At 51.4% G+C, this 57671-nt stretch carries 56 protein-coding genes and 1 tRNA gene (1 of these 57 running past the window's edge); 36 read left to right on the top strand and 21 right to left on the bottom strand.

Annotated elements, in window-relative coordinates:
* From ACO0LL_RS25270 to ACO0LL_RS25260, 3 genes are all read right to left on the bottom strand, one after another.
* Positions 1-396 carry the 5' portion of a nucleotidyltransferase family protein gene (locus ACO0LL_RS25270; RefSeq protein ID WP_422953575.1) on the bottom strand. The gene continues 219 nt to the left of window position 1, outside the view, so only the first 396 of its 615 coding nucleotides appear in the window; its start codon is at positions 394-396; the stop codon falls past the left edge of the window.
* A gap of 23 nt (positions 397-419) precedes the next feature.
* Positions 420-1160, bottom strand: coding sequence for a DsbC family protein (locus ACO0LL_RS25265; protein WP_422953574.1), 741 nt, complete (start codon positions 1158-1160; stop codon positions 420-422).
* A gap of 125 nt (positions 1161-1285) precedes the next feature.
* Positions 1286-2503, bottom strand: coding sequence for an FAD-dependent monooxygenase (locus ACO0LL_RS25260; protein ID WP_422953573.1), 1218 nt, complete (start codon positions 2501-2503; stop codon positions 1286-1288).
* A 155-nt stretch (positions 2504-2658) separates the two neighbouring features.
* On the opposite strand from ACO0LL_RS25260, the gene ACO0LL_RS25255 reads away from it, so the two are divergent.
* The 4 genes from ACO0LL_RS25255 (at position 2659) to ACO0LL_RS25240 (ending at position 4515) form a co-directional block, all read left to right on the top strand.
* Positions 2659-2734: transfer RNA gene (locus ACO0LL_RS25255), tRNA-Phe, on the top strand.
* Between the two features lie 242 nt (positions 2735-2976).
* Complete coding sequence (locus ACO0LL_RS25250) at positions 2977-3396, top strand: hypothetical protein (RefSeq protein WP_422953572.1); 420 nt, start codon at positions 2977-2979, stop codon at positions 3394-3396.
* Positions 3397-3607: 211 nt separating this feature from the next.
* Positions 3608-4087 (top strand): helix-turn-helix transcriptional regulator, encoded by a 480-nt coding sequence (locus ACO0LL_RS25245; RefSeq protein ID WP_422953571.1) that lies wholly within the window; start codon positions 3608-3610, stop codon positions 4085-4087.
* Positions 4084-4515 carry a VOC family protein gene (locus tag ACO0LL_RS25240; RefSeq protein ID WP_422953570.1) on the top strand — a complete coding sequence of 144 codons (432 nt, stop codon included), beginning with the start codon at positions 4084-4086 and terminating at the stop codon, positions 4513-4515. The genes ACO0LL_RS25245 and ACO0LL_RS25240 overlap by 4 nt, the downstream gene beginning before the upstream one ends.
* A gap of 25 nt (positions 4516-4540) precedes the next feature.
* Here ACO0LL_RS25240 and ACO0LL_RS25235 read toward each other — a convergent pair whose 3' ends face one another.
* Positions 4541-4684, bottom strand: coding sequence for a hypothetical protein (locus tag ACO0LL_RS25235; protein ID WP_422953569.1), 144 nt, complete (start codon positions 4682-4684; stop codon positions 4541-4543).
* 330 nt (positions 4685-5014) lie between these two features.
* Between ACO0LL_RS25235 and ACO0LL_RS25230 the strand changes: the two genes are divergently transcribed.
* Positions 5015-5419, top strand: coding sequence for a hypothetical protein (locus ACO0LL_RS25230; RefSeq protein ID WP_422953568.1), 405 nt, complete (start codon positions 5015-5017; stop codon positions 5417-5419).
* A gap of 107 nt (positions 5420-5526) precedes the next feature.
* Here ACO0LL_RS25230 and ACO0LL_RS25225 read toward each other — a convergent pair whose 3' ends face one another.
* Both ACO0LL_RS25225 and ACO0LL_RS25220 read right to left on the bottom strand, forming a co-directional pair.
* Positions 5527-6243: a glutathione S-transferase gene (locus tag ACO0LL_RS25225; protein ID WP_422953567.1), complete on the bottom strand. Its 717-nt coding sequence runs from the start codon at positions 6241-6243 to the stop codon at positions 5527-5529.
* 49 nt (positions 6244-6292) lie between these two features.
* Positions 6293-7708, bottom strand: a complete 1416-nt coding sequence (locus ACO0LL_RS25220; protein ID WP_422953566.1) for an MATE family efflux transporter — start codon at positions 7706-7708, stop codon at positions 6293-6295.
* 267 nt (positions 7709-7975) lie between these two features.
* Here ACO0LL_RS25220 and tauA point away from each other — a divergent pair, with 267 nt between their 5' ends.
* The 3 genes from tauA to ACO0LL_RS25205 are packed head-to-tail and all read left to right on the top strand — an operon-like array spanning position 7976 to position 10660.
* The gene (gene tauA / locus ACO0LL_RS25215; RefSeq protein ID WP_422953565.1) at positions 7976-8974 is read left to right on the top strand and encodes a taurine ABC transporter substrate-binding protein; all 999 of its coding nucleotides are present in this window, start codon (positions 7976-7978) and stop codon (positions 8972-8974) included.
* The gene (locus ACO0LL_RS25210) at positions 8947-9771 is read left to right on the top strand and encodes a taurine ABC transporter ATP-binding protein (protein WP_422953564.1); all 825 of its coding nucleotides are present in this window, start codon (positions 8947-8949) and stop codon (positions 9769-9771) included. The genes tauA and ACO0LL_RS25210 overlap by 28 nt, the downstream gene beginning before the upstream one ends.
* 10 nt (positions 9772-9781) lie before the next feature.
* Positions 9782-10660, top strand: a complete 879-nt coding sequence (locus tag ACO0LL_RS25205; RefSeq protein WP_422953563.1) for an ABC transporter permease subunit — start codon at positions 9782-9784, stop codon at positions 10658-10660.
* A gap of 25 nt (positions 10661-10685) precedes the next feature.
* On the opposite strand, the gene ACO0LL_RS25200 is transcribed toward ACO0LL_RS25205, so the two are convergent.
* Positions 10686-11420, bottom strand: a complete 735-nt coding sequence (locus ACO0LL_RS25200) for a DNA-formamidopyrimidine glycosylase family protein (RefSeq protein WP_422953562.1) — start codon at positions 11418-11420, stop codon at positions 10686-10688.
* Positions 11421-11643: 223 nt separating this feature from the next.
* On the bottom strand, positions 11644-12210 hold the full coding sequence (locus ACO0LL_RS25195; RefSeq protein WP_422953561.1) for a DUF3455 domain-containing protein: 567 nt from the start codon (positions 12208-12210) through the stop codon (positions 11644-11646).
* A gap of 229 nt (positions 12211-12439) precedes the next feature.
* Between ACO0LL_RS25195 and ACO0LL_RS25190 the strand changes: the two genes are divergently transcribed.
* Positions 12440-12988 (top strand): hypothetical protein, encoded by a 549-nt coding sequence (locus ACO0LL_RS25190; RefSeq protein ID WP_422953560.1) that lies wholly within the window; start codon positions 12440-12442, stop codon positions 12986-12988.
* Positions 12989-13010: 22 nt separating this feature from the next.
* On the opposite strand, the gene ACO0LL_RS25185 is transcribed toward ACO0LL_RS25190, so the two are convergent.
* On the bottom strand, positions 13011-13994 hold the full coding sequence (locus tag ACO0LL_RS25185) for an endonuclease/exonuclease/phosphatase family protein (RefSeq protein ID WP_422953559.1): 984 nt from the start codon (positions 13992-13994) through the stop codon (positions 13011-13013).
* A gap of 186 nt (positions 13995-14180) precedes the next feature.
* Here ACO0LL_RS25185 and ACO0LL_RS25180 point away from each other — a divergent pair, with 186 nt between their 5' ends.
* A complete protein-coding gene (locus tag ACO0LL_RS25180) occupies positions 14181-15374 on the top strand; it encodes a glycerophosphodiester phosphodiesterase (RefSeq protein WP_422953558.1) in 1194 nt (397 codons plus the stop codon).
* Between the two features lie 77 nt (positions 15375-15451).
* On the opposite strand, the gene ACO0LL_RS25175 is transcribed toward ACO0LL_RS25180, so the two are convergent.
* The 3 genes from ACO0LL_RS25175 to ACO0LL_RS25165 form a co-directional block, all read right to left on the bottom strand.
* Complete coding sequence (locus ACO0LL_RS25175) at positions 15452-16651, bottom strand: alpha/beta hydrolase family protein (protein WP_422953557.1); 1200 nt, start codon at positions 16649-16651, stop codon at positions 15452-15454.
* A gap of 218 nt (positions 16652-16869) precedes the next feature.
* A complete protein-coding gene (locus tag ACO0LL_RS25170; protein ID WP_422953556.1) occupies positions 16870-17667 on the bottom strand; it encodes a zeta toxin family protein in 798 nt (265 codons plus the stop codon).
* Position 17668: 1 nt separating this feature from the next.
* Entirely contained in the window at positions 17669-17869 is a 201-nt protein-coding gene (locus ACO0LL_RS25165) for a hypothetical protein (protein ID WP_422953555.1), read from the bottom strand.
* 471 nt (positions 17870-18340) lie between these two features.
* Here ACO0LL_RS25165 and ACO0LL_RS25160 point away from each other — a divergent pair, with 471 nt between their 5' ends.
* On the top strand, positions 18341-19534 hold the full coding sequence (locus ACO0LL_RS25160; protein WP_422953554.1) for an RNA ligase RtcB family protein: 1194 nt from the start codon (positions 18341-18343) through the stop codon (positions 19532-19534).
* Positions 19534-20166: a peptide chain release factor H gene (gene prfH / locus ACO0LL_RS25155; RefSeq protein WP_422953553.1), complete on the top strand. Its 633-nt coding sequence runs from the start codon at positions 19534-19536 to the stop codon at positions 20164-20166. The genes ACO0LL_RS25160 and prfH overlap by 1 nt, the downstream gene beginning before the upstream one ends.
* Here prfH and ACO0LL_RS25150 read toward each other — a convergent pair.
* A complete protein-coding gene (locus ACO0LL_RS25150; protein ID WP_422953552.1) occupies positions 20163-20618 on the bottom strand; it encodes a MerR family transcriptional regulator in 456 nt (151 codons plus the stop codon). The genes prfH and ACO0LL_RS25150 overlap by 4 nt on opposite strands.
* A 228-nt stretch (positions 20619-20846) precedes the next feature.
* On the opposite strand from ACO0LL_RS25150, the gene ACO0LL_RS25145 reads away from it, so the two are divergent.
* Positions 20847-23282: a penicillin acylase family protein gene (locus tag ACO0LL_RS25145; RefSeq protein WP_422953551.1), complete on the top strand. Its 2436-nt coding sequence runs from the start codon at positions 20847-20849 to the stop codon at positions 23280-23282.
* A gap of 41 nt (positions 23283-23323) precedes the next feature.
* Here the strand turns inward: ACO0LL_RS25145 and ACO0LL_RS25140 are convergent, their stop codons facing one another.
* The 4 genes from ACO0LL_RS25140 to ACO0LL_RS25125 form a co-directional block, all read right to left on the bottom strand.
* The gene (locus ACO0LL_RS25140; RefSeq protein ID WP_422953550.1) at positions 23324-24439 is read right to left on the bottom strand and encodes an AI-2E family transporter; all 1116 of its coding nucleotides are present in this window, start codon (positions 24437-24439) and stop codon (positions 23324-23326) included.
* Positions 24436-24918: a cyclic nucleotide-binding domain-containing protein gene (locus tag ACO0LL_RS25135; protein WP_422953549.1), complete on the bottom strand. Its 483-nt coding sequence runs from the start codon at positions 24916-24918 to the stop codon at positions 24436-24438. The genes ACO0LL_RS25140 and ACO0LL_RS25135 overlap by 4 nt, the downstream gene beginning before the upstream one ends.
* A 323-nt stretch (positions 24919-25241) precedes the next feature.
* Positions 25242-26222 (bottom strand): aldo/keto reductase, encoded by a 981-nt coding sequence (locus ACO0LL_RS25130; RefSeq protein WP_422953548.1) that lies wholly within the window; start codon positions 26220-26222, stop codon positions 25242-25244.
* A complete protein-coding gene (locus ACO0LL_RS25125) occupies positions 26219-27154 on the bottom strand; it encodes a DMT family transporter (RefSeq protein WP_422953547.1) in 936 nt (311 codons plus the stop codon). The genes ACO0LL_RS25130 and ACO0LL_RS25125 overlap by 4 nt, the downstream gene beginning before the upstream one ends.
* Before the next feature lie 118 nt (positions 27155-27272).
* Here ACO0LL_RS25125 and ACO0LL_RS25120 point away from each other — a divergent pair, with 118 nt between their 5' ends.
* The 19 genes from ACO0LL_RS25120 to prmC all read left to right on the top strand — a co-directional run bounded on the left by ACO0LL_RS25120 (position 27273) and on the right by prmC (position 47451).
* Positions 27273-28175: a LysR family transcriptional regulator gene (locus ACO0LL_RS25120; RefSeq protein WP_422953546.1), complete on the top strand. Its 903-nt coding sequence runs from the start codon at positions 27273-27275 to the stop codon at positions 28173-28175.
* Positions 28176-28323: 148 nt separating this feature from the next.
* Positions 28324-29535, top strand: coding sequence for an acyl-CoA dehydrogenase family protein (locus tag ACO0LL_RS25115; RefSeq protein WP_422953545.1), 1212 nt, complete (start codon positions 28324-28326; stop codon positions 29533-29535).
* 12 nt (positions 29536-29547) lie between these two features.
* Positions 29548-30345, top strand: a complete 798-nt coding sequence (locus ACO0LL_RS25110) for a methionine ABC transporter ATP-binding protein (RefSeq protein ID WP_422953544.1) — start codon at positions 29548-29550, stop codon at positions 30343-30345.
* Entirely contained in the window at positions 30338-31000 is a 663-nt protein-coding gene (locus ACO0LL_RS25105) for a methionine ABC transporter permease (RefSeq protein WP_422953543.1), read from the top strand. The genes ACO0LL_RS25110 and ACO0LL_RS25105 overlap by 8 nt, the downstream gene beginning before the upstream one ends.
* Before the next feature lie 27 nt (positions 31001-31027).
* Positions 31028-31858: a MetQ/NlpA family ABC transporter substrate-binding protein gene (locus ACO0LL_RS25100; RefSeq protein ID WP_422953542.1), complete on the top strand. Its 831-nt coding sequence runs from the start codon at positions 31028-31030 to the stop codon at positions 31856-31858.
* A gap of 10 nt (positions 31859-31868) precedes the next feature.
* Positions 31869-33257 (top strand): LLM class flavin-dependent oxidoreductase, encoded by a 1389-nt coding sequence (locus tag ACO0LL_RS25095; RefSeq protein ID WP_422953541.1) that lies wholly within the window; start codon positions 31869-31871, stop codon positions 33255-33257.
* A gap of 45 nt (positions 33258-33302) precedes the next feature.
* Positions 33303-34289 carry an aliphatic sulfonate ABC transporter substrate-binding protein gene (locus ACO0LL_RS25090; RefSeq protein WP_422953540.1) on the top strand — a complete coding sequence of 329 codons (987 nt, stop codon included), beginning with the start codon at positions 33303-33305 and terminating at the stop codon, positions 34287-34289.
* A gap of 22 nt (positions 34290-34311) precedes the next feature.
* A complete protein-coding gene (locus ACO0LL_RS25085) occupies positions 34312-35151 on the top strand; it encodes an ABC transporter permease (RefSeq protein WP_422953539.1) in 840 nt (279 codons plus the stop codon).
* Position 35152: 1 nt separating this feature from the next.
* Entirely contained in the window at positions 35153-35923 is a 771-nt protein-coding gene (locus tag ACO0LL_RS25080; RefSeq protein ID WP_422953538.1) for an ABC transporter ATP-binding protein, read from the top strand.
* Between the two features lie 213 nt (positions 35924-36136).
* Positions 36137-36931 (top strand): septum site-determining protein MinC, encoded by a 795-nt coding sequence (gene minC, locus ACO0LL_RS25075; RefSeq protein WP_422953537.1) that lies wholly within the window; start codon positions 36137-36139, stop codon positions 36929-36931.
* Positions 36932-36999: 68 nt separating this feature from the next.
* The gene (minD, locus tag ACO0LL_RS25070) at positions 37000-37815 is read left to right on the top strand and encodes a septum site-determining protein MinD (RefSeq protein ID WP_162060871.1); all 816 of its coding nucleotides are present in this window, start codon (positions 37000-37002) and stop codon (positions 37813-37815) included.
* Between the two features lies 1 nt (position 37816).
* A complete protein-coding gene (minE, locus tag ACO0LL_RS25065) occupies positions 37817-38083 on the top strand; it encodes a cell division topological specificity factor MinE (protein ID WP_422953536.1) in 267 nt (88 codons plus the stop codon).
* Positions 38084-38304: 221 nt separating this feature from the next.
* Positions 38305-38997 (top strand): response regulator transcription factor, encoded by a 693-nt coding sequence (locus ACO0LL_RS25060; protein WP_162043428.1) that lies wholly within the window; start codon positions 38305-38307, stop codon positions 38995-38997.
* A gap of 57 nt (positions 38998-39054) precedes the next feature.
* A complete protein-coding gene (locus ACO0LL_RS25055) occupies positions 39055-40764 on the top strand; it encodes a FecR domain-containing protein (protein WP_422953535.1) in 1710 nt (569 codons plus the stop codon).
* A 45-nt stretch (positions 40765-40809) separates the two neighbouring features.
* On the top strand, positions 40810-43215 hold the full coding sequence (locus ACO0LL_RS25050) for a CHASE2 domain-containing protein (RefSeq protein ID WP_422953534.1): 2406 nt from the start codon (positions 40810-40812) through the stop codon (positions 43213-43215).
* A gap of 184 nt (positions 43216-43399) precedes the next feature.
* Positions 43400-44680, top strand: coding sequence for a glutamyl-tRNA reductase (gene hemA / locus ACO0LL_RS25045; RefSeq protein WP_422953533.1), 1281 nt, complete (start codon positions 43400-43402; stop codon positions 44678-44680).
* 122 nt (positions 44681-44802) lie between these two features.
* Positions 44803-45882 (top strand): peptide chain release factor 1, encoded by a 1080-nt coding sequence (prfA, locus tag ACO0LL_RS25040; RefSeq protein WP_422953532.1) that lies wholly within the window; start codon positions 44803-44805, stop codon positions 45880-45882.
* A gap of 220 nt (positions 45883-46102) precedes the next feature.
* Positions 46103-46609, top strand: coding sequence for a disulfide bond formation protein B (locus ACO0LL_RS25035; RefSeq protein WP_422953531.1), 507 nt, complete (start codon positions 46103-46105; stop codon positions 46607-46609).
* Positions 46609-47451 carry a peptide chain release factor N(5)-glutamine methyltransferase gene (gene prmC / locus ACO0LL_RS25030; RefSeq protein WP_422953530.1) on the top strand — a complete coding sequence of 281 codons (843 nt, stop codon included), beginning with the start codon at positions 46609-46611 and terminating at the stop codon, positions 47449-47451. The genes ACO0LL_RS25035 and prmC overlap by 1 nt, the downstream gene beginning before the upstream one ends.
* Before the next feature lie 48 nt (positions 47452-47499).
* On the opposite strand, the gene ACO0LL_RS25025 is transcribed toward prmC, so the two are convergent.
* From ACO0LL_RS25025 to ACO0LL_RS25010, 4 genes are all read right to left on the bottom strand, one after another.
* Positions 47500-48183, bottom strand: a complete 684-nt coding sequence (locus ACO0LL_RS25025) for a phage tail protein (protein WP_422953529.1) — start codon at positions 48181-48183, stop codon at positions 47500-47502.
* A 214-nt stretch (positions 48184-48397) separates the two neighbouring features.
* Entirely contained in the window at positions 48398-49426 is a 1029-nt protein-coding gene (locus tag ACO0LL_RS25020) for a sulfotransferase (RefSeq protein ID WP_422953528.1), read from the bottom strand.
* Positions 49427-49443: 17 nt separating this feature from the next.
* The gene (locus tag ACO0LL_RS25015; RefSeq protein WP_422953527.1) at positions 49444-50163 is read right to left on the bottom strand and encodes an aspartyl/asparaginyl beta-hydroxylase domain-containing protein; all 720 of its coding nucleotides are present in this window, start codon (positions 50161-50163) and stop codon (positions 49444-49446) included.
* Positions 50150-50761, bottom strand: a complete 612-nt coding sequence (locus ACO0LL_RS25010; RefSeq protein ID WP_422953526.1) for a GNAT family N-acetyltransferase — start codon at positions 50759-50761, stop codon at positions 50150-50152. Before ACO0LL_RS25010 ends, ACO0LL_RS25015 begins: the two co-directional genes overlap by 14 nt.
* A gap of 89 nt (positions 50762-50850) precedes the next feature.
* On the opposite strand from ACO0LL_RS25010, the gene ACO0LL_RS25005 reads away from it, so the two are divergent.
* The 4 genes from ACO0LL_RS25005 to ACO0LL_RS24990 form a co-directional block, all read left to right on the top strand.
* Entirely contained in the window at positions 50851-51180 is a 330-nt protein-coding gene (locus ACO0LL_RS25005) for a DUF6916 family protein (protein ID WP_422953525.1), read from the top strand.
* Positions 51181-51504: 324 nt separating this feature from the next.
* Positions 51505-52065, top strand: a complete 561-nt coding sequence (gene cysC / locus ACO0LL_RS25000; protein WP_422953524.1) for an adenylyl-sulfate kinase — start codon at positions 51505-51507, stop codon at positions 52063-52065.
* 5 nt (positions 52066-52070) lie between these two features.
* Positions 52071-52919 carry a sulfotransferase family protein gene (locus ACO0LL_RS24995; protein WP_422953523.1) on the top strand — a complete coding sequence of 283 codons (849 nt, stop codon included), beginning with the start codon at positions 52071-52073 and terminating at the stop codon, positions 52917-52919.
* Positions 52916-57671, top strand: a 4756-nt coding sequence (locus ACO0LL_RS24990; RefSeq protein ID WP_422953522.1) for a DUF4347 domain-containing protein, incomplete at its 3' end; no start/stop codon positions are given. The genes ACO0LL_RS24995 and ACO0LL_RS24990, both read left to right, overlap by 4 nt.

Here is a 57671-nt window from a genome sequence, read left to right as displayed (position 1 = left end):
GACTATTCCAGCCCCTGCCTGCAAGGCTTCAAACAATAGTGACATGGTAGAAGTTTTTACTGAGGGCATATCGGCCAGGGCGATGACCCATCCAGCACTGTCCGCGGTGGCACGAAAAGCATGTTTGAGAGAATTCGCCATGCCCGCATCAGCGTCATGACAGACCAGGCACTCAATACCCATTGTCTGCAATTGGCCTGCCAACACAGAATTATCTGGCCTCAGCACAGCAACAACATGCGGCATGACCGCCAGCAAATTGTGTGCGCTATGCTGGGCCACCGATTTTCCATCCGCCAGTATTTGCAAGAGTTTGTCTTGCTGACCACTGGCATCAAAGCGACGACCGCGCCCCGCTGCCAGCAAAATGCCTGTCCAGCGTGGTGACGAAGTCATCGTGAATTATTACTTTAAATGGATTAGTTGGCTTTGCTATTGCCGGCTGCTGCAGCAATCCTGCTTTCCAGCGTTTTCACATCCAGCATGCCGGGCGCACGTGTGCCATCTGTGAAGAAAACAGAGGGCGTACCCGTTACACGCAACTTTTGTCCAAGGGCAAAAATTTTATCGTTGGGTGTATTGCAGTTGGCAGCAGCCTCAGGTGCGACCTTGCCGTGCAACATCCATTCATCCCAGGCCTTGTTACGATCAGCCGAACACCAGATGTTTTTGGATTTGGTTTTGGAATCTTCTGCCAGAATGTTATACATGAAGGTATACACGGTGATGTTGTCCATCGTCGCCAGCGTCTTGCGGAACTGTTTGCAATAGCCACAATTCGGATCTTCAAATACCGCAATGACACGCTTGCCATCGCCCTTGACCATCTTCAATGCAGATTCCAGCGGCAGCTCAGAAAACTTTACCTTGGTCAGGTCATCTATCCTGGCCTTGGTGTAATTGGTGCCATTCTTTGCATCTATGACTTCACCCGTGAACAGAAATTGTGCCTTCTCATCGGTGTACATGATATCTGAACCTATGCGGACCTCGAACAGACCTGAATATGGTGTCTTGGTCACAGAATCAATCTTCACACCTTCACGAAAGGTGGGCTGTACCAGCTTGCGCACATTGGCCTCTTGCGCCGTCTCGGCAGCAAAGACACTGCCAGCCAGGGCCAGCGCAATGACCATCAGGCCTTGTAGAGTTTTTTTCATCTTCAATCTTCTTTCATTTTCTTCATACTTGTGCACGAACATCAAAACCATAAAAGACCGTAGTCTGGTTCTTGGTCGTAATCATTGCAGCAAACTTACAAACACACTACGACACCACGCCAGGCTTATTTCCCCATGGCGTGGGCGATTAATTTGTTCTTTATGACTGGCAAGCGGTCCAGCAAGTTCAATCCCAGATCACGTATTGTACGCAAAGGCGTCAAATCAGATGCAAACAGGCGCGCCAGGCCATCTGTTGTAGCCAGCATCAGCATCACTTCTTCCTTACGCGCACGCTGGTAACGGCCCAGCAAACGGGCATCACCACAATCCCGGTGTGCTTCTTTTTCTTTGATCACTTTCAGCAAATCCACTACATCAGCAAACCCCAGATTCATGCCATGCCCCGCCAGCGGATGCACAGCGTGCGCTGCATCCCCCACCAGAGCAACCCGTGGCGCGATCATGCTGTGTGGCCGCATCAGGCGCAAAGGAAAAGCTTTGATCGCCTCTGGCAAAACTGGCTGCAAGGCACCAAGCACTTCACCGCAATATGGCATCAAACGCTCAACCAGAGCCGACAAGGGTTCACGCAATAAAGTCTCGGCCAGTGCATCAGGTGCCGACCATACCAGTGATACACGGTTACCCGGCAAAGGCAGCAAGGCGATAATACCCTGCTCTTGTACAAACCACTGATGAGCAACACCGTGATGCGGTTTGGTACATTCAAAATTGCTCACCACACCTTGCTGATGATACGACCGGTAATCAAGGCCAATATCGCAAGCACCACGCACCCACGACTGCGCGCCATCAGCACCAACGATCAGAGACGCACGTATGCTGCTGCCATCATCCAGCGCCACTTGCGCCGCATCAGGCTGCACCGATAAAGCCTGCGCCCACCCCTGCACCAGCGTCAGGCTTTGCGCAAACCGCAAAGCCGTATCCAGCGCCTGATTCAGATTTTTGTCTTCGATGATCCAGGCCAGCTCATTCACGTGCGCACCATAAGCATCAAAGCCCAGCCTGCCCGCATCAATACCACCACCCTGCACCTGCATGGCTGACACCGGGGCCAGCCGCGCCTGATCCAGTGCATCCCAGACCTTTAATGAAGACAGCAAATCATACGCCACATGGTTCAGCGCATATACCCGCACATCCCAGTCAGCAGTTAAACCGGGAGCCGAATTGGGAACAACTGCAGGCACTCCAGAACCAGGAGCGCACAACAAGTTCACACGCAACCCCGCCTGTGCAAAGCCCAAAGCAGCTGCTTTGCCGACAGCCCCATTACCAACGATACAAATATCGCAATCCCGCACCTGAGCAGACATCAGTCCCCCATCAAAAACCAGATAATGACCCATTATACGGGAAGCCCAACCTGCTGCCTGATGCGCCAGATCAAAGCCCCATCATAGAGAGGAGCACAGGTTTTTTCAGAAAAAGCTTGCAAACCGCACTCAACATGTCTATAATTCTTGGTCTTGGCCTGGTAGCTCAGTCGGTAGAGCAGAGGATTGAAAATCCTTGTGTCGGTGGTTCGATTCCGCCCCGGGCCACCAAGAAATAATTTTACAAAACGCCAATCTGCAAAGATTGGCGTTTTTGTTTGTGATTCATTTTTTCACAAGCAAACTATTACTTCTCCCAGCATAAGAGCAGTGGCAGGCGATGGGCAATACTATGTGATGGCAACAATCCTAAAACCATTTGGCAGCTCAGCGTTACAGATACGGGCTAGTATTTAACTGAGTAGATCATGTCCAAATAGTATTTTCAGAATATTACTTTTGCGAGCAAAAAAATGAAGAAACTTCCTTACATCGCCTTGTCAATGTCCCTTCTTGCAGGATGTGCAACCACCTCCAAGGATATTTCTGCGGTTTATATCTCGCCACTGCAATATTCAACCTACGACTGCGATCAGTTGGCAATGGAGGGGCAGCGTATTCAGGTAAGAGCCTCGCAAATGGGAGCTCGAATTGATCAAAGTGCAAGCAATGGCAATCTCGCAACTGCAGCGGCCGTCGTTATTTTCTGGCCAGCGGCATTTTTCACAGGTTCTGGCAACAAAGAGCAACAAGCGGAATTCGCCAGATTAAAAGGTGAAAAAGAAGCACTGGACCAAGCAGTGATTCAAAAAAAATGTTTTAACACCCCATCTCAATTGCCAACCCCTAACACGGCAAAAAATGTCCCTGAAGAGGCACCGGGCAAGAACTGAGAAGCTACCTTCACTTGCCCATCAATTTGCCTGGCATTCTCGACCATACTAGCCTGGCATGGGATATGCCAACCACGGTTGGATAATGCACAGGTATCGTATAAGATTGAAAATGCTTGTGTCGGTGGTTCGATTTCAATACTGTCCATCAAGGATCGGTATCATCAGCGCCCACTCTTGAGGTTGGCATTTTTGTTTGCGCGAGGATAAGATGCCTCAAAGTCCCCAACTATTACGACGTTTGCTGCGGGCGAAAGACCGGATGGATGGGGCTGCTCATGAGGACTGGCCCATCCACAAGCTGGCTGAGGTGAGTGCCGTATCGGCGGCGCACTTTGCTCGCGAATTCAAGAAGGCCTTTGGCCTGCCTCCCCATCGCTACCTGCTCACACGCCGTATCGAGCGGGCAAAAACTCTGTTGCGCGATACTGATCTGCCCGTTACCGAGATCGCACTCCAGACTGGCTGGACCAGTCTTGGCACTTTTGGACGCATCTTTCGTGATATTACTGGCGAAAGCCCGGGAGAGCTCAGGGAACGTGAACGCACACTTCCGCATGCGGGTGTGCATATCCCTGAGTGTGTCATGCGCAATGCGGCGCGTCCTGATCTCAATACAGCAGTTTTGGAGAAGCGGCGCATGGAAGCCGCTGGCAAACTGGAGCCTCAATCAAATCAGGAGGATATATGACTCAAGGCGTTAATGTGGCAGGTCTGTATGTGCATGATCAGGATGAAGCGCTGGTATTCTACGTCGGCAAGCTGGGGTTTCTCGTCCACACCGATGTTCGTAATGGCAGTTATCGCTGGCTAACAGTTCAGCATCCGGACCAGCCCTCTTTCCAGCTAGGCTTGTTCGTGCCAGGAGCACCCTTGCATGATGTGGCAACCGCACAAACCTTGCATGAGATGGTAGCAAAAGGTGCCATGCCGGCAAACGTACTCGTGGTGGATGACTGCCGCGCTGCCTATGAACGCTTGCGCAAATGCGGCGTTGAGTTCACGCAAGAGCCAGTGGACCGCTACGGCACCGTGGATGCAGGCTTTCGCGATCCGTCTGGCAATGGCTGGAAAATGATAGAAGCTGCATCCAAGCCACAAGCGGGGAAATCATCATGAACTTGAGCGATTGGATACGACAAAGTCACCGCTGGCTGTCTATCATTTTCACGCTGACGGTCATTGCCAATTTTGCGGCAAGAGCAATCAGCTCGGGTGAGCCGTCGCCGTGGATAACATATGCGCCTTTGCCTCCGCTATTTCTGATGTTATTTTCTGGCTTGTACATGTTTGCATTGCCTTATACGAGCAAGTGGCGCATCAGGTCACATACATAAGCTACTGCTTGAGTCACCAAGAAATGAAAAACCGCTCAACAAATTTCTTTGTTAAGCGGCTTTTCACATTAATCTGATTTTTCTTTTACTTTTACTGGCAAAAATCTAAGATTGGAAACACAGCAAATAAAATTGCAGCAATAGTCTTTACGGATCAGCAATCTCTGTTGTAGCTTATCGTTGTAGCTCAATGCTTTGGCATCAACAGAAAAGTAATTTTGCCAATTTCCTTCTTTTCATATCACCTTTGCTGATTTCGCATTTGTCGAAAACGAAAATTTATGACTCCTCAAAAAGCAAAAACCATTCTGGAATCTCTGGCACTCGGGATACACCCGGAAACTGGCGACGCTTTGCCAGATGAAGGCATTTTTAATCAACCCCAGATTATCCGTGCCCTGTTTCTTGCAGCCCAGGCGCTGGGCGCAGAAAAACAGGAAACGGAATTAGCAATGGCAAAATCCGCGAGTAATGAAAAGCAAAAATCACCGGCGGCAAATGCGGGAAAACCCTGGACTGCAATTGACGACACCGAACTACTGGCAGCATTTGATGCAGGAGCACAGGTAAGCGAAATCGCCAGGGAATTTGGGCGCTCAAAAGGATCAATCAACTCAAGGCTGGTACGTCTGGGGCGCTTACAGGAAGTGGATACAGCATCTGAAATCAATACAGACAGATCATGACATCCCCAAATCAATAATGCAGCCCATCTTGCGTCTCATCTGAATTCAAGGCCAGTTGCTCAAACCAGAGGAGCCTCACGTCAAGACCGCAGGACTCTCTTATCTGGCTAAGTACCTATGATCTTTTTCATCGATGCGCCTATCTTGCCGCCGCAATAATCATCACCATACTCTTCGCGCGCCTTGGTGGCCAGCTTGACCAGGGGCGGTAGTTCACTGACGCGTTGCGACAGGTTTGCAGTCATGGGAGCAGTTTTTTCAAGCAACTTTTTTATTTTGGGAAAGTGATCACCTAAAGTTGACCACAAAGTGGCTGTCACGATGTCTGCAATGCCTGCCTCCTTGCCGCCCAATAAAAATCCACTGCCAACCCGCAGGCCATGGCGTTTACCGGTTTCTTCCCATAGCGACATCCACTTTTGCAGTCTGGGAATGAATTCCTTCCAGCGTTTTTCAGTCCACATCTGCCGCCCACCATCCAGGGTGATTTCATCGATGACGTCATTGGCATCATTGACTATTTTCATGGTCATGGCGCGAAGTTCTGGTGTGGTTGGCATGAGACCTAGTGCTTCTCCAAGATACAGCACAATGGCGGGCATTTCAGCGATGGCGAATCTGGTTTTTTTGTCGATGAGTATGGGCGGCCCCATGAAGGGCACTGGCATATTTTTTATCGGCCCGCTCATGAGTTTCATGATAGCTGCATCGTCTGCTTCTACCCAGGTTTTTCCGGCGCATGCCAGGATAGCCCGCACAAACTGGCCTCGAAATGGTACCGACCAATAATACAATTCATACTCAGGAGCTTTTGAAATGCTCATGGCGCTATCCCTTTTTCAATACATTCATGCTTGCGACAAGAAACGTCCGTCACCGTATGCCATCCTCGATAATCGTCTCCTGACTGACGAGTGCTGTTTGCCTGTCATCCTCAGTGAGTCTGGTGGTTTTCCAGCTACCTCTGGCAAACCAGCAGATGGCGATGAGGGCGACCACGATATTCGTTACCGGAAATGACCACCACAAGCCCTGGGCATGGAGTTGCGTATGCTTGGATAATACATACGCCAGCGGAAACTGCACCATCCACTGTGACACCAGCGCGATGATCATGGCATTGAGCATATTGCCGGAGGCACGGAAAGCTGACACGATGCAAAGCTGCACACCTATACCACCCCAGGCCAGACACATGATGCGCAAGAAGTTGGCGGCTTCTGCAATGACTGCGGCATCATTGGGAATAAAAAAACTGACGATCAGAGGTGCCAGTGCATAGGCGATGACGCCCACCACGCTAAGCACGGCAAAGCCTATCAAGGTACCGAGCACCGTAATGCGTGATGCGCGTTCAATATTGCCGGCCCCGATATTTTGCCCCACCAATGTGGATATCGCCATCGAAATGCCCATGACAGGTATCGTGATGACTTGCAAAATATTTGCACCGACACCGTAAGCGGCAATCGTGACAGTTCCAAAACTGGACACCAGGAAGGACATGACGATCAAACCCAGACCACGCGTCGAGAGCTCGACCGAACCTGGCAAACCCAGGAAGAAAGCACGGCGGATATAGGCCGGGTCTGGTTTTAAAGCACGCCAATCCAGTTGTATGCCATGTCTGCCACGCAAGAAAATGATCATGCCTATCAAGGCCGCCAGCGCCTGTGTCACCAGGGTTGCATAGGCCGCGCCCATGACACCTAAAGGAGGAATGATCTGCCATCCATAGATGAACAAGGGGTCAAGCAAGAAGTTCAGCAGTACCGTTCCTGCGACGATATACAAGGGGATTTTGGTCTGGCCGACGCCACGCATCAGTGCCTGGAACATCGCATAAATGAATACAAAAATAATGCCTATGAAGGACACGTGCATGAAACCCAACGCGCCATCGTGAACTGCTGGCTCTACGCCCAACAGTGTCAGTAAATGCGGTGCCAGACTATACCCAATCAGGCCCAGTACCACCGAGCTGATAGCGACCATGACCATGGTCTGGGCAGCAACATGATTGACCATATCTTGCCGGCCTGCGCCCATATACTGTGCAGTGAGCGTCGCCCCTGCCATGGCAAGACCAGAACCCAGGGCAATAACAAGGAAAGTCACCGGGAAACTGATGGAAATCGCCGCGACTGCCGAGGCACCCAGCCGGCCCACCCAGAATGCATCGGTCAACTGATAACCAGTCTGCAAAATGTTGCCGAGGATAATGGGCAACGCCAGTGCCGCAAGTGCTTTGGTGATAGGGCCTTCCAGAAAAAGCTTTTGGCGTTCCACGCGATGTCCTTTATTGGCTTTAGTGGCTATAGTTTGCACTGACAAATAGTGCACATTGATATCCATTATGCGACGCCAGGAGTCAGATCAGTGTACGGCACCGAACATTTTTCTTTTTTAAGCCTCTCAACGCCTCTCAACGTCCCCTCCCGGCTTATACCCAAAGTACGCAATACATGCACTGCATATTCATAGTCGGAAAGATTCGTTTTACGGCACAAAACCAGCTCATATACTGGGCCGTCTGCCACTTGTCCATCAACATATATGAAAAAGAATCTGCATGTTCTCGCCCTCGCCGCCAGTGTCTTCCTCATGGGGAACGCTGTTGCCGAAACCAAAGAGGTAGTTATCGCTTATCAGGACATGGTCGTGCCCTGGCGCTATGCGCAGGAAACGCACAACCTGGAACAAAAGACCGGGTACAAGGTGACGTTTCGCAAGCTGGCGAGTGGTGCTGATGTTATCCGTGCGCTGGCCTCTGGTTCGGTACAGATAGGTGAAGCAGGGTCGGCACCGATAGCCTCGGGCTTGTCGCAGGGTTTGAACATACAGTTGTTCTGGATACTGGACAATATCAATGATGCCGAAGCACTGGTGGTGCGTAATGGCAGCAATGTCAAAACGCTGGCCGATCTGAATGGCAAGCGCATTGCCGTGCCGTTTGTGTCGACCTCGCATTTCCATACTCTGCTGGCACTGGAACATGCAAAAGTTGATGCGCGTGGCGTCAAGATTATTAACTTGCGTCCGCCAGAAATTGCTGCAGCGTGGGAGCGGGGTGATATTGATGCGACGTTCATCTGGGATCCTGTACTGGCCAAAGTGAAGAAGACCGGCAAGACCCTAATCTCTTCTGGTGAGATCGCCAAACAGACTGGCACGGCAACCTTTGATGGCATCGTGGTCAACAAGGATTTCGCCAAACAGAATGATGCATTCCTCACAGAGCTGGTGAAGCTATTGGCGGCCACGGATGCGGATTACCGCAACAACAAGGCAAACTGGAAAACAGATTCAGCGCAAATCAAGGCAGTCGCAAAATGGGCTGGTGCAGAGGCTGCGGAAGTGCCTGCCAGCCTGGCGTTGTATGAGTTTCCGACTTTGCAGCAACAGGCCTCAGCACAATGGCTGGGTGGTGGTGCGGCCAAATCACTGGCTGCTACAGCGGCTTTCCTGAAAAGCCAGGGCACTATACAGACGGTTTTGCCAGACTATAGCGTAGGAGTCAATGCCACATGGGTACGCAAAGCGGCAGCACAGTAATCACACCTGCGGCTCACAACGGCGGCCGGCTTGATATACGCCGGCTGTCGGTGCGCTTTGCCGGTACCGGGCCGGATGAAGCACTGGCCTTGTCCGACGTTAACCTGTCTATCGCCCCAGGAGAATTCGTCGTCGCGCTTGGCCCTTCAGGATGTGGCAAGACAACTTTGCTGAATTGCCTGGCCGGTTTCATACAGGCATCTGAGGGTGAACTCACGCTGGACGATGTGGCAATCAACGGCCCCAGCCCTGATGTGGGTGTGGTGTTTCAAAAGCATGCGCTGATGCCGTGGTTGAATGTGCTGGACAATGTCGCACTGGGATTGCGCTTTCGCGGTATCGCACGTGAGCAGCGTAATGCGCTTGCGCTGGATCAATTGCGTCTGGTCGGGCTGGAGCAATTTGCTACGTCCCCCGTTTATCAATTGTCTGGCGGCATGCAGCAGCGTGTAGGGATAGCCCGCGCCCTGGCAAATAATCCCCGTGTGCTGCTGATGGATGAACCGATGGGTGCGCTTGATGCCCTGACGCGTGAGGCAATACAAGAACTGCTGGTCAAAGTCTGGCAGCGTAGCGGCAAAACCATTTTCTTCATTACCCATAGTGTAGAAGAAGCGCTTTTTCTCGGTACGCGGGTAATCGTCATGTCGCCGCGCCCTGGCCGCATTGCCCAACAATTTGAGTTGCCATTTTCTGGCGAATATCTGGCCTCGGGCGATGCGCGTACAGTCAAATCTTCGCCTGACTTCATCGCATGGCGTGAACGTCTGCTGCAACTTGTGCATCATCCTGTCTAAAGATTTCCACATGCCACCACCATCCACCTCAGTTGCAACTCCTGATCACGCTTATACAGAAGTTACAAGGCGCGAGACTGTGCCATTATTGCCGATAGCAAAGGTGTACCCAAGGCCAGGCAGTGGCAAAACCCTGGGCGTGACTATCATCACCATCGCCGTACTGTTGTCAGGCTGGTGGTTCATCACGGCAAGAGCTTGGGTGGAACCCTTGTTCCTGCCTTCGCCAGCGGCTGTGTGGCTCGCTGCTCAACAGGCCTGGAGTGGCAATATACAAGGCGGGCTGCCATTGCTTCAACATCTGGCCTGGAGTTTGATACGCGTGTTTGGTGCATTCTTGTTAGCGGCTATCAGCGCAGTACCGCTGGGTTTATTGATGGGCACCAACCGCATCGTGCGCGGCATCTTTGATCCCATCCTCGAATTCTATAGACCGTTGCCACCACTGGCCTACCTGCCCTTGATCGTGATCTGGTTCGGCATTGACGAAACAGCCAAGATATTGCTGATCTACCTGGCCTGTTTTGCGCCTATCGCAGTAGCTACCCGCGCCGGTGTCATCAAGGTCGCATCAGAGCAATTGCATGCGGCATTATCGATGGGTGCAAGCCAGTGGCAACTATTGCGGCATGTGATCTTGCCAGCGGCGCTGCCTGATATTCTGACAGGCCTGAGGATAGCCATAGGTTTTGGCTGGACCACCCTGGTCGCGGCTGAAATGGTGGCAGCCACGGCTGGCGTGGGCCAGTTGGTATTGAACGCGTCCAGCTTCTTGCGCACTGATATCGTGATCATGGGCATCATCCTCATCGGCATCGTGGCCTACCTGTTCGATTTGCTCATGCGTCGCCTTGAACGCAAGCTGGTGCCATGGAAAGCGCATACCTAAACAGTTTCATCCAAAAATCAAACCACTAATCATATTTCTTCTGACACTTCTCACAATTAAAAGCCCGGCGCTTCTTATGCCCTAGATGTGCTTTCAGGAAAGGAATATGGCAACGTGGGCAAATTTTCCTGGTATGCGCAAGCCAGTGCTGTTTCAGGACGAAGGCTTTTTTCCATTCGAGAAATTCAAAACTATATTGTCTCGCCTGCGTAACCATGTCCGATAATTTTGCGCTTGATAAACTGCCCACAAGCCAAAGAGGATGCAGGCGGATTCTGAACAGGACTTCATTCTTGATAATATTACCGACGCCAGAAAAAATATCCTGTTCCAGCAAGGCATCACAGACAAACATAGACGGGTTGGCGCGTAATTTTTTGCGTGCGGCCGCAGCATCCCAATCATCTGACATGACATCGGCAGCCCAGTCATAATGGGTATTGATATCACCTTCAAGATATTTGATTGAACAGGTATAAAAATTAAGCTGCTGTCCATCCTTAAATAACAAAGACAGGCGCGGAACCGCGTCTTTTTGTTCATTGATGCGGTAACTGCCAAACATCAGGAGATGTATACGTACCGTAAAGTCCTCAAAAACGATCAGGAAGTGCTTGCCCCAGGTGCGCAGGTCTTTGATTTTTTGATTGCTCATGCGTGACATATCCATCTTCGCATTGCCATATGCTTTTTTCACGGTCTTGCCTGTAAAGCCGCTGGCATCTTCTTGCAAGATGCGGATGGATGGTCCTTCTGGCATGGCTGCTCCCTTTCAAGATTTTATTTATAAGGGGTCAGCTTGCTACATGCCAAGGATCTGAACTATAGGAAAGCTCTGAGAAAGGTGTAGGACGTTTTTTGAATGTGGAATCTATGCTTAGTTTTGAGATGCCGTGATTTGGCACAGTCCTACAATGCAACTGAAATAAATACCGATGCGACGAGAATTCGCTGCATCGGTCAATAATCATTTACGGTTGTGATTATTTCCAGAAAATATAATCCGCCTGGTAATTCACCGTCTGCTTGCTACCAGCACTACCCGCATCACAAGTGCTGGATGGTGCCACACCGCCTTTGGTTGCCACGCGCTGTATGTAAGTGACGCCTGTCATTGCGCCGCTGCCAGTTGCTGGGTTGGCTTTGACCAGTTGATAAGGGATATTGCCTGCGCCTGCCGGTGCAACTGCGACCTGGGTGGCGGTGACTTTGGAACCGTCCAGGTTTTCCCATGTCGCCGGTGGGCCATAGTATTTGCCAAGCTTGGTGCCACTGCGATCACTGAGTGTGGCGTCCGGGCCGACGAAGGCCCATTCAAACTGGCCTGCCATGTCTTTCTTGGCGCGGCATTCATAAGTGATCAAACCTGCGCCTACTGTCTGCATGGCGACTTTATTGCCTGCGGGCACCTTGACTGCATCTGGCAGGCTGTCTTGCGAGTAGGTGGCTGCCATAGGGCTCATGGAAGTGCAGCCCGCCAATAGTGCGCTGGCCAGCACAGTGGAAATGCCAACAGCGCGCGATGCGATAGTCAGAGTGTAGGCTTTCATTTAAGGCTCCTGTATGGTGGTTGGGGTATCAGTCTTTGATGACCAATATTTCAGATACGCAGGAGACTCATGAATGGATTCAACATTCTTTAAATAAATTAATCATTCACCAAAACTATTTGGCGGGATCAATTCTCCTCAGGCTGAATTTATTTCACTGTAAAATTGCCCACCATATATGCAAGTAGAAATCTGAGTATCAGGTTAGCAACTTTAAGAGAAAATCAGCATGAACAAAAATCCGGCGCAATCTGAAAAAGACTTGCGTGCCCTGCTCAGGGCAAATAAACAGACGCTCAAGGGCATGAAGCTGCCGCAAGCCTTGAACCTGATGAGCGCTTACTATCAGGACGTGAGCGACTACGACGTCATCGCTGCTGAAGGTGACGGCATGGTGGTGTATGACGACATTACCAATCGCGGGCGCGGTACGCGCTTTGAAATAGGTATCGTCCGTCTGTTTTGCCTGCCTTCAGATAAGGCCAGCACAGAGCCACAACCTGCTCTGCGTTTGCGGCTGCGCCTGTGCTACAAGTTTGACATGGATATTGCGACCAGCGTACTGGCGGAAGACACCTGGTCATATTACTGCTGGTCTGTCACCGGCCTGGCAGGAATGCTGGATAAACTGAAGGGCGAAACGGCTTATCAGGTTTTGCAAGACAAGCAGCCTGCCGAAGTCAATATCAGCCTTGAGGAAACGACTTATCTGCCCTCAAAAAAATATCCTGCAACTGATGCGCAGCAAAACTGGTGGGGTGTATGGGATGTGGACTAATAATCAGTAAAGGCGCAAGACTTTATTTTGATTTTGCCCGGATGATCTGGTTAAGACGAAAACCTTCGATATCGGTCTTGATCTGTATCCAGACCGGGAAATGGTCAGACATCTGGTAGCTGAATTGCTGCAATGTGTAATTCTTGCCTGGATATAGTTTGGAGATATTGGCCTCATCGACAAAAAAATCGACCACCCCGCCTGCATTGGTAAAATTCTCAGGCACGGTAGGCAAATGCAGTATCTGGTCATAACGCGCATTGCCTTTCAGATTAGACCCGCCTATGTTGCGCTTGCCTGCTTTTAACTGCACCAGCGGCTTGGGTATCTGCAAGCCACAATCTACCAGGGCTGCAAATAACTCATCCTTGATAGTAGGTGTATTAAAATCGCCAAACACGATGAGGTCATGGTCTTCTACATATTTACTCTCAAAGCGGCGCTTGATCCAGTTGCTGAATCGCTGTAATTCGTCACGGCGTGCGGCGGTGCTGTCACCCCATCTGGCATGCAGGGCCAGCGCCAAAAAATCAAAGTTACCGGCCCTGAATGAACACAAGTATGGTGCACGCCAGTAAGATTCTTTGGTGATCCATTCATCACCTTCCTTTACTCTTTGCGCTTCTACTTCAGCGGCAAGGCCAGTATGCGTCACAGCCCTTCTGTCATATAAAAAAGAGGTGCGTTCATCATTGCCACCGCGGTCATCTGACCAGTCTGAATACACTACGCGCCACGAGTCACCGAGATAAGTCATGACCTTGCCCAAGTCTTCGAGATTATTGCGCAATTCAACAACGGCGATCAGATCAAATTGGCCGAGGATTTCTGCGATGTAGTGGATTGATGCTTCATTGCGGGATTTCCGGCCAAATTCGCGGATATTCCAGGTGGCGATATTGATGGTCTCATCCAGCCTGGAGGAAGGTATTTCTGCCTCCTTGATGCTTTCTTTCAATACCAATAAACCTGCTGCGATCTCTGCAGATACTTTGCCGTGATGCATGATTACCCCCTTGAAAGCCGGACTATTTCAACTGGAACCAGGAACGGAAATGCGCATATCGGCGCTCATCATAACATCGCAAAATCGAGCAAAAAATATTTTTGAGACAAGTGTAACAATTGTAACTCTGTCATTACATCGTCATACACAACTTATATCGTCGCTCTTTTTTACCGAGAGACGCTCATGCTACCTACACGCACTCCAGAATATTTATTGGCATCTTCCCTGCTGGTCTTGCTCAGCGCCTGCGGTGGTAATAGCCTGCAGCCCTTACCTACCCTGAATGGCGACAAACCTTTGGTGGTTGCCCACCGTGGCGCATCTGGTTATTTGCCAGAAGAGACTTATGAAGCCTACGTGAAAGCGATTGACCTGGGTGCAGATGCGATAGAACCCGACCTGATTTCGACCAAAGATGGTGTACTGATTGCGCGTCATGATCCTAATCTGGCTTATAGCACCGATGTCGATAAACACCCTGAATTTGCTTCCAGAAAGAAAACCATAGACGTTGATGGTGAAACCCAAACCGGCTGGTTTGCCAGCGATTTTACTTTTGCAGAAATCAAGACTCTGGGTGGCATCTCCACCGATGCTGAGCGTCCGCAGCAATACAATGGCTTGTATAAAATCGTCAGCTTCCAGGAGATCATTGATCTGGTCAAAGCCAAGAGCAAAGAGACCGGCCGCACGATTGCCGTCTATCCTGAAACCAAGAACCCCAGCTATCACCGCGCACTTGGCTTGCCGCTGGAAGACAAGCTGATAGACCTCATCACCAAAGCAGGCTGGAATGATAAGACTGCGCCTATCTTCGTGCAGTCGTTTGAACCAGGCAGCCTGAAAGAATTGCGCAGGAAGGGCTTGAACGTCAAGCTGGTGCAATTGATCGATGCAGATGATGTTGATCTTAAAACCGGCGCTCTGACTTTTGCAGCACCTTACGACCGCCCTTATGACTGGGCCATGGCAGGTGACAAGCGCCTGTTCAGTGACATGGTGACACCTGCTGGACTGGCCGAGATCAAAACTTATGCCGATGGCATAGGCCCATGGAAGCGTTATATCGTCAGCGTCAAGGGGACCGTGGGTGCTGATGGCAAACTGGTCGATGTGAATGGCGATGGCAAGATCAATGAAACTGATGCCACTACCTTGGCGCCCACCAGCCTGATCAGCGATGCGCATAAGGCTGGCCTGCTGGTACATCCTTACACTTTCCGTAATGAAAAGCGCCGCCTGGCAGCCAACTACAATGGTGACCCTAAGGCAGAATACCTGCAATTTTTCCGTCTCGGGATCGATGGCATGTTCTCTGATTTTGCCGACACCGCACTTGCTGCACGTGCAGATTATCTGAAAGAAACAGGCCGCTGATTTATTTCATCAGCATCTTGTATTTCATGCGTGAAGTATCTTCACTTCACGCATGAGCTTACAGATGAATGGCTGGCTTACAGTCCTTTAGCCAGAGTCCCCAGCCGGGTAATATCATTGACGAGAAAAGCCGGTACACAGGGGATATGCTCTGCCGGTTTGACCGGACAATCCATGCGGTCCAACAATGTGCCTGCACCGCGTCTGGTCATGGCCTGGAAGGCTGAATCAGTATTCCCATAAGGCACGGTCGTGTCATCACGGCCATGGAAGAATGAGATAGGTGATTGCGGCGTCCAGTCATTGACATTACTTTGCGCGATGATGGCGGCATCATCATCGTTGAGGAAATTGTCGAGGAAAGCAGGGTCAAATACGATATCGCTATTGCTGCCCAATGCAGATGACAGCAAGAGGTTGCGCACATTGGCCCTGTCATTCGCACCGAGTTTTTTCAAGAAACCGGGGCTGATAAGCGCGCCGACGATAGGATTCTCTTTGCGTACCGCATCAAGCATCGCGTTCAGCGTCAGCACTACATCGTAAGGCCCGGCACCGATATAGGTGCTGACAGGCAAAGCACCTGCCCTGTTTTGCGTCAGGTAACGCAGCGTTGCCATGCTCGCATACGCGCCTTCTGAATAGCCGGTTAAAAACACCTGGCCATTGTCAGCAATGGACTGGGTCTGCCGCCAGCGCGCAGTGGCCGTCATAAAATCAGCCACTGAAAGCGCAGTCGGTGTTGCCAGCAGATAAGGATGTGGCAGCCCCCTGGTCACACCATAGCCGACATAATCAGTGGCACTGACCAGATAACCCATGGAGGCGAACAGCACTGCCGGTTCATCTGCAGTGGCATGGTTGCTCGGCGCCTCAGCATTGGTTTTGATGGTTGCATGCTGGTAACTGAGTACCGGGCTGGCCAGGCTACCCGTCTTGCGCGGGATAGCCGCCAGACCAGAGGCCACCACGCTGCGGCCACCAGTGTCCGTCGTGGTGTATGTGATCTTGTAGGTGTCAACTGCATACAAAGGCTTGATCACTGCTGTCACTTCTTTTGGCAAGGCAGCAGTCACATCAGCAAGGCTGATGGTTTTGATAAAGGTGGCAGTATCGAAATGCCCGGGGCCAGGTGGATTAAGCACATCTGGCGTAGTGACAACGGGGGTGGTCACCGGGCTGGACGAAGAGCCGCCGCCGCATGCCGTTACTACCAGGCACGCAGCAAGACCGAGGATGGTCCCAGCCGATGTGTGTTTTAGTAAATCAAATTTCATATTTTCTCCCATTATTGCTGAGGATATGTTTGCCCCCTATGAGGGCATCAGCCATTACCATGCTGGCATGCTTCGTAGATGTCTTAACTAAAAGCAAGCGTCTGCACGCGGTCTTAAAAACAGGCACATCTACCTATAACGGCAAAAAGCGGAATCGGATGACAACAAGCAAGAAGAGACAAGCAGAATGATCGCAATCTTATTTCAATGCCATCACTTCATGGTTTTGATCTATCCAATTTGGTCGATTCGTTGACAGCGGCAATCATTCGATTCGAAGGACTATCTTGCACTGACAGTACATTGGTACCGGGATTGACAATTGCAATCGATTTTTCTGATTTTTCTGAGGTTTCTATGGCTGTCACGGGAATTGCAGCAATTTTGTTCCCTTTTTCTATTGACTTTGATTGAGTCTGGCTGGGGTGCATACCTGCCACAATTTTAGTCTCTATCGATTTAATCCAGTTTGGCGCTTCTTTATCTGTCAGTTTTGTAATTTGATTATTTTCAATTTTCAGGTAGGTGACTGGCATCGCGCCGGAGTTGTCACGTATCAGGGTTTTGTCACAAATTGCGACGGCCCCGACCAGGTTTTCCTGACTTTCTGTATATCGCCTGCGGATAACATCCTCATCAATATGATGTCCCCCCTTTGATACACGGTTGGCGACCCGCTCTACATTGACATCGGCACTGTTTAGTCCTACGTAACGCAATTGCACCTGAAAGCCTGCAGCTTTGGCTTCTTCCATACGTCTGAGTATGCCATTGCCGGTAAGCGTGGTTTCCATCGTAAAAGACGTCTTTGCTGCCAGAGCTTGCTTGAACTGGTGTATTGCTTCACGGCCTGCGGCGACATCAACAGCACGCGGGTCTTGAGGGTTGATGACGCGGGCGATGGCATCGGGGTCTATGTGTTTGCTGATCTTGCTGCCTGAGTCGATTTCGCGCAAAGTGGATTTGCCCGAACCATTCGTGCCGCCATAAAACAGGGCGATGGGGCGCTCACTCATGTTACGACTTTTCTACCGGTACATCATGCACACGCGTGATGACACCATCAGGAGTACGCCTGACCAGATAACCTTGCTCATCGACATAACTGATGGTCTCAGTCTCGTTGAGTTTTTTGATATGCTCTGCAAACTTCTTGTCCAGTTCCAGCTCGTGCAGATCATCTTCGCTCAATTTGTTTTCCTGATTCGACTGGCTCATTTTTATTCCCGATGACGGCAAAGAAAGTGGAAAATCTTTACTTCAAATTTTGATTCTAGTCGCTTGGTAGCGAAAGAATAAATGAAGTTGCAATATGTTACGCGCTGGCTTTCGCTGGATTTAAGGCATAGCCAAGGTACAAATGCAGAAATACAAATGTAAAAAATTCCTTGCCAAAACCAAAATCCATCAGCTACTATCAAACCCTCACCTCAACCAACATCATCTGAAAGGAGATAAACATGCGACTACTACCAAACCTCTCTCCTTCATTGGGTCTGGTTTTCTACTGCCTGCATTAATTCGTATTTTAGTGTACGCATTTTAGTGCGCGTATTTCATCACGCTGCTAATACAGCGTACGCGTCTGCAAGCATTTCATCTTAGCCTTCATCTTTTCAGCATCTGCTGGTGATTTGATACGTCTATACCAGCGCCCAATTCCTAAAAAATATTATTTGGAATTCCTCTATGGGCAATTTTATTCAACAATTGTCTGAGCGCGTATCTGTGATCGCCTCAGACTGCTTGTGGCTTGAAGACAGCGCGATACAGCAACTCAAGACTACAGCACAATTAACACATATGGTCAGCGTAGTGGGTCTGCCTGATTTGCACCTGGGCCGTGGCTACCCTGTGGGTGCCGCATTTTTATCACAAGACCATTTCTACCCTGCCCTGGTTGGCAACGACATAGGCTGCGGCATGAGCCTGTACCAGACTGACCTGGCAATCAACAAGGTCAAGCTGGATAAACTCGACAAGCAAATCGGCAATCTTGATGAACCTGTCGATGAAGATGAATGGCAGCAATTGCTCAGCCTTGATCCTGATCTGGCTGCAAAAAAACAGGCCGTCGCAGATGGCTTGCTGGCAGCGGGACTGGATTTACTGCAAATGCGCTCACTCGGTACTATCGGTGGTGGCAATCATTTTGCCGAATTACAAATCACTGACAGAGTCGATGATGCAGCCAGCTACAACGCAGCAAACTTGCATGTGAAACGTGTGCAATTGCTGGTGCATAGCGGCTCGCGTGGTCTGGGGCAATTCATCTTGCGTCAGCATATCGATGCGCATAGTCACGCTGGTCTCGCAAGTGACAGCGAAGCAGCGACAGACTACTTGCGCAAGCATGATGCCGCGCTGGAGTATGCCACACTGAACCGCACCATGATCGCTGCCCGTATCTTGCGCCGCCTGCGTTGTCATGGCGAATTGATACTCGACGTGCATCACAATCTCGTCACCCCTGTAAAAGCGGATGGCAAGAGTTTGTGGTTGCATCGCAAAGGTGCCAGCCCCAGTGATCAGGGCATGGTGATGTTGCCGGGTTCACGCGGTGATTACAGCTATCTGCTGCAACCCAAAATAGAGAATGGCGTAGCCAGTTTGCATTCACTGGCGCATGGTGCAGGTCGCAAATGGCAGCGTACTGATTGCAAGGACAGATTGTTTAAACTGGCGACACCAGATCAATTGAGCCGCACAGAATTTGGCAGTCGCGTGATTTGTGCTGACCGTGCCCTGATTTATGAAGAGGCACCGCAAGCCTACAAAAATCTTGATAGCGTACTTGATTGCTTGCTGGGTGCCGATCTGGTCACCGTCATCGCCCGCAGCAAACCCCTGCTAACCTACAAAACACGTGGGGAGTGCTGCTGATGCTGCATCTACAAATCACCGCGAATACCGGCCCGGCAGAATGTTGTCTGGCTGTTGCCAAGGCTTTGCAAGTCTTCAATAAAGAAGCGGCCAAAGCAGGTGTCACTGCGCGCATCATTGAACAAGTCGATGGCCCGTATGCTGGCAGCCTGCGCTCTGCCTTGCTGGAATTGACAGCTGATAAAAATGAAGATGCCGCGCAAAATCTGGCGCAGGCGTGGGAAGGCAGCCTGCTATGGATCTGCAATAGCCCTTACCGGCTGGGCCATAAACGCAAAAACTGGTTTTTGGGTTGCAAAGTATTTCAGGCTGGCAGCACCATGCCGGAGAGTGAAATACGTTATGAAGCTACACGAGCATCCGGCCCCGGCGGCCAGCATGTCAACAAGACTGACAGTGCCATACGCGCCACGCATATTGCAACAGGCATTTCAGTCAAGGTACAGACTGAGCGCAGCCAGCACGCCAACAAGCGCCTGGCCGCACAACTGCTAAGCAGCAAACTGGAAGAATTGCATGCTGCCAAAGAACGTGACAGCAAGGCCGAGAGGCGCATGCAACATCACGATACAGAAAGGGGAAATGCCAGACGCATATTTGTGGGCATGGATTTCAAGGAACAAAAAGCTTAACGCCCTTTTGTGACAGGTTTTTTGAAGGCCTGCTTTGCGATTGCCGCACCAGCACCGCTGCCGCTATCGGTGGCGGTGCTTTGTGTGGTCGTGACTGGCAAATCAGGTTTGCAAGTCAGCAAGGCAAAGGTCGCCTGTAATTCTTTTTTAAGGGTTTTCAACTGACGCATGTGCGCGTCTATCTGTGCCATCTTGTTCATTAATTGCTGCTCTATATCGGCACGGCCAAACTTGCCCTCTGCCAGACGCGGCAAAATGTTTTGTATTTCCGCCAGAGAAAATCCCAATGCCTGCGCACCACGGACAAAGCGCAGGGTTTGTACATCGGCATCAACATATTTGCGGTAACCATTACCCTGACGCGGGGCGGGCTTGATGATGCCCTGTTTTTCGTAATAGCGCACGGTGTCGGTCGATACTTCGCAGAGTCCTGCAAACTGGCTGATGTTCATAGACTACTCCAGATTCAAATCTTTCTTGACTATGGAGTGTAGTCCAAGCTTTAGGCTGGATACAAGACCCAATACAAGATCAAATAATTTCGCTTTGCAGCAAAAGCCCTTGCAAAGTGATTATTGCTTGACTGCGCTAGCAGCTTGCGAAATGATGAGAGCCTTGCTTAAAAAAGGCAAACAAATATAACAATGGGCATGCCAAAGACTGACCCAGATGGAGACAAGATGAATAAAATATTGAAACGCACGACCATAGGTCTGGCGGTAGTACTGGTTGTGGGCGCAACGGTCGGATATCTGAAACTGCGCAGTTCCGGCCATCCACAAATCGATGGCGAAATGCAATTGGCTGGTTTGACTGCTCCAGTCAAAGTCTTGCGCGATGAGCTGGGCATACCCTATATTTTTGCCAGCAATACACCTGACCTGTTACGTGCCCAGGGTTTTGTGACTGCACAAAACCGGCTAATGCAGATGGAATTATTCCGCGCTACCTGGCGTGGTGAATTGTCAGCTATCCTGGGTGCCGAGACCGTGCCCAGCGACATACGCATGCGGGTACTCGGCATACACCGCAACGGCATGAAACATGCAGAAAAACTCAGCCCTGAATCACGGGCCTTCTTTCAACATTATGTCGATGGCATCAATGCCTATATCAAATCTTATCCCGGTGAACATCCCGTAGAACTCAAGGCCATCGGTCTGGTGCCGCAAGCCTGGACAGTGGCTGACCTGGTAGCGCTGGTGCATTACATCCATTACACCCATTCGACCAATTTCAAGGCAGAAGTCATCGCGCAAAAACTCATTGATCATCTGGGCATGGAAAAGGCGCGCGAGATTTTCCCGCTGACGGTGAATCCTGACTGGAAGACTGCGCCCGCGACAGCCATTACGCAAGCAGAAAATCAGCAGGTGCAATCTGCACAATCCGCGCAATTGAACCTTGCCTGGAGTGATTTGAATATCGCACCAGAGACTTTGAATCATCAGGGTCTGGGTTCAAACAATTGGGCCGTTGGCCCATCGCGCTCGCAATCAGGCAAGGCCATGGTGGCGAATGACCCACATCTGGACAACCGTATCTTACCTGGCACCTGGCACCCGGTAGGTTTGTTTACGCCTGAGATACAGGCGGTAGGTGCAGCGATACCCGGTATGCCTGGCATTATGGTGGGACGCAACAAACATGTGGCTTTTGGTGTCACGAATGCTTATGGCGATGTGCAGGATTTGTATGTGGAAAGCCTGGACCCGGCCAACAAAGATCATTACATGGACGGTGGCCGCAGCGTGCCATTCACGGTCATCACTGAAAACATACGCATCAAGGACAAGAGCGCCACAGGTGGCTACCGGGATCAAGCATTGGTCATACGCTATACCAAACGTGGGCCAGTGATTACCGATCACCCCGGCCTTGGCCCCAAGGGCGACAAGCTGCTGGTCTTGCGTTCTACCGATGCCGAAGTATTGACACCGCAAATCGGCATAGAGGGCATGCTGACTTCCGCCAATGCCGCTGACTTTGACAAGCAAGTACAGAAGATCGATTTGATGATGTTCAATTTTGTCTTTGGTGATGACCAGGGAACTATCGCTCACCGTGCCACTGGTGCGGTGCCGATACGCTCAGGCGCTGACGGCGGCTTCCCGCGCCTGCCACCGATAGATGGTAGTGATGACTGGACAGGCTTTATTCCCAAGGACAAGATGCCCGGCATGACTAATCCGGCACGTGCCTGGGTAGGCACCGCCAACCACGATACCCGGCCTGAAGATTTCCCCTGGTATTACACCAATTATGTCTCGCCGAATTATCGCTATACCCGCATAGGACAGGTACTCGGTGCGGCACAAAAAATGACGGTGGAAGATCACTGGAAACTCATGCATGACAGCCGCAACCTGCAGTCAGATGCCTTGCGCCCTGAACTTATTGCTACGCTGGAAAATGATACTGCAAACAAAGACCTGGCTGCCATACTCAAGGCCTGGGATGGCAGGGACGATGCGGCCCTTGCTGCCCCGCTGGTCTATCAGGCACTGTACCGCGAAGTCGTGATAGGTACTTTCAGTGATGAACTGGGCGACGATGTCGCCAAAGACATGCTATCGACCTGGTATTTCTGGCAGCAGCGTTTTGATACCCTGCTGGCCAAGCCGGACTCCATCTGGTTTGACGACGTGCGCACCAAGGACAAGCGTGAAACCCTGGCCGACGTGATACGTGCTGCCGCACCACGCGCCCGGGCAGAGATAGAAGCCTTGCAAGGTAAAGATACAAGCCGATGGCGCTGGGGCAAGGCGCATACCGTACGCTTTGTCAGCCCCTTGCGCCGTAATGGTGCGGGACAGGAATTGCTGGGTGGCTTTACTGTTGAACGCTCGGGCAGTGGCGAAACTGTCAGCCGTGGCGTCTATGATTTCCAGAAACCCTACGAATCTAACTTTTTCGCCTCCATGCAAGTCATCATGGACTTTGGTGACAATGAAAAGATAGAAGCGGCAATGGCCGGTGGTGTCAATGAAAGGCATTTCCAGAAGCACCAGAATGACATGGCCAAACTGTGGGCAAAAGATGAACGCCGCCCGTGGTGGTTTGCGCCTGACAAAGTGGAAGCCAATGCCAGACACAGGCAAACCCTGAAACCTTAAGACAGAAATGGCAGCCTGATCGCTGCCATTTTTTTCTATTTTTAGTCTTTCAAATCAAAACTGACCTGTCGCTCACGCAAGGCTTTGGCATGGCGGTGACGTGCCCGCAAGCGGGGGTTGGTAACCACACTCCCTACTGTCTCACCCACCACCATGGCAATGCCCAGTATAGGTAACACCAGCATCAGGCCGGCGATACCAGCCAGCTCGCCACCGACGAAAATCATCAATACTGAAATAAGCGGATGCATGTGCAGGCTACGGCCCAGGGTCATGGGCATGAAAATAAAATCGTCGAGCAAACGTACGGTGATGAAAACAGTAATCGCGCCATAAGCCAGCAAGGGAGTATCAGGCGCATCGGTAGCCGCCACCAGTACCACCATGATGCAACCCAGTACAGAACCAACAAAAGGCACCCATGCGAGAATGGCGGATATCAGCGCCAGTGTGAATGGTGCTGATATACCTATAGACCACAGTCCCAGCGCTAGTATGAGGGTATCGATTACCGTCAGTTTCAACAAGCCCTGAAAGTAACGGCGCGCAGTCTGGCCAATTTCATGCATGAGAAACAGGGTTTCTTCAAAAAAAGCATTCGGCACAGCGCGTGCCAGAAATTGCTTGAACTTGCGGCCATCACGCAAGAAAAAGAAAGTCAGAAAAGGAGTCAGGAAAACCGCCGGCAATACTCCCGCCATGGAAACCAGGATGTTGGCGACATATTGCTGGGCAAAATTATCGGTGTTACTCGCCATCCATGCATTCACTGATTCGCTCGCATGTGCCTTACGGAGTATAGAAAAATTCTCTTCCATGGTCTGCATGGAATTGTGCACGAAACGTATTCCGCCATCGACATAATGCGCGAACATGTCTTGCAAAGATCCTGCACGCAAAGTGAATTTATTAATGATGTAGGCCAGTGCCAAAGCCAATGCAATAAAAAAAATACCACCAACAAAAGTAGCTGCCAACTCACGCGGCAAACCCAGCAGGCTCAGGCGCGCCACTGCAGGCACGAGGATGTAATACAGTATCATTGCAAACATGAACGGTATCAGCAGCCACAAGACCTTGGGCAATAAAAATAGCAGCGCGCAAGTCGATGCAAGTACACATAGCCAGACAATGGGGCCAGATTGACGCTGGTTCACAAGGCCTCACTACGCGAAACATCATCGAGGGAATCACGCAGGCGGCGGCTGTTCAGGCGTGCCAGTTCCAGCGAGATCTTGTAACCGATGACGGCATTGGTTTCAAGTAAAGAGCTGAAGTCAGCACGGAAAAATACAGCCACCTCACAATTCTCTGCCGCCTTGGCCTGCGCGCTGCGCGGAGAATTATCCAGCAAGGCTACATCACCAAAAAAATTACCCTCGGTCAGATTGGCAATGAACTCATCACCATGCTCGCGCCTGCGGTTAATGCTCACGACACCAGACAGGATGATGTACAAGGCCTGCCCTTCCTCGCCCTCATCGAAGATGATTTCGTTGGCAAGATACTGCCGGTCGTGCAACATGCCATCAATGATTTTCAGCTCACGCGGACTCAGGGTGGCGAACAATGACATACCTGATAAGCGTTGCAGGCGATAAGAGGCAGGAGGTTGCCTTATCCAGGTAAGTGTCATGTGCGTCCTTTATTATTGATAGCAGAGCAATCCACAATTATGCTGTACCCGGCGGCCCTTGCCCATGAAAATCTCATGCGTGGTACCCAGGAGTTACACTAAAAACGTAGATATTAGCACCACAAATCCCGCAAAGACACTCTCACATTTGTTTTCCGCGCCCTAGCACCACATTTGCAATCTGTCTCAGAATGGCAGGATGTCAAGCACACATACAGGCTGGGTTCAGGATGCATGTGTGTATGAACAAGCAACAACCGGGCGATTAAAGTACGGTTTTCATCAGCAGATCTGGGTTCTCAATGATTCAGCACTGGTGCAGATCATCTGTCCACCATGGCCATTCTCTCTTTGTTGTAACGCTCGCCTGCCACAGTGTGCATTGCCATGCCCAGGGCTTGCATGTCCGTATTGTCGAGCACTACTTCGCTGGCACGCAGATTTTCTTCCAGGTACTTCACCCGTTTGGTACCTGGAATGGCGACAATATCCTGCCCCTGATGCATGACCCAGGCCAGGGCTAATTGAGCGGGGCTGATATTTTTTGTCCTGGCAATTGCCGTGACCTGGTCGGCTGCCTGCATATTGCGATCAAAGTTCTCACCCTGCAAACGCGGATCAAGATGGCGGAAATCCGTCGCAGGATAAGCTTCAGCGCGTAGTGCGCTACCGCTGAGAAATCCGCGTCCCAGAGGGCTGAATGGCACCAGGCCTATACCCAGTTCACGCAAGAGTGGCAAAATCTCGTCTTCCAGATTGCGCTCCCATAAGGAATATTCACTCTGCAATGCACTGATGGGATGGACAGCATGTGCGCGGCGTATGGTATTGACGCCCGCTTCTGACAAGCCCAGGAAGCGCACTTTGCCCTGCTGTACCAAATCAGCCATGCAGCCTATGACTTCTTCTATCGGGATAGCAGGATCTACCCTGTGCTGATACAAAAGATCAATGTAATCCGTACCCAGTCTTTGCAAAGAGCCTTCCACTGCCTGGCGTATATGTTTGGGGTGGCTGTCCAGGCCAGTTATTTGATTGTTTTCTATCTTGAAGCCAAACTTCGTGGCGAGTACGACCTTACTGCGTCTGCCCTGCAAGGCTTTGCCCAGCAAAACTTCGTTGGCATAAGGGCCGTATTGTTCTGCCGTATCAAAAAAATTCAAACCCAGTTCCAGCGCCCTGTGGATGGTGGCTATGCTTTCATTTTCGTCGGCAGCACCATAGGCTGTACTCATGCCCATACATCCCAGTCCCAGCTCAGAGACGAGCAAACCCTGTTGCCCCAGTTTACGAATTTTCATCATTTGATTCCATTTCTTAAATTCAAAGTTCGCATCAACACAGCGAGATTCCACTCACGCTGATTTGCCAGCACGGCGATCAAGATCATGGCCATGCCCAGCAATTGCACGGCACTTAAGACCGTAGAAAAAAAACACACATCAACCAGCAAGGCCACCAGCGGATAAATAAAGGACAAGGTAGCAATACTCGTTGCTGGCAACTTTTGAAAAGCATCGTACATGAGTTTATACATCAGCCCGGTATGGACGAAGCCCAGCAACAATAAACTGCCCCAGCTTTGCCATTGCCAGCTCCAGCCAGATAAATCTGCCATTGGCGCCAGCACCACGGCGCCAAGCAGTAATTGCACACTGGCGATCTGCGCCGGGGCTATGCCTTGCAACTTGCGCGTCGCCAGGGTAGCGAAGGCATACAGTAAGGCTGCCAGCAAAGCCAGCCCGGCACCTGCCAGGGCCTGGCTAACATGTCCGTCGGCACTGCGCAGGAAATCATGCCGGATATCCAGACCCGAACTGAACACCACGCCAGCAAAGGCCACCAGCAGGAATGGCAGTTTACGCCAGAGTTGCCCATCTCTTTGCATCATGGCCAGCAGGATCAGTAAAAAGAAGGGTTGCACGTGATAGACCACCGTGGCGATTGAAATACTGCTAAGCCTGTAGGCAGAAAACAGGCATAACCAGTTGATGATGAGGGCTGCGGCTCCTAACAATAGCCACTTCACTTGACTGGCATTCAAGTTTTGCCAGCCGCCTTGCCAGTACAGCAAGGCCAGCAGGCTGAGGCCACCAATCAGGCAGCGTAATAAAACCACCGTCATTGCTGGCTGCCCGCTGGCCATTACGAACAGGCCTATGGTGCCGGACAATGTCATTGCCGCTACCATTTGCCATTTGCCGGAGTTTCCAGAGCTTTCCAAATTGCTGTTCATCGTATCCGCCTGCTTCTGATTGAATAGCTTCCATTATCGACAAGCTGACACTCTTCAACAATACGCATAAAATACAAATGATTATTGCTCTACAGGCATAAATAAAAGGACATGCGTGATGGAAATGCTTAATGAAATGGCGATCTTTGCCCAGGTAGTGGAAACTGGCAGTTTTTCGGCGGCTGCCCGGCAACTGGGTGTGAATACCTCAGCCATCAGCCGCCATATCACGCGGTTGGAAGCGCATATGGGTGGCAGATTAATGCAAAGAACCACGCGTTCATTTGCCCTGACCGAACTGGGGCAGGAGGTGCTGACAGGCAGCATGCGCATCTTGCAGGCAGCACGCGAAACCCATGCGCTGGCGGGCACTTACAGCCTGCATCCCAGCGGCGTGATACGCGTGACTGCTCCAGTCGTATTTGGTGAAGTCTGGCTGGCCCCCTTGCTACCGGGTTTTCTGGATGCCTATCCCGATGTGTCTGTGCGCCTGACGCTGATAGACAATACCCTGGACCTTATCGATGAAGGCGTGGATCTGGCGATACGCATTTCTCGCGAACTATCCCCCGGTCTGGCAGCCCGGCCATTGGGTAAGATGCGTTATGTACTGGTGGCGACTCCAGATTATCTGCAGCTATCTGGCCGTCCCACTGAGCCAGATGAGTTAACTGCACATCGCTGTATTTATCTGGGCTATGGCAGCTTTGGTGACCACTGGAGCATGCAAAAGGGCAAGCAGCAATGCAATGTGCAAATCCCGGCGCGACTGACCATCAACAATAGTTCAGCCATACTTGCTGCCACCCTGGCTGGTGGTGGCATAGGCCTGGTCCCGGACTTTACCGCACATGCTGCCATCGCCGCGAAACAGGTGGAAGTTGTTTTACCGGATTGGGAATTTTGCGCACCTTATACGGGCAATATTTATGCTGTTTACACACCCGGTAAACATCTGGCCCTGAAGATCAGGGTCTTCATCGATTATTTGCTACAGGCACAAAACTCATCGGCATCATAAGCAAAGTCATCATGCGCATTTCAACTATCCAATCTTGATTTTTTTCATAGGTCAATAACGCATAAGGTAAGCTGGATTTGTTCGTGTACGCGCATAAGGAGCAATGTAATACTGATTTTTCAAATTATTTTGATATATCAGGTTTGCCATGCCTTTTGCTCTCCACAGCCGCGTTACACCTACTTCTTCGTCAGATCAGCAAGAAGATGCCCTGGCTATCGCCAGCGCTTTGGCTGATCAACTGGCCGGTACCGCCGTAGCACGTGACCGCGCTGGCGGGCATGCGCAACAAGAGCGCGAATGGATACGTGCCTCGGGCTTGCTGACACTTTCCATCCCGATAGAATTTGGTGGCCAGGGTGCGGACTGGTCACTGGTGTTTCAGGTCATACGCCTGCTGGCCAAGGCCGACAGCGCGCTGGCTCATGTGTTCGCTTTCCACCACTTGCAACTCGCTGGCATACAGCTGTATGGCAATGCTCAACAACAGCGCCGTTTGCTGGCAGCGACGGTAGAACAAAGATTTTTCTGGGGTAATGCCCTTAACCCTCTAGACAAGCGTACTACAGCGACGAAGACAGATGGTGGCTATATCCTGAATGGCATCAAGAGTTTTTCATCTGGCTCTGTGGGTGCGGAATGGCTGACGATCTCGGCCTGGGATGAACAGACTCAAAGTGCCCTGATCGCCGCAGTGCCAACAACGCAAAAAGGTATCTCGGTACAAGCTGACTGGGATGCCTTTGGTCAAAAACAGACGGATAGTGGCAATGTGCATTTTGAAAATGTCTTCCTGCCTGCCGATCTGGTATTGCAAGCGCCAGCAACACTGCCCACTGCGCAGGCAACATTGCGCTCGCAAGTTGCCCAGCTCATCATGACGAATCTGTATCTGGGCATAGGCCTGGGTGCCTTTGATGCGGCCCGCCAATACACGCAAGAACAGGCCAGGGCATGGTTTGCTGCGGGCGTGGATAAAGCCACGGATGACCCTTTCATACAACACCGCTATGGCGAACTGTGGTTGCTGTTACGCCCGGCAGTTGCCCTGGCAGACCAGGCAGCAGCTAGTCTGGAAAAAGCTTTTCGCCAGGGCCCGCTGGTCACCGCAGAAACCCGCGGTGAACTCGCAATTGCAGTGGCAGAAGCAAAATGCCTGGCGCATCGCGCTGGCATAGAAGTCAGCTCGCAAATGTTTGAACTGACTGGTGCCCGCTCCACGTCTGCACGCTATGGCTATGACAGGTTCTGGCGCAATGTAAGGGTACATACCCTGCATGATCCCATCGATTACAAATTGCGTGACCTGGGCCGCTATGTGTTGAATGGCAGCCTTCCTGAACCTACGGCATATTCTTGATCGGCAATAAACGTGAGCACACCTATTATACAAATACAATCTGTCAGCAAGGCTTTTGCTCTGCCGGATGGCAAGACTTTTCATGCAGTCAAATCTGTCAGTCTCGATATTGAACAAGGCGATATCTTTGGCCTGATAGGCAAGAGTGGCGCGGGTAAATCAACCTTGCTGCGCCTGATCAATTTGCTCGAACGTCCAGATAGCGGCACAGTCACCGTCGCCGGGCAGGAACTGACCAGACTGGGCAAGAAAGAATTGCGCGTCGCCAGGCAAAACATAGGCATGATTTTCCAGCAATTCAATCTCTTGCAAAACGCCAGCGTATTTGAAAATGTCGCTTTCGCTTTGAGGATACACACGAAGCAAAGCAGGCATGAAATCGCCGCGCGTGTTGCTGAATGCCTGGACATCGTTGGTCTTTCCAATAAGTCAGACAGTTATCCAGCCCAATTATCCGGCGGACAAAAACAACGCGTGGCGATTGCCCGTGCGCTGGCCAGCAAACCCAATGTGGTCTTGTGCGATGAACCCACCTCGGCACTGGATGCAGAAACCACACGCGAAGTGCTGGATACCCTGCGTGATATCAACCAGCGCCTGGGCGTCACTATCGTCATCGTCAGCCATGAACTGTCTGTGCTCAGTACCATCTGCAATAAGGTAGCCGTTATCGAAGACGGTGAAATTGCCGAGAGTTTTTCACTGGCTGATACAGGCATCCTGCGCAAGACTGCGCTCGGCCGTGAGCTTGCTTTTCATGGACAGGAAAATGGCAGCAATGCACAGTGGAAGGAGTTAAGCCATGTTTGAAAACCTGATCTCATTATTGCCTGAGTTGGGTACAGCCGCATTGCAGACTTTTACCATGCTGGCGATAGGCCTGAGTGCTGCGGTATTGATAGGTGGCCCGCTGGGTGTTCTGCTTTTCCTCGTCGGTGATGGACAGTCACTGCAAAACCGTCCGCTGGCAGTTTTCCTGGGCTGGCTGGTGAATACCATACGTTCCTTCCCCTTCATTATTTTGCTGGTGGCGCTGGTTCCGTTCACACGTTTTATAGTCGGCACCTCAATAGGCCCGCTGGCGGCAGCCGTGCCCTTGTCGATTGCGGCCATACCCTATTTCGCGCGACTGGTAGAACAAAGTTTTCGTGAAGTACCACGCGGCGTGATTGAAGCTGCGCATGCGATGGGCGCGTCTGAGTTGCAAATCATTATCCGTGTCTTGTTGGTAGAAGCACGCAGTGGCCTGGTGCTGGCACTGACTGTGTTGGCGATCAGCTTCCTGTCTTACTCAGCTGTTGCCGGTGTGGTTGGTGGCGGTGGCATAGGTGACCTGGCGATACGCTATGGCTATTACCGCTTCCAGACCGATGTCATGTTCGTCACGGTTGCCCTGCTGATTGCACTGGTGCAGATCATACAGTTCACTGGCAACCGGATTGCCCGTCATATCGATAAACGCTAATTCTTTATTTTTCAAAAGGACATCATCATGCATCGTCGCCCATTGCTGCTAGCTACACTCGCTCTTGCACTCTCCACTACTTTGACTGGCGCAGCATTCGCAAAAGACCCAAAAGAACTGGTGATAGGCACCAGTGCCGGCCCTTATGCTGACCAGGTTAAACTGGGTATCAAACCGATACTGGAAAAACAGGGCTACAAGGTCAAGGTAGTTGAATTCAATGATTACATACAACCTAACTTTGCACTGGCAGAAGGCTCACTAGATGCTAATGCCTTCCAGCACATCATCTATCTGAAGAAATTCTCGACCGACAATAAGCTCGCATTGTCAGAATTGATCAAGGTGCCAACTGCGCCGATTGCCATCTACAGCAAGAAGCATAAATCCCTGAGCGAAGTCAAAGAGGGAACGACAGTCGCCCTGCCAAATGACCCGACCAACCAGGCGCGGGCGCTGGTCTTGCTGGATCAATTGGGCTGGATCAAGTTGAAGGCCAATATCGATCCTATCCGTGCATCTGAAAAAGATGTGGCCGACAACCTCAAGAAAATCAAGCTGATACCGCTGGAAGCAGCACAATTGCCACGCTCTCTCGAAGATACTGATTTCTCTTTCGTGAATGGCAATTTCGCACTGGCGTCTGGCCTCAAACTCAATGAAGCACTGGCTCGTGAAAAAATCTCTGCCAATTATCAAAACCTGGTTGCCATACGCACTGATGACAAGAGCAAACCCTGGGTAAAAGACCTGGAAGCAGCTTATCGCTCCAGGGAATTTTTGGAAGTGACGAATAAACATTTTTCGGGTTTTGCCAAACCTGATTATCAGGTAGCACTTGAAGTCGCAGCCAAATAAAAATATTTTTATGAGCAAAAAGCTTATCCGCTTCAATGCATTCCAGATGAACACTGTCGGGCATCAATCGCCCGGCATGTGGCGTCACCCCAGGGATAATAGCCATCGCTACACCAGTGCAGATCACTGGACTGAACTGGCGCGCCTGCTGGAAGACGGCTTGTTCGATGCCATCTTCCTGGCAGATGTGCTCGGTGTGTATGACGTCTATGCCGGGGACACCGATGCAGCATTGCGCCATGCGATACAAGTGCCACTGAATGATCCGCTGGCGCTGGTGCCACTGATGGCCAGCGTCACCAGACATCTTGGTTTTGGCGTGACTTGCGCACTGACTTATGAACACCCTTATACCTTTGCGCGTCGCATCTCTACCCTGGATCATCTGACTCAGGGACGCATAGGCTGGAATATCGTAACCGGTTATCTGGATAGCGCGGCCCGTAACCTGGGCCTGCAAAAACAACTAAGCCATGATGAGCGCTATGACCTGGCGGATGAGTACATGGAAGTGGTTTATAAGTTGTGGGAAAAAAGCTGGGATGAAAATGCTGTTGTGCGCGACAAGGAGCATGGTATTTATACCGACCCGGCCCATGTGCATGCCATAAATCATCATGGCAAATACTATAGCGTGCCAGGCATACATTTGTCCGAACCTTCACCGCAAAGAACCCCTCTGTTGTTCCAGGCAGGTAATTCCACACGAGGCACAGCCTTTGCGGCGCAGCATGCAGAATGCACTTTCGTCAGCGGCCCTAGCAAGCAGGTGGTGAAACGTTATGTCGATGACACACGTGCGGCATTGAAAACTGCCGGGCGCGAGGCTGGTGATGTGTATATCTACGCACAGGCATTGATCATCACGGCAGAAAGCAGCGAAGCCGCAAAAGCCAAATATCAGGAATATCGCCAGTACATCGATATTGATGCTTCACTGGCTTTATTGTCTGGCTGGACAGGTGTCGATTTTTCGAAGTTGCCACTGGGTGCAACTATCGATTACATAGAATCTGAAGCGGGCCGATCTGCACTGGCCTCATTCAGTTCTGCTGACCCTGGCAAGAAATGGACAGTGCGCGAAGCCGCAGAATTTATCGCCCTCGGTGGCCGTGGCCCAGTGCTTGTTGGCGATGCAAGGGAAGTGGCTGATCAACTCGAAGCATGGCTGGATGAAACTGGCATTGATGGCTTTAACCTGACCTTCGCTCTCGCGCATGAAACCATCAGAGATGTGGTGAAGTTCATCGTGCCTGAATTGCAGGCACGTGGCCGTTACAAGACCAGTTACAGCGATGGCACTTTGCGCCAGCAGTTATTCCAGCGCGGTTCACGTCTGCCAGAAAACCACATAGGCAGGAATACACATATCAACAAACAGCTGGCTGATGCAGCCTAAAAGATCGCATCCCAAAAAAACACAATAACATCATCAGGAAACCTCATGAAACGCCGCCATTTTCTACAACTATCTACTGTTGCTGCAACCACTGGCATTGCAAGCTTGCCATCGCTCGTCCATGCAGCATCTGCCCTCAAGGAATTGCGTCTTGACTATGCTTATTACTCACCGACCAGCCTGGTATTGCGCCGTTTTGGCTGGCTCGAAGAAGAGTTCAAGGCTGATGGCACGAATATCAAATGGGTGCTCAGTGCAGGCAGCAACCGCGCCCTGGAATACCTGAATGCGAATAGCCTGGACATAGGTTCTACCGCGGGCCTGGCAGCCTTGCTGGCTAAGGCCAATGGCAACCCTATCAAGACACCGTATATTTTTTCACGCCCTGAATGGACGGCGCTGGTAGTGCGCAAGGATTCTGCAATCCACACTTTGGCGGACCTGAAAGGCAAGAAAGTCGCGGCGACCAAAGGCACGGATCCCTACCTGTTTTTACTGCGCGCCTTGAAGACCGCAGGCCTGAAACGTTCAGATATAGAACATGTCAGCCTGCAGCATGCCGATGGCCGCGCTGCGCTGGAACAGGGCAAGGTAGATGCCTGGGCAGGACTTGACCCGCATATGGCGGCCAGTGAACTGGAAGCCAACTCGCGCCTGATTTATCGCAATGTGGCTTTCAATACTTATGGCTTTTTGAATGTGCGTGAAGAATTTCTGAATAACCATGGCGCGGAAGTGAGTCGCGTATTGCGGGCCTATGAAAAAGCCAGAGCATGGATACGCAGTAACCCGACTGAAGCGGCAAAAATCCTGTCTGAAGAAGCCAAGGTCAGTTTGCCGGTAGCCTTGTTGCAAATCAAATTGCGCAGTGACTTCAGCAATGCCCTGCCATCGAATGAACATATACAGGCCTTGCAGGTCGCCGCACCTATACTGCAGGATGAAGGTCTGGTGAAACCGGGCGTTGATCTGAGCCGTACCATACGCGATCTTGTCGATACCCGCTTTGCCCAAAAACTGATCACGGTGTAATCCAGACTAGCGAACCAGCATCATGCCATCGACCAGCGCCACCATTACTGCGAATACGCCTTCCAGGGCTATCACTGCCAACAGGCAAGGTACTGTCATGCCGCGTTTCTTGTTGGGCTTGATACTGCCCTTCGCCTTGATCGCACTGGCAGAAATCAGTGTCAGTCGTGGCTGGATCGCCGCCAATCATTTGCCTGCTCCCAGCGAGATTTTCAACACCATTATTCATCTGGCGCAGCAAGGCTTGCTGGCACATATAGGTATAAGCAGCGCCAGGGTGGCGGCCGGTTTTATCGCAGGGGCCACCCTGGCTATCCTGACCGGTTCGCTGGTGGGTTTGAGTAATCGTCTGGAGGCGATACTGGACCCCAGCTTCCAGGCGTTGCGGGCGATACCTTCGCTGGCTTGGGTGCCTTTGCTCCTGCTGTGGCTGGGCATAGATGAAGCGCCCAAGTTGGTGCTGATCGCCATCGGTGCTTTCTTCCCTGTGTATATGGGTGTGGTATCGGGCATACGCGGGGTGGACCGGCGCCTCATCGAAGTGGGCAAGCTGTATCACTTGTCCACCGCCGCCATGATCAGGCGCATACTCTTGCCCGCTGCCTTGCCAGCCATTATCACCGGTTTGCGCAATGGGCTCAGCCTGGCCTGGATGTTTATGGTGGCGGCAGAACTGATTGCTGCCAGCCAGGGCCTGGGTTATCTGCTGACGGATGGCCGCGAAACCAGCCGTGCCGATATCGTACTGGCGGCGATTGCCATACTTGCGGTCTTGGGCAAGAGCAGCGACTGGTTCATGCAAAAGCTGGAAACGCATTTGCTGGCCTGGCGTGATACTTACCAGCATGGTAGTGGGGCTTAAGATGAGCGCTTTTTCATCACCGTTTTTACAAATTGAAGTCACCAGAAAATCCTATGGCACACGTCAGATACTCAAAAACCTGCAACTCAGCGTGCAACAAGGTGAAATCCTCAGCCTGATCGGCGCGAGTGGTTGTGGCAAAAGCACTCTGCTATCCATCATTGCCGGGCTGGATGGCAATTTTGAAGGGCAAATCAGCCTGGGTGGTCGCAAGCTGCATGGCGTCAGCCGCGACATCGGTTTTATCTTCCAGGAGCCACGCTTATTCCCCTGGCTGACGGTGGCGCAGAATATTGCTTTTGACGGTGATGACGCCAGCCGCGACCAGCCTAAAGTTGCCAGGCTATTGGCGGAAGTCGGTATGCATGGCTATGAACATGCCTTGCCCAAGCAATTATCCGGCGGCCAGGCGCAGCGCGTGGCGATTGCCCGTGGCTTATTCTCCAGTCCCAAAATCCTGTTACTGGATGAACCATTTTCTGCTGTGGATGCGTTCACCCGCATGAAGTTGCAGGATTTGCTGATCAATATCGCCAGCGAGCATGGACTGACCATCATCCTGGTAAGCCATGATATTGATGAAGCCCTGTACCTGAGTGACCGTGTCGTACTAATGGAGCAACAAACGAATCAACATCTGAATCACCAGATAGCGAGCATACGACAAGAATTTGCCGTATTGCAGGAAAGACCACGCCAACGGGCGCATGCGGCATTGTCAGCGATGAAAATTAATATACTGAAAAGCTTGCATGAAGCACATGCTTTTTAAGTGGTTTTAAGTGTACTCACCTCAGTTTTTGTAGCTTTGTAAAATAAAAAGTGCATAATTTTGCAATCCTGCCCGCCTATTGGTAGGATTAGTCCTTTTCATGCCTGCCACAATTGGTACATGAATATAATGCTGATATAAGAGAATGTAATTATTCCCTCTGTGCAAGTATTTGGGCAATAAGCAGATTTACCACTATTTTTTTTGGATGCCATGCAAAACAGCCTGACGCGCAAGCCCATTGAGATCAAGATTTCTACTGTTGTTGCTGTTGCAATTTTGCTGCATGACTCCGCTTTTCCTGTGCTCGAAGCAGCATTGAAGGAAATGACCGCGGGTTCGCCTGATTTTTTTGATGACGAATTTGCCGTCATTGATGTCGAAGCCATTACTGAACAGACGCTGGACTGGAATGCACTGATCCCGCTGTTCAAGTCGCATGGACTAAACCCGGTTGCGGTGCGCCATGCGCGTGAAGAGGACCATGCCACCATACGCTCGCATGGCCTGAGCATAGATGTGGTCAGCAAACCCAGGGCAGAGCCTGAACTTAAGCTTGAAGCCCCGCTTGAAACGCCAGTTGAACAGCAGCCAGCTCCAGCACCTGTAGAGGTAGTAGCGGCCCCGGCGCCCGTTGCAGTTGAACCACAAGTCATCATCCGCAATATGCCTGCCATGGTGATAGACACGCCTGTGCGCGCTGGCCAGCGCATTTATGCACGCGGGGCTGACCTGATTATTACCGCCTCAGTCAATAACGGGGCTGAAGTGATTGCCGATGGCAGCATCCATATTTATGCGCCTTTGCGTGGCCGCGCCCTGGCTGGCGCAACGGGAAATACCGAAGCCAGGATTTTTGCCCTGACCATGGAGCCTGAACTGGTTTCCATTGCCGGGATTTACCGTACGTTTGAAAATGGCTTCCCGGCCTTACTACCCCATCATCCGGTTCAAGTTAAACTGCTTGGTGACAGTATTGAAGTATCATCAGTGAAATCAGCAGGCTAATTTGCAGCTTGTACTGGAGATTAGCAGCCTCAATTTTCAGTATCTTGGATAGATAAAAGGAGTTATTTGTGGCAAGAATCATCGTTGTGACATCCGGTAAGGGCGGCGTAGGCAAGACTACTTCCAGTGCCAGTTTTTCTTCAGGCCTGGCCATGCGCGGCCACAAGACAGCCGTGCTGGACTTTGACGTAGGCCTGCGCAACCTTGACCTCATCATGGGCTGTGAACGCCGTGTCGTGTATGACCTGGTGAACGTCATCAGCGGTGAAGCGACGCTGAACCAGGCCCTGATCAAGGATAAACACTGCGATAACCTGTTTATTTTGCCTGCCTCACAAACCCGCGATAAAGATGCGCTGACGGAAGAAGGCGTGGAACGAGTACTGAATGACCTGATCAAGATGGATTTTGAATTTATCGTCTGCGATTCGCCTGCCGGTATCGAACGCGGTGCCGTCATGGCGCTGACTTTTGCCGATGAAGCCATCGTCGTGACCAACCCTGAAGTCTCGTCGGTCAGGGATTCTGACCGCATTCTGGGTATCATCCAGGCCAAGTCCAAGCGTGCCCAGGCCGGTGGTGAACCGGTCAAGGAACATCTGCTGATCACCCGCTACTCACCAAAAAGGGTAGAAGCCGGTGAGATGTTGTCTTATACCGATGTACAGGAAATCTTGCGCATACCGCTGATTGGTGTTATTCCTGAATCCGAAGCGGTACTTCATGCGTCTAATCAAGGTAACCCTGCCATTCATATGAAGGGCAGTGATGTTTCTGATGCCTATGAAGACGTGGTTTCCCGCTTTTTGGGGGCAGAAGTGCCCTTGCGTTTCATCAATTACGAAAAACCGGGGCTGCTGCAACGCATTTTCGGAGGCAAATAATATGGCTCTGCTTTCATTTTTATTTAATACCAAACCAAAAACCGCCAATGTGGCGAAGGAACGCCTGCAAATCATCATTGCGCGTGAGCGTACTGGCCGGGAAGGCGGTTATGATTTTTTGCCTGCATTACGTGAAGAACTGATCGCTGTTATTTCCAAATACACCAAGGTGAATCCGGAAGACATCAAAGTGTCATTGGATAAGCAGGGAAATCTGGAAGTACTGGATGTCAATGTCGTTTTGCCGGAACTGGAATTACGCAGTTAAGTCTTAAGGACACTGACTGGTTTGCAAATACAGGCAGTGCGACAAGGAATTTACTAAAAAACAACAACATCAGCAATTATCGCCTTCTATTAGCGGAAGTTTGTAACAAGAAGTAATTTGTGTTTTATTCACATTTTTTCACAATTACTTATTTTTTCACTTGCTTTCGATATAATGGAAGATATTCCACTTTATTTGCCGAACATCAACGGTAACATCCCATGAGAATCGCTGTACTTGACGACGACAATAACTTGCTCGAATTGGTCTGCACCATATTGAATGCAGCCGGTCATACGACTCACCCTTTCCTGAGCGGGAAAGAGATGCTGCATCAATTGCGCAGGGAGAGTTACGACATGCTGATACTGGACTGGCAAGTGCCAGACCTGAGCGGCACTGAAATCTTGCACTGGGTGCGCGAGAAACTTTCGCCCACGCTGCCGGTCCTGTTCATGACCAGCCGCTCTGGTGAGGACGATATCGTCGCTGGCCTGGCTGCCGGTGCCGATGATTACATGATCAAACCGATACGCCGCAGTGAAATGGTGGCCAGGGTACAAGCCCTGTTACGCCGCGCTTATCCAACACAGGCAGCGTCTGAACATTTGCAATTTGGCATCTACAAATTTGAGACCCGCGCTGGCCGCGTCAGTGTCAATGATGTGCCTGTAGAAATGACACAGAAAGAATTCGACCTGGCCCTGCTGTTGTTCCGCAACCTGGGCCGCCCTCTGTCCCGCGCCTACATACTCGAAGCAGTATGGTCACGCGATGTGGATATCCCTTCGCGTACCATGGATACGCATATTTCCAGGGTGCGCAGCAAACTGGAATTGCGTCCTGAAAATGGCTACAGGCTGGCACCGGTCTATAGTTATGGCTATCGCCTCGAACAAATGACACCAGAATAAATACCCCCGGGGCAGCCAAGGCTGCCCCGCTTAGTTTTCCCCATCAAGGAGTCCCGCATGAGACCATGCGCCCCCACGCTCTTGCAAAAGACCCCCTATTGCATGTTACTGAGCCTGGCAATTGCTGCCCCTCTCGGCGCTTTTGCCGCGCCAGCCCCCGCGGCTACAGGTACACCCGGCAGTTTTATCAATACTCCGCCTGACATGACTTATTTCGCCCTGCAGGGTGATACTTTGACATCGATCGCCAAACGCTACACCGACAAAACCAGCAACTGGCCGATACTGGGCAAGCGCAACAAGATAGGTAACGACAGGGCGATACCCATAGGCACGGCGATACTGATACCGCTGGAACTGTTACCAGAAGAACCTAGCGAAGCCAAGGTCATTGCCATGACCGGCAACCCGGCTTACAAAGCTGCGGATGGTACAAGCGGCACACTGGCCCTGGGTAGCGTATTGAAAGAAGGCGCGCAGATCAGCACTGACAAAAATGGTTTCCTGACCATGGCCTTGCCGGATGAATCACGTATCTCGATTCCGTCGAACAGCAATGTCAGCCTGTCCAAGTTGCGTAAAACCAAATATACAGGTAGCCCGCGTACTGAGGTCACCTTATTACAGGGCAAGGTAGAGTCACGCGTTTCTTCGCTGGTCAGCAACAAGGGGCGTTTTGAAGTACGTACCAACCTCGCAGTGGCGGGTGTACGCGGCACCAATTTCCGCGTTGGTGTCAATGAAGATGGGATTGCCAACGAGGTGCTGGAAGGCGGTGTTGCCGTCAATAATACTGTCGCCAAAAAAGCGGATGAACTAGTGCTGACCACAGGCAAGGGCAATATCGTTTCAGCCACTGGTGTGGGCAAGCCTGTCGATTTGCTGCCACCACCGAAGATGAATGAAAGCTATCTGCTGCAAGAACGTCCTACCCTGCAATTCCAGGTAGAGACCAACGCTGCGGCTACGGGCTATCGCGTGCAAATCGCCCAGGACAAAGACATCATCAACGTATTGGCAGAAAACCGCTACAAAGACAACCGCTTCAAGTTTGATGGTTTCGCCGATGGTAATTATTTTGTACGTATCACTGCCATCGACAAGTTGGGGCTGGAAGGCCTGCCACTGGTCAAAGCAGTGACCCTGAAAGCCAGGCCAGAACCACCTTTCACGGTACAGCCTAAGAACAAGGTACGTGCTGAACGCCTGGATTTTGCCTGGACAGAAGCCAGCAATGCCGTGGCTTATCACTTGCAAGTCGCCAAAGATGCAGAATTCAAGAATCTGCTCATCGACAAACCTGGCTTGAAAGAAGTCCAGTTCAGTTCCGACCGCCCTGCCGAAGGTGAGTATTTCTGGCATGTCGCCACGATAGTGCAAAAAGATGGCAAGCCAGATCATGGCCCTTACAGCGATGCGCAAAAATTCGTGGTCTTGCCAGTCACCAGCCTGGCACCGCCGGATGAAGGCAACGGCAATCAATTGTCATTTAGCTGGGCTTCTGAACCGGGACAGAAATTCCTGATACAGATCAGCACTGATCCTGATTTCAAGAAACTGTTCCTGAGCAAGGAGCTCGACAAGGCTGAACTGAAGATCAACCGGCCAGATGCAGGTGTTTACTTCATCCGCGTGCGCTCAACTGACCCGGATGGCTATGTCAGCCCCTTCTCATCGACCCAGAAAATCACGCTGCAACAGCGCTGGACCAGTGGGGACGGCTCCCCCATACAGAGTGGCAGCGGCCCTATCGGCACCAATTATTGATACAATCACAGCATAAAAAAGGACAGGCAAATTTAGCAGCACCCCATGAAAAACAGCCACTTACAGGTAGAACGTATTGCATTACGCGAGTGGCTGGTTCTCAGTATCCTCATCCTCTGCGTCACCGCTGGCCTGCTGTACTACAAGACCCTGGAGCGAACTGACCTGGTCTTGTATGACAGGCTGATGCAACTCAATTCCCGCCCGGCGCGGGATGACATCATCATCGTTGGCATAGACAGCCACAGCCTTAGCGAACTTGGCAAATGGCCGTGGCCGCGCCTGCGTCATGCTGAACTCATCAAGCAAATCAGCGCAGCCCAGCCTGTGGCTATCGGTATGGACTTTGTCTTTACTGAAGCTGAAGAGCGCAATGAGCAGGTGCAAAATGGTGACCAGCAACTGGCAGAGGCACTGGTACGCAGCAATAACGTGGTCTTGCCGCTGATCTCGGAAAATGCGGGCAAGGGCCTGACCACGGTGCGCCCTGTTCCCTTGCTCGCAAGTGCTGCGCGTCAACTGGCGCACATCAACCTGGAACTGGATAAAGATGGCGTGGTACGCAGTGTTTTTCTGCGCGAAGGCATGAATGGCGAATGGTGGCCACATTTTGCACTGGCGCTGGCCGACATCGGTAGCCAGGTGACCCCGGGTACCGAAACAAATTTGCCGGGTGAACGCCTGCCTGCCAGCTTGCGCAATGCAGCACCTGAGCCTGGTACCTGGCAACGCGACTATCTGATCCACATCCCTTTCGCTGGCAGCAGCGGGCACTTCCGCTCTGTGCCTTATGTCAGTGTCTTGCGTGGTGAAGTCCCTGCCGATTTTTTCAAGAACAAGTATGTGCTGGTCGGCCCTATGGCCAGTGCCATGGCTGACTCCTTTCCTACGCCGGTATCTGGTAACGAGGGCATGATTTCCGGTGTCGAGATCAATGCCAATATCCTCGCTGCGCTGCTGGACCAGCGCAGCATACATGCAGCGCCCAAGCTGTATTTATACCTGCTGAATTTACTCGCAGTGGCGCTGGCGTTGATGGCTTACCAGATGCTGTCGCCACGCAAGGCCCTGATGGCAACTGCGGTAGTGGCGGTCGTCACCATGTTTGGTAGCTGGGCCATGCTCAGGTATGCGGGTTATTGGGCTGCCCCCACTGCAGCCCTGTTTGCGCTCATCCTGGCCTACCCTCTGTGGAGCTGGCGCAGGCTGGAAGCGGCGATACGCTTTCTGGCAGAAGAATTCCGGGTACTCGACCAGGAGCCTCATCTGTTGCCAGAGTTTATTGATGAAGACGATGAAGAACCTGCTCGTGCCCTGACCGATACCCTGGAACAAAGCATCAATGCCATGCGTGAAGCAGTTGATCGGGTACGTGACCTGCGTCAGTTTGTCAGTGACAGCCTGGCCAGCCTGCCCGATGCGACGATGGTCACCACTACCGATGGCAATGTCTTGCTGAGCAACCAGCCTGCGCTTGATTATTTTGCCGGCATAGGCATGCCCAAGGTCAATGATGCGCTGGTACCCTATCTGTTCGCCAAGATGTCCCCGCCAAGCAATGCTGACACCGGCTCAGATGCCAGTTTTAGCTGGTGGGATTTGCTCGACATCAAACACACCAAATCCATGTCGCAGGGCATAGAGGTCAGAGACCCGCAGGGCAAGGATTTGCTGATCAAGAGCGCACCGAGTTACAACGGCGAAAAACAGCTGGTGGGCTGGATAGTCAGCCTGATCGATATCACCAGCGTGCGTGCCGCCGAACGCAGCAGGGACGAGACTTTGCATTTCATTTCGCACGACATGCGCGCACCACAGGCCTCGATACTGGCACTGCTGGAATTGCAAAAAGACAGCAGCACCGCCCTGCCAGCGGATGAATTCATGGCACGCATAGAAAGAGCATCGCGCTCCACTTTGGGCCTGGCTGATAATTTTGTACAACTCGCGCAGGCAGAGTCGCAGAATTATCGCTATGAAGAAGCCGACTTCCAGGACATCTTGCTGGTAGCGACGGAAGAAATGTGGTCGCTGGCCCGTAGCAAGAATATCCGCATACAAACAAAAATCCAGGATGAAGAATTCCCAGTGCTGGTAGATAACTCGCTGATGACCAGGGTGCTGACAAATCTGCTGTCAAACGCCATCAAATACAGCCCCAAGAACACCACCATCACCTGCTCACTCGTGCGTGAACAGCGCCTGGCTGACTCTGTCATCGTCTGTTCTATCGCAGACCAGGGCTATGGCATTACCCATGCAGACCAGGCCAGGCTATTCCAGCGCTTCCAGCGCTTCAAGACCAGTGACCAGCCTAAAAATGACGGCATAGGCCTGGGCATGGTCTTCGTCAAGGCTGTGCTGGACAGGCATCAGGCGACGATAGACTTCACAAGCGTGCCGAATGAAGGTACGACATTCAATGTGCGCATTCCAGCCGATCTGGAATAAATTCAGGCTTTAAGCATGGGTAACAAAGCAAATGTTGGCGCAATGCATGTTGCAAAAAAGGCATAATTCCTGGTTTATAAGGTTCACTTGATATGCATCAAATGCCCACGTTCAGGAAAATGCTGATGCAAAGCGTTATAATGAAGCCTTACGTCCTCCCCCAGCTTAATTGAGCTTAATTGCAATGCAACTGTCTGCTGTTGGCCTCAACCACACGACCGCGCCGCTGTCCTTGCGCGAAAAGGTCGCCTTCTCGCCTGAGCAAATATCTCAGGCGGTTGTGGCTGCGCGTGCCTGGTTTGGTCGCGATGACAATGTGGCAAGGCATGGTAATGAGGCAGCAATTTTATCAACTTGCAACCGTACCGAACTGTACGCAGCCTGTAGTGGAGCCAATGCGATTGATTCTACCGCCCACTTTTTGGCGGATTTTCATAAGCTGTCTTATGCAGATTTACGTCCGCACTTGTACACACTGCCGCAAGATAATGCGGTAAGACATGCTTTCCGCGTTGCTTCTGGCCTGGATTCAATGGTCATAGGTGAGCCGCAAATCCTGGGCCAAATGAAAGATGCCGTACGCCAGGCAGAAGCAGCCGGTGGCCTGGGTACTTATCTGCACCAGATGTTCCAGCGCAGTTTCGCTGTCGCGAAGGAAGTACGCACTACCACAGAGATAGGCGCACACAGTGTCTCGATGGCGGCGGCTGCCGTCAGATTATCACAACGTATTTTTGACAAGATCGCTGACCAGCATGTCTTGTTCATCGGTGCGGGTGAGATGATAGAGCTCTGCGCCACCCATTTTGCGGCACAAAACCCCAAGTCGCTCACCATTGCCAACCGCACGCTGGAACGTGGTGAAGCACTGGCGCACCGCTTCAGCGGCAAAGCCATACGCCTGGCCGACTTGCCGCAGCAACTGGCGCAATTCGATATCATCGTTTCCTGCACGGCATCTTCCCTGCCCATCATAGGCCTGGGTCTGATAGAACGTGTCGTCAAGGCGCGCAAACACCGCCCCATCTTCATGGTTGACCTGGCGGTACCGCGCGACATAGAACCTGAAGTCGCCAAGCTCGATGACGTGTTTTTGTACACTGTCGATGATCTTGGTACCGTTGTACAAACCGGCCTGGAAAATCGCCAGGCTGCTGTTGCACAGGCAGAAGCCATCATAGAAACCCGCGTGCAATCCTTCATGCACTGGGTCGATGGCCGTGCTGTTGTACCGGTGATACAAGACCTGCATGAAAGCAGCGAGCAATTGCGCCTGATAGAACTCGAACGTGCACGCAAGATGCTGGCACGCGGCGATGATATAGACGCGGTACTTGAAGCCTTGTCCAAGGGCATCACCGCCAAATTCCTGCATGGCCCGCAACAGGCCTTGCATCAAGCCAGCGGCGATGAACGCGCCCGCCTGGCCACGCTGTTACCTCAATTATTCCGCACAAAGCGTTAGCGATTCGCTACGCTGCTGGCCTGTACGCGTAGGCGCTTACGGGCATTTTCTTCTGGGTCAGCCTGACCCGCCCCATCCTTAGCGTAATCAGCATCATTAGCTATACAGTCAAAGAATATATTATGAAACCATCAATGCTACACAAGCTCGACCAGCTTGCCGAACGCCTCGACGAAGTTGGCCACCTTCTCATGCAGGAAGGTGCCACCAATGACATGGACAGCTACCGCAAACTGAATCGCGAGCATGCCGAACTAGACCCGCTGGTCGCGCTGTACAACAATTACAAACAAGCCCAGGCCGATATCGCCGAAGCCGAGCTCATGCTCAGCGACCCCGACATGAAGGCCTTTGCCCAGGACGAAATCGAAGCCGCAAAAACCACTATGCAGACACTGGAAAGTGATTTGCAAACCATGCTGTTGCCAAAGGACCCCAATGACGAGCGCAATATCCTCATGGAGATCCGCGCTGGCACGGGTGGTGATGAAGCAGCCCTCTTCGCCGGTGACTTGCTGCGTATGTATATGCGTTTTGCTGAGCGCAATCGCTGGCAGACCGAGATCATGTCTGAATCGCCATCCGAGCTGGGCGGCTATAAAGAGGTCATCGTGCGCCTTGCTGGCCAGGGCGTGTATTCCAAACTCAAATTTGAATCCGGTGGCCACCGCGTACAGCGTGTCCCGGCGACAGAAACCCAGGGTCGCATCCATACCTCCGCCTGTACGGTTGCTGTCATGCCTGAGGCCGATGAACTTGCGGACGTAGTCATCAACAATGCTGACCTGCGCATAGATACCTTCCGCGCCAGTGGTGCTGGTGGTCAGCATATCAACAAGACCGACTCCGCCGTGCGCCTGACGCATATCCCTACCGGCATCGTCGTCGAATGCCAGGATGGCCGCAGCCAGCATCAAAACAAGGCGCAAGCCATGCGCGTGCTTGCAACCCGCATCATGGACGGTCAGTTGCGTGAGAAGCAAGCCAAGGAAGCGGCCACCCGCAAAAGCCTGATCGGTTCCGGTGACCGCAGTGAGCGCATACGCACCTACAATTATCCACAAGGCCGCATGACCGACCACCGCATCAACCTGACCCTGTACAAACTGGATTTCATCATGGATGGTGAGCTGACAGAATTAACGACTGCACTGGTAGCAGAACATCAGGCCGAACTGCTGGCTGAGCTCGGTGATGATTGATAAGAATGCCAGCAGAAATGCCGACAAAAATGCAATGAGAGATGGCTAATAGATATGACAAATAAGCATATCCATAAGACAAAACCAGCTTTCGCGTAAAATCAACAGTATTTGATTGCGCAATTGCATGAAACTGTCGGATACTCGCTGCCACTATCCTGCGATACAGAACTAAAACGCCAGGATTGCGTCCAATAACAATTCTTTCATCGCGTGCACCATGAATCTGTCGAAAAAACTTTTGCTGTCGATTGCCCTTACCTGCATAGGCTTGCTGGCGGCTGCCATGTATTTGCAAATCGTGGAAAAAATGCTGCCTTGCCCGTATTGCGTATTCCAGCGCTACGCCTTTGCCCTGATCGCGGTTTTTTGTCTGATTGCGGTAGCTACCGATGGCATCATGCACCGCATCACCACCGGGCTGGCACTGTTGTCTGGCTTGATTGGTCTGGGTGCCGCTGGCAAACATTTCTGGATACTTGAGCACCCTGCCCTGTCCTGCGGTATCGATCCGCTGGAATCCGGCTTGAACAGTTTCTTCCTCGCGCAATGGTGGCCAGCGATGTTCAGGGCTGATGGCCTGTGCGAAACACCTTATCCACCTACCCTGGGCTTGTCACTGCCAGCCTGGGCCGGGATATTTTTTATATTATTTAGCCTGACACTGCTGGTGTTGTTGATACGCAATCAAAAAACCAAGCGCGGCATGTTCGGCCCATCACGCTAATGCTGGACTGGCTACAGCCCGGCATCACCCTGGCTGCTTGTGAAAACGCCAGCCCGCTGGACCGCATAGACACCCGCCTGCTACTTATGCATGGTCTGGGCCTGACGCGCATACAACTGATCACGCAGTCTGAAATGGTACTGAGTACAGAACAACTCGCCATCATGGACGAGTTGTTCTGCCGCCGCATCAAGGGCGAACCAATTGCCTACATCGTGCAAGAGCGTGAGTTCTTTGGCCTGAATTTCCATGTCACACCCGATGTGCTTATCCCCCGGCCTGATACTGAATTGCTGGTGGAACTGGTTTTGCAATATGCCCCTGCCAATTCCAGCTTGCTGGACATGGGCACGGGTTCAGGTGCGATTGCAGTCGCCATCGCCCATCAAAGACCAGACCTGCAAGTGACTGCGCTGGATGTCAGCCCTGCTGCCCTCGCGGTGGCGAAAGAAAATGCCAGGCGCCATCTGCCCGCAAATAAAATAGATTTTTTTTGCAGCGACTGGTATGCCGTTCTGGCTGGTAAAAGATTTCAAACTATCGTCAGCAACCCGCCTTATATCGTGGTCAATGATGCTCATTTACAACAGGGTGACTTACGTTTTGAACCCATCAATGCCCTGACAGACCATGCTGATGGCTTGTCTGCCTACCGTCAAATCATAGGCCAGTCGCATTTACACTTGCGGTCAGATGGATGGATTTTGCTTGAACATGGTTATGACCAGGCAGAAGCTGTACGTGGCTTATTGATGCAAAATCATTTTACCGAAGTGCAAAGCTGGCGGGATCTGGCGGGGATAGAAAGAGTCTCAGGCGGCAAGCTACAGGTACAGGCATAAAAAATGGCACCCTTGATACAGGTGCCATTTTTCTTATGCAGGAAGAACTTAGTTCCTGGATGGGAATATGCCTTCCATCGCGATGATGTAATTCAAACCCAGGTAAGGTTGCATAACAGTGTTAGTTGATGTCGTGGTAACAGGGAATGCTGTCGGTGTGCCACTGCCGGCAGGGCCAGAAGTGACAGTGACCGTACCAGTTACTGTAGTTACTACACTCTTAGGATTGAGTGGAACCAGGTTAGCTGCATCACCGGTTGTTGGCAAATAAACAGCACCTGAAGTACCACCGCCACCAGAATTACACAGTATGGCATTAGCAGATGGTGCTGTTCCCGATGACGCTGGCGATGCTGGGCCACTGCTGGTCGCATTCATGACTGATGCGGTAGTAAAGCCAGAACCATCAACAGCAACGCTATGAGTATGTGCTGGCAGGTTCGCGACTGTCAAAGTTACACTGCCAGTACCAGTTGCAATCGCAGTGACATTGTTCACGCCGGCTTTCTCACCTTGCGCAACATTGGCAATTCCGGGACCTGCGCCTTGAGAGCCGACAGCAACACGGCCACGCAAATCAGGAATACCAAAAGTCGATTGTCCATCACCACCATACATCGTGCCTAACAAGGCAAACATCGCTGAGTTTTGGGAAATAGCGACAGTCTGACCATTACAGAACAGCCAACCACGTGGGGGATAGTTAAAACCTACGGCCAAAATGGTACCCATAAATGCATCCATTGCATACTCCAATTCAAGTTATCGTTCAAATAGGGATTGTGCTATCTAGTCTCTTCTGCCTTCACCCCTATCAAGGAACATGAATTCAGAGCTTTCATCAATGGCTTTCATATGCAAACAAACAAGCAATTTCAAAAAAAGCAAACCAATTCTACAACCCTTGTGCAAAAAATACACTGCAAATTTTTCATCATGATACTACTTAACAAATTTTAACTTTCAGTCTCAGTCGCTCTAGTCGGCTATACTTTTCCTCGCAGAGTTGGACAAAATCTGAAGTGGGTTTTGTTAGCACAGCATGCCCGGACTGAGGATCACCCGCAAAACTGGTGTAGCGGTGCTTGGAATGCAAGCCTGAACGCTCTTTTAGTTTCACCAATGATTGCTCATCACAATCGAGTTGAAACAGGCCTAGCAAATCCTCCCACATTACCCCGGGCAATTGCTGATAATTCAACAGCAGCAAATCCTCAGCCACCGCATGTTCAAGTCCTGCGCAAAACATGCTGTGCAACATGCTTGCTGCGTATACATCAAAATCTGCTACCGGGATTTTTGCTTCTTCAACTTGCAGTCGCGTCGTATTAAGCAGGCCAGGTATCATCTGCGGCCCCCGCTGACGATGGTGCGAGGCAAGCACAGCCTGCGGTTCGCGGTATAGAAAGATGATGGGAATGTCAGGATAAGCCTCGCGCACAAAGGGTATCCAGGGCAAATGCCAGCTATCAAACTTGATAAAAAAATGGCTGTCTTCTGTCGAACGCCTTTGTCCAAGCGCAGCAATCAGATTCTGAAAAACCGCTGTTGCATTCTGAGTCTCAGGATGCTCGTAACGGTAACGAAAAAATGCATCAATGACTGGCGGCTCTGACATCACTATGCACTGTGGTAGCGACGCCAGCATTTGCGTCAGCAAGGTAGAACCGCAACGTGACACATGGAAAATAAAAGCCGCAGGTGCCAATCGCGACATGTGCTCAAGTTGCGCAGGCAAATTTTCCAGCGTCGTCTGACAAACTTGCCTTTGCTCGCGGCCTTGCTGGTTCAGGGTATCGAGAAAAAACGACTCCAGAAACCGCGCCTTTCCGAGATGGCGCCAGTGTAAAGTACCGGTCACGGCATCAATTGCTACCGGGTACCAGCCCAGCATTGAAGGCAAATGATCTGCATTTATTTGCTGGCCACGCAACAATGCTCTGTCTTCGGCTGCGAAGCTCGTTTTGATACTCATGCGTTTCATTTCCATGTTTAGTCCGGCAATGCCTGCCCCAGCCTGATGGCCTCAAGGCGGCTGGCAATTTGCAAGCCTGCGCTTTGGCCGGTGGCACGCAACATGGTGATGATTTCCAGCACATTACCGTCGTGAATGGCAGGGTCATCATATTTTGGCCTGGGCCTGGCAATCCAGCCAGCATCAAGAAACACTTGCTCCAGCCAGGCGTTACTGACGCAATCTATCATCAAATGCACCCTCGCCTGATTACCTGGATTGACCACCCCATGCAGGCATGCCGCATTCAGATACCAGGTATCACCAGCAGAAAAATGCACTTCTTCACCATCAATCCTGAACAGCACATCGGGCGTCGTCGTGACAGGTACATGCAGACGGGTAATGCCATCCTCCAGTGAAGTACCATCGTCCCTGTGCTCTTTGATGATGCCGCCGGCTTCCAGCGACATCAGGCGCACGGAAGTTTTTTCACATTGAAACGTATCGACCACTTCCCGTAAATACGGGCAGGTTTGCATGAGTGCAGTATCCTGAAAGTTGCCTTCATTCACAGGCATGATGTGATCCATGCGGCCATCAACAGCGCGCAAGGGAAGGCAAGTCCAATTGTTGATGTAGGCATTCGTATTAAAGTGCCTGATCCATGCAGAAGCTTCGAGTTGCTGCAGCTCGGCACGCAAACGGGATAAGTCAAAACTGAAAGGCAACTTCAGGTAGCGACTAGGCAGAGGCATCAAGCTGCCCCTGTTTTGTCATGTTACTGGCCAGGGTAGTGGCTGACATTACGTTGGCCAAGGTCTCAGATGCTGCCGGAGCATGGGCGCGCCATTGCATTTGCTCAAACAGCTCATCAGTGCTAAGTGCGACAAATCCCATCTGCAAATACAAACCCCGCGCCGCAAAATTGGTTTGCTCAACAGCGAGACTGACACTTTTACCGTGATTTGCCGCCTGTGCCTGCAAAGCCTGCAGGATTGCCCTGGCGATGCCCTGGCGTTGCGCAGCGGGAATAACCGCGATATCCACCAGGCGCACATCATTGCTGCCTGTATCGATAATGACACGCCCAACTGGCTGACCATCATCTTCAATCATCAAATGCAGGGCTTCAGGGTAATTGAGCCTGATACCCTCCATCTGCACATGCTGTTGCATTTTGATCATTTGCGTGATGAAGGCCACATCCATAGGCATGTGCCGCAAATCCTCACGGCGGCTGGCGTATAAGGCATCAAGGAAAGCCTGGTCAGCCGCATGTACCGCCTCTACAGCATCTACCGCTTCTACCGCATCTACATTGCGCAACATAAGCGCAGCAGGTAATTTGTACACAAGCACTCCCAAGCTGGTTAAAATAACATGCTTGTTATCCTGCCTATGCTTGCGTTTTCTTGCAAGTGAAACTTTTCATCACTCTGACCATGTCCATTACCATAGAACAAGTTCACCCTCTGATCGGCAACAAGTTTCAACTTGAAACCTCGAACGGCATCATTCAACTTGAGCTGGTAGAAGCAGAAGAACGCCCTCGCCGTGGCATACCAGAAAGCTTCCGTACGCCTTTATTGTTGATTTTTTCCGGCTCCTCCAAACTGCCTCTGGCGCAAGATAATTATCTTATCGAACACCCGGTGCTGGGCAAACACGTCTGGACCATCGCCCCTACACTGGCTGACCATGCCCAGGGGCAATTTCAGCGTCCGCATGAAGACGGCGGCACCTGCGTTTACTACCAGGTTTTCTTTAATTAATTTCTTCGGTACCAAGACTTCTCGTCTTATCTATAAGGCATTTAAATTTTTCATCTAAATTGCTTAATTAATTGGCAGTTTTTTGTTACATTTACACGCAAAAAAAGTTTTCAATGTTAGTATTGCAGTTAATTTTTTAACATTGAATAATTTATCTTCTTGATTCAGCAAGATAAATTGCAAGTCAGAAATATCGGCTATCAAAACTGGATGACGGCGAGCAGTCTTGTCGCAATGCCCCTGAATCAAGTCCTTGATTTCTGATTTGTTACGTATCGGGTGTCTGCTTAGTCCCGATTTTTTTAGCTTATCGGTGGTGTGCGGATGCCTGGAAGTAATCAAACAGAAAGCAGTGAAGAACCTGCTGCAAACAAAGTCAAAACCTGGTGGCTCAGTGGCCTGCCCGGTGCGGGTAAAACGACACTTGCGCAAAACCTGGCGCAGCATCTGCGCGAGCTATCCATCCCGGTTTGCGTGCTTGATGGTGATGAAATAAGACAGGGTCTGTCCAAGGATCTGGGCTTCAGCCTCGCTGACCGCGAAGAGCAAGGCCGCCGGACGGCTGAAATGGCCCGCCTGCTCAATCTTAACGGTATCTCTGCCATCGTCGCCCTGGTTTCTCCCAGCATGCGTGGCCGGGCTCTGGCGCGTGGCATCATCGGTCATGACAAATTTGTCGAAACCTATATCTCCACACCTTTACATATTTGCCAGCAGCGCGACCCCAAGGGTTGGTATGCCAAAGCGAAACAAAATCCAACGCTGCAATTGACAGGCATTTCCGCACCTTATGAGGCACCCACGTCTGCGGAATGCGTCATAGATACTGATCAGGTTCAGATAGCTACAGCAATCAGCCAACTTGCCGCATTTTTAAAAATTTGAAATTCATGGAACAAGCAAAATACCACTTCATCTCTGGACTGCCTCGCTCGGGTTCGACCTTGCTGGCAGCTATTCTGCGTCAAAATCCACGCTTCCAGGCGGGCATGAGCAGCGCCGTAGGTGCGCTGGTCAATGCGGTACTGACACAAGTGAGCGCCGGGAGTGAGGTATCCAGCCTGGTGAATCAGACGCAAAGAAAAGACCTCATGCGCGGTCTTTTCGATTCCTATTACAAGAATGAGCTGGACAAGGAAGTCATCTTTGATACCAACCGCATGTGGAGCACCAAGCTGCCACTGCTGAAGGACTTGTTCCCGAATTCCAAAATGATTGCCTGCGTACGCAATGTGGCCTGGGTCATGGATAGCATAGAGCGTCAATTCCGCAACAATCCCTATGAAAACAGCAAACTGTTTGGCAGCAGCATGTCACGTACTACCGTGTACCAGCGTTGCGAAGGTCTGACACAGCATGATCAGATGGTTGGTTATTCCTGGGCAGGTTTGCGCGAAGCATTTTATGGTGAACATGCAAAATCTCTGCTGGTGATTGACTATGATTTGCTGGCACAGGCGCCAGAAAAAGTCATGCAACTGCTATACCAGTTTATTAATGAACCTTATTTCCAGCATGACTTTGAAACCCTGGAATACGACGCTCCGGATTTTGACTTGCAACTGGGTGCATCAGGCTTGCACAAGGTAAAGCCCAAAGTTGAATTTACTGAACGACGCACTATCATCCCCCCCGATTTATTTGACAAATACTCGAAACTGACTTTCTGGTCTGACCCCAGCGGTAGTGCAGCAAACGTCATTGCTCCCAAGTTAAATGTGAAAGAAAACGAATCATGAACAACTCCATCATCAATAAACAAACTGACTTCGATATTCTGAGCATTAACACAGGCATAGTTGGACCACAGGAAGCACCGAAATTTGATGCTTCGGCCCTGGCAATTCTGGCAGCACCAGTCAATTCCAGTGCACCTTCTGCCCCACCAGTGTCGGGGCGCGTAGAAATTGTCTTTATCGAAGACAATGTGCGCGACATAGATACACTGCTCAAAGGCATAGGCGATGGCCGGGAAGTTCATATCCTTGATTCAAGCAAGGATGGTCTTGCGCAAATGGCTGACATTCTCGCTGGCCGCAAAGATATCGATGCCTTGCATTTGATCTCTCATGGCAAGGAAGCTTCGGTCAATCTGGGGGGGCTGATACTTGATCAATCCACCCTGAGCAGTCATGCGACAGAACTGAAAACCATCGGGGACTCTCTAAGCAAGGATGGCGACATCCTTCTATACGGCTGTGACATTGGGGCAAATCAAGGGAAAGCTTTCATCGACCAATTGGCCGTCATCACCGGTGCGGACATCGCAGCATCCAATGACTTGACCGGTGGTAAGCCATTTAATGCCAACTGGAATCTTGAGGTCAACAGCGGCAGCATTGAAACAAGCTCTGTCGGGAATCCACAACTGCAGGCGTTGTATCACAATGTACTAAACATTGCTTCGGCAACGCTGAATTTTAATACCGCAGCAAACTTCAACGCTCCAGGGAGCGCAGGCGGTGTTGCAGGCGGCGCTTCAAGTGGCGTGAACGACGTCATCTATCAGGTAAACAATAATTCATCCTATTTATTCAAGATTGACGGCACAGTAAAAGATATTTCCAGAGACCCTGGCGGCTACATCACAACCGACTACTACGATGCCGGTACCGAAACTTCTATTACTTTTTCTTTTCAAACTGGCCAACAGTTTGACGCAAGCTCTATAGTATTAATTACCCAAAGCCTTTCTCAGGACTTTGTCTTCAAAGGCTATAACGCGAACAATACCCTGGTTGCGACAAACAATAAGTCAATTACCGGCGCTAGCGGCACGACAACGACTCTCAATTTTAGTGGCATGACCGGCGTTACTAAAATTATCATGACAGCGACCTCGAACGGTAACAAGGTGCGTTATGCTGGTTTCGACGACATTGTTCTTGCCAACATCCAGCCACCTACCGCCATCACCAGCGCCACCTACGATGCAAGTACCGGCGTACTGGCAGTTACAGGCACAACCATGGTTGCTGGCGATACCATCGTTGCCAACAAATTTACGCTGACTGGTCAAGGTGGTTCAACTTACACGCTGACCGACACCGCCAATACCACTGCGACGAGTGCCACCGCGTTCACACTGACCTTGAGTGCAACGGACAAACTGGCAATCAATGGTTTATTGAACAAAACCGGTACCAGCGCTGCTGGTGGCACGACCTTCAACATCGCAGGTGCAACTGGCTGGGATTCAACAGCCAATTCTGCCGCCGATACCACAGGCAATGGCGTTACTGTATCAAACGTCAACGCCCCAACAATTACCTCGGCTACCTATAATTACACCACGAATACATTTGTCGTCACTGGCACCAATCTGGTCAGTGTCAGCGGTGCCAATAATGACGTCACCGTCTCTACCCTGACCATAACGGGCCAGGGCGGTGTTACTCGTACCCTGACTACCACTGGCAATGTGGAAATCACCAGTGCCACCAGTTTCACGCTCACACTGGCAGGTGCCGATATTGCTGCAGTCAGAGCACTACTCGATAAGAATGGCAGTAGTTCCAGCGGTAGTACTACCTACAACCTGGCTGCAGCAGATGACTGGAATAGCGCCATCACCGGTGGTGATATTTCAGATGCGACAAATGCCATCACTGTATCCAATGCGCCACCGATACTCACGAGTGCCACATACGATGCCAGCACTGGCGTTCTCTCTGTCACTGGTGCCAATATCACCAATGGCGGCACGATAGATATCAGCAAATTGACACTGTTTGGGCAAAACGGCAACTTTTATGGCTTGACCACGGCCAACGTCACGGCCAGCAGCAGCACTGCATTTTCTGTCACGCTGAATGCTAACGACAAAATAAATGTGAATGGCCTGCTGAACAAGAATGGGACAAACGCGGTCAGTGGTACCACCTATTTCGTGGCAGCAGCGACCAACTGGGACGTCACTGCTTCTTCCCCTTCCGATGTGGCTGGTAATCCCATCACGGTCTCGAATGTCACTGCACCGACCATCACTTCAGCCGCGTATGATGCCAGCACTGGTACATTCACCGTCACAGGCACTGGCCTGGTCAAGATAGTTGGTGCCACCAACGATATCACCATCAATACACTGACCATTACCGGCGAAGGTGGCGTCACCCGCACGATTTCTACTACCAGCAATGTAGAAGTCACGAATGACACGACGTTCAGTTTCACCCTGGCTGGTGCAGATATTAATGCCGTCAATATCCTCTTCAACAAGAACGGCGCCAGTTCTACTGGTGGCACGACTTACAATCTCTCAGCTGCAACTGGCTGGGACGGCCCCATCACTGGTGGAAATACCCAGGATTTGACGAACGCTGTGACGGTATCCAATGCGGCCGTCCCTACCATCACTTCGGCAACCTATAACTCCAGTACTGGTGTTCTTATCGTTACCGGCACAGGCTTGTCTATACTGAACGGTGCAGCGAATGACATCGTCGCCAATAAATTCACACTGACTGGTGAAGGCGGTGCCACCTATACCCTGACGGACACGGCAAATGCAGAGATCACATCGGCTACCAGCTTTTCACTGGTACTGAGCGCCACTGACAAGTCAGGTATCAACCAGATTGTCAACAAAAACGGCACTAGTTCCACCGGTGGTACTAGCTACAACGTCGCGGCAGCAGAAGACTGGGCAGCAGGCGCAGATGCAGCCGTTGTCATTGCCGACCTGACCGGCAATGGCATTACAGCCACGGTCGCGGCGCCTACCGTCACCTCCGCCACTTATGATGCCACTACCGGCAACCTGGTGGTCACAGGCACGGGTTTTACCCATCGCGCTGGTGCCACCAACGATATCATTGCCAACAAATTTACGCTGACAGGACAAGGCGGCAGCACTTATACCCTGACCGACACGGCCAACGTTGAAATCAGTTCTGATACCAGTTTTACGCTGATACTGTCTGCGACCGACAAACTGGGCCTGCGCACCCTGCTCAATAACAATGGTACGCAATCAGTAGGTGGCACGACCTATAACCTTGCTGCGGCAGATGACTGGGCCAATGGTGCTGACGCAACACTCAATATCGCCGACCTGGCAGGCAATGGCATTACCGTATCGAATATCGTACCTCCTGCTATTACCTCAGCCACATACGATGCCAGCACAGGCATCCTGTCTGTCACTGGTACCAATCTCGCCAGTGGCGATACCATTGATGTTTCCAAACTGTCCCTGACTGGTCAGGCGGGTTCATATACCCTGACCACGGCCAATGTCACTGCGACCAGTGCTACTGCGTTCTCGGTCACTTTGAATGCTGCTGACAAACTTGCCATCAACGGCATATTGAACAATAACGGTACCACAGCGGTTGATACCACCACATTCAATCTGGCCGCAGCAGCAAGCTGGGACACGACAGTCACTACACCAGCAGATCTGACTGGCAATGCCGTCACAGTCGGCAACGTCACCGCCCCAACCATTACATCCGCGACGTATGACGGCACCACCCACATCTTCACCGTCACCGGCACCAACCTGGTTCAAACGATAGGCGCGACCAACGACATCACGATATCCAAGCTGACCATCACTGGCGAAGGCGGCGCCACCCGCACCTTGTCCACCACTGGCAATGTCGAAGTCACCAGCGCTACCAGCTTCACCTTCACCCTGGCCGGTGCCGACATTGCCGCTGTCGATAACCTGCTCAATAAAAACGGCACGTCTTCCGCCGGTAGCTCCACAACGTACAATTTGGCCGCAGCCGACGACTGGGATAGCGTCATCACCGGCGGTAATATCGCCGACCTGACTGGCAATGGCATCACTGTTTCAAATGCCGCACCAAGTATTTTGAGTTCCACCTACGATGCCAGCACCGGCATCCTGTCTGTCTCCGCCGTCAACATCGTCACTGGCGACACCATTGATGTAAGTAAGCTGTCTTTGACTGGCCAGGCCGGTTCCTACACCCTGACCACCGCCAACGTCACCGCCAGCAGTGCCACGGCTTTCTCGGTGACACTTAACGCCGCCGACAAGCTCGCCATCAACGGCATACTGAACAACAACGGCACAGCAGCGGTTGATACCACCACCTTCAACCTCGCAGCAGCTGCATCCTGGGACGCCACTATCACGTCCAGTGCCGACCTGACTGGTAATGCAGTGACCGTATCCAACGTCACCGCCCCAACCATTACGTCCGCAACCTATGACGGCATCACCCACGTCTTCACCGTCACCGGCACCAACCTGGTTCAAACAATCGGTGCAACGAACGACATCACGATATCCAAACTGACCATCACCGGCGAAGGCGGCGCAACGCGCACTTTGTCCACCACCGGCAACGTCGAAGTCACGTCTGCTACCAGCTTCACCTTTACCCTGGCCGGTGCCGATATTGCTGCTGTCGATAGCTTGCTCAATAAAAACGGCACCTCCTCTGCCAGCAGCGCCACAACCTACAACCTCGCCGCAGCCGACGACTGGGATAGCGTCATCACCGGCGGCAACATCG

It is taken from the genome of Undibacterium sp. TC4M20W (assembly GCF_049340245.1).
Lineage (GTDB): Bacteria > Pseudomonadota > Gammaproteobacteria > Burkholderiales > Burkholderiaceae_D > Undibacterium.
The sequence above is the reverse complement of the archived record's forward strand: the minus strand, read 5'-3'. Positions and strand labels throughout refer to the sequence as shown.

Bases quoted from the DNA above. Each gene is read 5' to 3' on its own strand.
- ACO0LL_RS25170 (WP_422953556.1), bottom strand. From the start codon at position 17,667: ATGAGTGAGCGCCCCATCGCCCTGTTTTATGGCGGCACGAATGGTTCG.
- ACO0LL_RS25230 (WP_422953568.1), top strand. From the start codon at position 5,015: ATGACTCCTCAAAAAGCAAAAACCATTCTGGAATCTCTGGCACTCGGG.
- ACO0LL_RS25085 (WP_422953539.1), top strand. From the start codon at position 34,312: ATGCCATCGACCAGCGCCACCATTACTGCGAATACGCCTTCCAGGGCT.
- ACO0LL_RS25265 (WP_422953574.1), bottom strand. From the start codon at position 1,160: ATGAAAAAAACTCTACAAGGCCTGATGGTCATTGCGCTGGCCCTGGCT.
- hemA (WP_422953533.1), top strand. From the start codon at position 43,400: ATGCAACTGTCTGCTGTTGGCCTCAACCACACGACCGCGCCGCTGTCC.
- ACO0LL_RS25240 (WP_422953570.1), top strand. From the start codon at position 4,084: ATGACTCAAGGCGTTAATGTGGCAGGTCTGTATGTGCATGATCAGGAT.
- ACO0LL_RS25205 (WP_422953563.1), top strand. From the start codon at position 9,782: ATGCCACCACCATCCACCTCAGTTGCAACTCCTGATCACGCTTATACA.
- ACO0LL_RS25035 (WP_422953531.1), top strand. From the start codon at position 46,103: ATGAATCTGTCGAAAAAACTTTTGCTGTCGATTGCCCTTACCTGCATA.
- ACO0LL_RS25235 (WP_422953569.1), bottom strand. From the start codon at position 4,684: ATGTACAAGCCAGAAAATAACATCAGAAATAGCGGAGGCAAAGGCGCA.
- ACO0LL_RS25095 (WP_422953541.1), top strand. From the start codon at position 31,869: ATGAGCAAAAAGCTTATCCGCTTCAATGCATTCCAGATGAACACTGTC.
- ACO0LL_RS25050 (WP_422953534.1), top strand. From the start codon at position 40,810: ATGAAAAACAGCCACTTACAGGTAGAACGTATTGCATTACGCGAGTGG.
- minE (WP_422953536.1), top strand. From the start codon at position 37,817: ATGGCTCTGCTTTCATTTTTATTTAATACCAAACCAAAAACCGCCAAT.
- ACO0LL_RS25185 (WP_422953559.1), bottom strand. From the start codon at position 13,994: ATGCATCACGGCAAAGTATCTGCAGAGATCGCAGCAGGTTTATTGGTA.
- ACO0LL_RS25020 (WP_422953528.1), bottom strand. From the start codon at position 49,426: ATGAGTATCAAAACGAGCTTCGCAGCCGAAGACAGAGCATTGTTGCGT.
- prfH (WP_422953553.1), top strand. From the start codon at position 19,534: ATGCTGCATCTACAAATCACCGCGAATACCGGCCCGGCAGAATGTTGT.
- ACO0LL_RS25190 (WP_422953560.1), top strand. From the start codon at position 12,440: ATGAACAAAAATCCGGCGCAATCTGAAAAAGACTTGCGTGCCCTGCTC.
- ACO0LL_RS25165 (WP_422953555.1), bottom strand. From the start codon at position 17,869: ATGAGCCAGTCGAATCAGGAAAACAAATTGAGCGAAGATGATCTGCAC.
- prmC (WP_422953530.1), top strand. From the start codon at position 46,609: ATGCTGGACTGGCTACAGCCCGGCATCACCCTGGCTGCTTGTGAAAAC.
- ACO0LL_RS25130 (WP_422953548.1), bottom strand. From the start codon at position 26,222: ATGATGAAAATTCGTAAACTGGGGCAACAGGGTTTGCTCGTCTCTGAG.
- ACO0LL_RS25195 (WP_422953561.1), bottom strand. From the start codon at position 12,210: ATGAAAGCCTACACTCTGACTATCGCATCGCGCGCTGTTGGCATTTCC.
- ACO0LL_RS25005 (WP_422953525.1), top strand. From the start codon at position 50,851: ATGTCCATTACCATAGAACAAGTTCACCCTCTGATCGGCAACAAGTTT.
- ACO0LL_RS25125 (WP_422953547.1), bottom strand. From the start codon at position 27,154: ATGAACAGCAATTTGGAAAGCTCTGGAAACTCCGGCAAATGGCAAATG.
- ACO0LL_RS25260 (WP_422953573.1), bottom strand. From the start codon at position 2,503: ATGTCTGCTCAGGTGCGGGATTGCGATATTTGTATCGTTGGTAATGGG.
- ACO0LL_RS25135 (WP_422953549.1), bottom strand. From the start codon at position 24,918: ATGACACTTACCTGGATAAGGCAACCTCCTGCCTCTTATCGCCTGCAA.
- cysC (WP_422953524.1), top strand. From the start codon at position 51,505: ATGCCTGGAAGTAATCAAACAGAAAGCAGTGAAGAACCTGCTGCAAAC.
- ACO0LL_RS25080 (WP_422953538.1), top strand. From the start codon at position 35,153: ATGAGCGCTTTTTCATCACCGTTTTTACAAATTGAAGTCACCAGAAAA.
- ACO0LL_RS25100 (WP_422953542.1), top strand. From the start codon at position 31,028: ATGCATCGTCGCCCATTGCTGCTAGCTACACTCGCTCTTGCACTCTCC.
- ACO0LL_RS25225 (WP_422953567.1), bottom strand. From the start codon at position 6,243: ATGAGCATTTCAAAAGCTCCTGAGTATGAATTGTATTATTGGTCGGTA.
- ACO0LL_RS25115 (WP_422953545.1), top strand. From the start codon at position 28,324: ATGCCTTTTGCTCTCCACAGCCGCGTTACACCTACTTCTTCGTCAGAT.
- ACO0LL_RS25025 (WP_422953529.1), bottom strand. From the start codon at position 48,183: ATGGGTACCATTTTGGCCGTAGGTTTTAACTATCCCCCACGTGGTTGG.
- ACO0LL_RS25200 (WP_422953562.1), bottom strand. From the start codon at position 11,420: ATGCCAGAAGGACCATCCATCCGCATCTTGCAAGAAGATGCCAGCGGC.
- ACO0LL_RS25120 (WP_422953546.1), top strand. From the start codon at position 27,273: ATGGAAATGCTTAATGAAATGGCGATCTTTGCCCAGGTAGTGGAAACT.
- ACO0LL_RS25055 (WP_422953535.1), top strand. From the start codon at position 39,055: ATGAGACCATGCGCCCCCACGCTCTTGCAAAAGACCCCCTATTGCATG.
- minC (WP_422953537.1), top strand. From the start codon at position 36,137: ATGCAAAACAGCCTGACGCGCAAGCCCATTGAGATCAAGATTTCTACT.
- ACO0LL_RS25160 (WP_422953554.1), top strand. From the start codon at position 18,341: ATGGGCAATTTTATTCAACAATTGTCTGAGCGCGTATCTGTGATCGCC.
- ACO0LL_RS25145 (WP_422953551.1), top strand. From the start codon at position 20,847: ATGAATAAAATATTGAAACGCACGACCATAGGTCTGGCGGTAGTACTG.
- ACO0LL_RS25210 (WP_422953564.1), top strand. From the start codon at position 8,947: ATGGGTACGCAAAGCGGCAGCACAGTAATCACACCTGCGGCTCACAAC.
- ACO0LL_RS25090 (WP_422953540.1), top strand. From the start codon at position 33,303: ATGAAACGCCGCCATTTTCTACAACTATCTACTGTTGCTGCAACCACT.
- ACO0LL_RS25015 (WP_422953527.1), bottom strand. From the start codon at position 50,163: ATGCCTCTGCCTAGTCGCTACCTGAAGTTGCCTTTCAGTTTTGACTTA.
- ACO0LL_RS24995 (WP_422953523.1), top strand. From the start codon at position 52,071: ATGGAACAAGCAAAATACCACTTCATCTCTGGACTGCCTCGCTCGGGT.
- ACO0LL_RS25105 (WP_422953543.1), top strand. From the start codon at position 30,338: ATGTTTGAAAACCTGATCTCATTATTGCCTGAGTTGGGTACAGCCGCA.
- ACO0LL_RS25060 (WP_162043428.1), top strand. From the start codon at position 38,305: ATGAGAATCGCTGTACTTGACGACGACAATAACTTGCTCGAATTGGTC.
- tauA (WP_422953565.1), top strand. From the start codon at position 7,976: ATGAAAAAGAATCTGCATGTTCTCGCCCTCGCCGCCAGTGTCTTCCTC.
- ACO0LL_RS25175 (WP_422953557.1), bottom strand. From the start codon at position 16,651: ATGAAATTTGATTTACTAAAACACACATCGGCTGGGACCATCCTCGGT.
- prfA (WP_422953532.1), top strand. From the start codon at position 44,803: ATGAAACCATCAATGCTACACAAGCTCGACCAGCTTGCCGAACGCCTC.
- ACO0LL_RS25245 (WP_422953571.1), top strand. From the start codon at position 3,608: ATGCCTCAAAGTCCCCAACTATTACGACGTTTGCTGCGGGCGAAAGAC.
- ACO0LL_RS25150 (WP_422953552.1), bottom strand. From the start codon at position 20,618: ATGAACATCAGCCAGTTTGCAGGACTCTGCGAAGTATCGACCGACACC.
- ACO0LL_RS25250 (WP_422953572.1), top strand. From the start codon at position 2,977: ATGAAGAAACTTCCTTACATCGCCTTGTCAATGTCCCTTCTTGCAGGA.
- ACO0LL_RS25180 (WP_422953558.1), top strand. From the start codon at position 14,181: ATGCTACCTACACGCACTCCAGAATATTTATTGGCATCTTCCCTGCTG.